Raw genomic sequence first — 56,792 nt, 5'->3', positions numbered from 1 at the left:
ATTCGATTAAACGAGAGACCACCTCATGCAAAGTATCGCCTCACTATTTCTAGGCTTTGCATGAGCCGCTGCGGTATGTGGCAAATTGAGAGCATTCGCCATTGGTACACCCCCCTCGAGGTCCGGTTTTCCCTTTGTGTAAGCAAAGGGAGTATTTGTAATTATATAAGAAAATGACTTTTTTGTATAATGATACTTCGCGACGAGGATAAAGAAAAGGATCGCTCATTTACAATTTATTGAAAGTCAAATATAGTAAAAGTACCTAACGTGAAAAGAGGTTTTGATTGAATATGATGAAACTGATAATCGCTAAGTAAAATTCTAACGAATTTTATAGGGGAAAAGGTCAAATGAAGGGCGCGCCCTTGGTTTATTTTTTGTACCTTTCTTCAAAAGCGATTAGAAGGCATTATATCTCATTCAAACAAATTTCACGTTTGTGCATGATATCTATTCTATTTGGGATAGGTATGTTTATCACAACGATAAATTTGACCATGAGAAGAGAATTCTTCTTGTGGTCTTTTTTATTGGAAAGAAGGGATTGCTGAAAAGGAATGAATGATTACAAACAGCACAAACAACAGAATGGGAGGTTTTTACATGGGTGAATATCGATTGATTAGTGACTACAAGCATATCGAAACATACAAGGAAAGCTTTAATGACCTCGCTATGCTGGTCTTTCAGCTCAATTTTAAAGAATGGTATAACAAGGGCTTTTGGAATGATAACTATGTCTGCTATTCCTATCTGGATGGGGATCAGGTTATTGCCAACGCTTCCGTAAGTAAGATGATCGTGACATCCAATGATAAAGACTATAAGGTACTTCAGATTGGAACAGTCATGACGCATCCTGCCTATCGCAACCAAGGATTGGCAGCGAAATTGATGAACCATATTCTTGAAATATATGAGAAGGAATACGATTCTATTTTTTTGTATGCCAATGATACCGTGCTCGATTTTTATCCGAAATTTGGATTTGAGAGAGTACAGGAAAGTAGTTTTTGCTTATTGGTATCTGATTTGAAAAAACAAGTAGAACAAAAATCGGTCTTGCGCAAGCTAGATGTTGATAGCGAGGCTGATTATCTCGTCATGAAGGAATTTGCCGCCAAGCGAATCCCCGTATCATCGCGATTGGGCGTCAAGGATAGTGAGCATCTGTTGATGTTTTATTTTCTCCTCGTTTTTCGGGATGCAATTTATTATGTCGAAGAGGAGGATGTGATCGTATTATTTGAACGAGAAGATGACCAACTGCATGTATTTGATTTGGTAAGTAAAAAACCAATTGATATAGAAGCAGTCATTTCTCATTTGGTATCGGCTGAGACAACGATCATTCATTTTCACTTTATGCCGGATAGTGAGAATGAGAAGATCCAATCTGCTTTGATGACAACGACGGACGATGTCTTATTTGTTCGTCCCTCGTTCAAAATGGAGACAGAACATTTTCGTTTCCCGCTAACTTCACACGCATAATAGGTCTACGTACGATATTCAGATTCAAGAGAACAGCCTGGAGCGAGTAAGATGCAGTAGGGGTAGAAGTAGAAGACTATACCGACGCGCATGAGCTCAAACAAAAAAACTGTTATTACGTAAGCGTAAAATAGTCCCCACCTTGAAACGGATAGGGACTACTTTACGCTATTTATTATTAATTCGACACGTAGCTGGCAACATTTTTGACCATGGGAGTAACTTGTCTAGTTCTTGATAATCTTCGCGATTCGCCAAAAGATTGGAGAGGCATATCTACTTGGCACGGATTAAAAACCTACTATATGGTTAATCAACAGGCGTGGTATACGAGATAGCTTTTTCTTAACGAACAAGCGGGACTATCTCTGACTGATTTCATAGGTACTTAGAAGCTTCTTATGAGAAATTACATTTTTCAACTCCGATTTATTAAGAAGTCTTATGTCCTTGGTGGAAAGCCATTCATCGTCGTAAATCTGATCTAAGTAGTTAATCCCAGTATCAGGGATAATAGCTAATACAGCATTTGCGCTGGTATGTTTCAGATAAGTCAAGGCAGCTACCACAGATAAGCCCCCTGAACCTCCAATCATCATTCCGTGTTCATTGGACAATATACGGCAAGCAGATATGGCCTCTTGATCACTTGCCATACAAATATGATCAATCACAGATAAATCGGTATTTTCAGTCTTCCAACTCAATCCAACTCCGTTAATCAGGTAAGGCTTGAACATATGGCCAAATATCGCTGATCCTTTTACATCGCAAGCCACTACTTTCATCTCTGGTTTGTTCTCTTTGACAAACCTTCCAATGCCACAAAGATGTCCTCCTGTACTCACAGCACCTACAACTGCGTCGATTGGTAAATCGATAATTTCTTTTCCAGTAGTCTCAAAATGATATAAAGGATTATTGGGATTGTCATATTGGTTTGGCCAAAACGCTTCAGGATATTGACGAAGCAATTCCTGAACACGCCTGAATCGTGTTTTTTGATACCCACCATCCTCATCAAGTTCGGACACCATATCAATTTCTGCTCCGTATGCTTTATACCATTTAAGAAGATTTGGGCTAATTTTGGGATCTACAACGATTAGGACACGGAACTTATACACAGCTCCGAGCATCGCCAAAGATTTCCCTAGGTTTCCCGATGTAGACTCGATTAAAATACTTCCGGGCTTTATTTCTCCCTGATCCATCGCTTTTTTTATCAATCCTATGGCGGTACGGTCTTTCACACTAAAGTTCGGATTAAAATATTCAAGTTTAAGATACAGCTTCTTTCCATTCGGAACCAGTTCATCTTCTAAAGCGACAATAGGGGTATTCCCAATGCAATCTACAATATTGGTAGCTATCATCTTTAACACCTCTTTGTAAGAATTAAAGTCGCGTAAAAATCAAACCAACAAAGAGCAGAATGAGCGAAATCGTTTGCAGGAAAGAAAGTCGTTCTTTGTAAATCCAAATAGACAAAAGAGCAACTACTAAGCTATTGGTAGAAAAGATAGGAGAGACAATACTAGCGGGCCCATTTGCTACGGCGACCGCATAGATTTGCATACCAGCAAAGGAGAAGATGCCTGATCCAAGTCCCCAACGAACTCCTATTTGTTTGTGTGTTCTGGGCATCTCTACATGCTTCTTTCGTAGAATTTCTATTGAAAACAAGATAAATCCAAAGAAGTATCCGATCAACAAGATCATGGCATTGGGTAAATGCATTTCTTCCGTAACTTTCAGACCTCCATTACGGAGAAAGAAAAGAAACGTCGCACCAACGACAAGCAGATACCACTTCATGCTTCGGATACGAAGGTTTTCATCTGGATCAATAGGCAGGATCATGACGGCAAGAACGAGTAGCGTAACGCCGATCCATTGAGGAAGAGAAAGTGACTCTCCATAAAAAAGCAGTGAAAGTCCAATCGTGAAGATGACATTGCTATTGACCACTGGAGAAGTTAGACTAGCTGGCCCAATTTTTAAAGCATGCATAAATAAGAGATTCCCCGTGGATGTACCTACACCGATTATGAGTCCGGCAAGGAGAACCTGGAGTGTGAACATCCAACCGTCTGTATATTGAACCCAAGCAAAAAAACAGAGAGTACCCGTCAAATACAATCCCCAAAGTAAATGTACGGTAGAACCTCGGTTGGCTGAACAAACTTTCATCATAAAACTTCCAAGCCCAAAGGTAATCGAACTGAATAATGCGAGCATATACCACATCGGATTTACCTCTTTTACTTAAGCTTCACAAAGATAAATGCTTTCCGAATATAGACGTAGTTTATTGGCTTTCTTTTCTGAAAAACGGTTCCACTCATCCTTACTTATTGGCGAGGTTAGAAGCGTGAGTGGAATTTGCAAATTAAGCACTCGTTCTTGAACAATACAACGTGTCACTCCAGCAGGAACTTCTTTACCCGCTAACACAATTTCTTTCACTTCGTCCAAGGTGAGAGTGGGGTATCGGAATAGAACATGGTTGGATTCTGGGAAAACGTATCTGCCGTGCGGTAAACGAATGACTGATTGATTCTGGGTATAAATCTCTACAATTTGGTGCCAGGCTTGTAACCGAATCCAATGATTCACATAATTTTCGTGGGGATAAATCCAAAATTGGGTGTAATTCGGATAAACTACTTCCGCAATAGGGGGTTCTTTCCGGAGCTTCCTCACCCATTGGAGGGTTGGCAACTGTTGTAAAGTATCCATCCACAGGCCAAGTGGCAAGAGATGTTCCCATGCGTTGAAAGAAATTTCCGATGCTTCCACGACCTGAACAGGGATCTTCATGCATCCTAGTTGGCGTAATGATTGCGTCCGATGGGCTCCGTCTAAAATCAAATATCGACCTTCCATAAGAGGGGTAACTATGATCGGATGACGCAAGACTCCTTCTTCAAGAATAGACTGGCATGTTCGGTTCAATCGCGCTGGTTCTACTCGTTCTTGAAAGGCAAGTTGGTTTACATCTACTAATCGAAGCCGAGAGAGAATTTCCACGTTTTTTCCTCCTTGATTCATGATTCAACAGATAATAACCATGTTGATTGACTTTTTATAATGCACCGGGGATTTCTGTATCTTAGCTAAAAGATATGGAGAAAATTAGGATTTTTATTGGAGAATTGGTTAACTATCACCATAAAAAGGTTCTGCTACATAATTTATCCATAATTTCCATTTATGATAGTCACCAAGGTTCATATCTATCAAAGAGAGGGTTGTATGATGGACACTTCGATATTAATCGTCGATGATGAAGAGACCATGCTCGATTTGCTAAGTATGATATTAGAGGAGGATTTCTCTGTCTCCACAGCCAGCGACGGAACAATGGCGCTTCAGTTACTTCACAATGAAGCATTTCATCTTTGTTTGTTGGACATCATGATGCCTTGGACAGACGGTTTTGATGTACTCAAAGAATTAAGACGTACAGGCGATAAAACTCCCGTGATTTTGATCAGTGCTCGAGGCGAACTGGAGGATCGGGTAGTAGGATTGGAACTAGGCGCGGATGATTATATAACGAAGCCATTTGAACCGGCAGAAGTATCGGCGCGTGTGAAAACGGTACTACGCCGGACAAGAAAGGGGCAAGAAATACAGGAGATTAAGCAATCAGGAATTCAGATTCGTCTCTTAGCAAGAGAAGTATGGGTTCATGGAAAGAAGATGAAGGTTACCCCGATTGAATTTGAAGTGCTAACCACTCTCATTCAATATCCGAATCAAGTCTTTCCCAGAGAACAACTGTTAGCCAAGGTATGGAACTACTCGTTCAATGGAGATTTTAGGACAGTGGACTCTCATATTAAAAACTTACGTATAAAACTGCGGGAAGCTGGCTTTCAAGGAGAAGGCATTCAAACAGTGTGGGGCTATGGATATAAATGGGGAGTTCAATAACGATGCATCGAGTGGCGACCAAGCTGTTAATCACCATTTTAGGTATCATGATTCTAGGGCTTGTGCTATTGGGAACCATCAGCTACCAAATTATAACTCTTCACTATCAATCCTATACGGAGCTAGCACTTGCTCAACATGCATCGACTTTTGCTCAAATGTTAAGCGTAGACTTCAATAGAAAAACTCTTCAGCATATCGGCGAAATGGAGGAAAAGTCTTCTTCTACTGTTCTTGTCTTTTCTCCCAAAGGAGAATTGCTTATTGATTCCAAACGATTACCTGATTCATTGTTTAATTTTGTTCAAAATTGGATTCAGGGAAGTCCGAATCAAAAAGCGATTCAAACGGTTTTTGAACCAGATCGTCTCATTTTAGCAAAAAGTCCCATTCAACGAGGACAAAATCTATTAGGAACGGTAGTTGTTATAACGAAACCAACTTGGCTGAAAGATACATTACAGTCTCTTCAGACAATGTTATTGCTTGCTGGCTTGGGTTCTTTACTAATCACGAGTGGGTTTGGCTTACTATTATCCAGATATATTGTAAGACCGATTGTAAACGTTATCAATGCAATTAGGCATCTCGATGAGGGTAATTATGATGTAAGAGTTGTTTTAGAAGGTAAAGACGAACTCTCTTTACTCACTCGTCAAGTAAACCAGCTCGCCAAAAGCTTGTCTTATTATCGGTCGTCCCGTCGAGAATTCCTATCTCATGTAGCTCATGAATTACGTACTCCCCTTACATATGTGAAAGGATATGCAACCCTCCTTCAGAATTCAGAAATGACGCCAAATCGCGCAAGTAAGTTAATTTCGATCATCCGGGATCAATCTGATCGGCTCGAACAAGTAGTCAACGATTTGATGACACTGAGTCGATTGGATGAAGGTAAAATTACATTAAGAAAAGAACGGGTCGCTATTCGAAGTTTATTAGAAAGAATAATCGAGGAAATGACACCACGTGCTGAAGAATTGGGAGTGAAGTTATCTCTTACAATTTGTCCTCCTGTGTACTTTTGGGTGGACCCGCAGCGGTTTCACCAAATTTTAATGAACTTAATAGATAATGCGATTCGTTATTCTCAGGGTGAAGGAACGGTTTTGATCAGTGTAACGAAAATGCTCAGAGAATCCGTAATTGAAGTAAAGGATGAGGGAATTGGAATCTCCGAGAAAGAATTAGAACTAATATGGGAGCGGTTCTATCGGGTGGAGAAATCCAGATCACGTCATACTGGAGGAAGTGGCCTTGGTTTGTCAATTGTTAAGCATTTAGTGGATTTACATGGCGGGAAAATTCAAGTACAAAGCAGCCCAAATCGGGGAACCTCATTTCGATTACATTTCCCCAATCGTAGATCAGGGAGTGAATAACCATGCGAAAAGGGGAAGGTGTCTTTTCTATAAAAAATAACCGAAAAGCCTACCGTGAGATGGAAACCCGTCTAGGTTTTTGTGCATATAACCAGTATCATTATTACATCCAGTTTACCTGCTAAGCCCTCAATCATGTTCGGCTTGTATCTGAAAACAAGAATAATAATGAAATAAGCTTCTCTCATATGGGAGAGAAGCTTATTTCATCTTTCATTACCTTGATATGACACTTGTTAGAACAGTGATTTTAAACTATTGTCCTTTGATAGTAATATCCCACATCACTGCATTTAATGGTAAGTTCATTTGCTCCGTTTAAAGGGGTTTGAAAAGAGGTAGCCTTCCAATGCCTCAGTTACATATTTTATTTTCCACATATGAACGACCATTAAAGCGTTGACAAGGTTTTAAGTATATAGGTTAAAAGCGCGTTGCGAGACATGAAACGAAAAAGCCCGCATTCAAAAAGCTTTTCGCCCGAAAGCGATGCATCCTTCCTGCTTTCAAGCAGCAGAGATTGGCTCTTTGCTCGAAGATTAATCCTTTCGCAGCAGCTGAACTCTTTGTCGTAATTCCTGGTCTGTTAACGGCTCCAATTGCAACAAAGCCTCGTATGGATCATCACCTGGGATATGAAAGTATCGAGCAAATGCAGGCTCTGTCTTGATGCCGCTTTGCTTCAGAGTCCTGATCTGTTTATACGCATCCAAGCCTCCTATGACTAACAATCGTGCTTCGATGTCCATATGACGATAGGCGTTTTGCTTTTCGACAGCTACCGGTTGAGCAAACAATTCAAACCAAAAGCCAGCTGTGAAAAACGAGATAACGCACGTGGGCGTACTATTCACATCTGAGTGTGTCACTTCAAATCCGGGCAAACAGCCAAATGCTGTACGAACAGCCTGCTCAAACTGCTCCAGATCATGACTCTCGCAAATAATATCCAGATCGCTTTGCACAACATCAATGTCCAATGGGATGGTTCCGGCAAGCACTGGATGGTAATCGGATAGTACTTCCATGATGTGCGTCTGTTGAATCGCTTCCCACGCTGCTTTTTGGCGAATCGTCCCTCTGCCCAAGTAGGAGAGATCATGCCAATTTCTCATGAGACTACCTCCATGTCTGCTTTCTTTTAAAAAAGTTTAGACAAAAGTGAATAAGTACGCAACGAAATCGATAATCACTCGTATACCTAAATGAAGGGAGTGTAGTAGATGGAAATATTTTTGTGGGTAGTGGTTGTGTTATTGTTCTTGCTAAGCATCGCAGGAATTTTCTTACCCGTTTTACCTGATACGATATTACTGTGGGCGGGCTTTTTGCTCTATCACTTTTTCATTGCAGATCCGGGAGCGGGATTGCCGGCATCCTTTTGGTGGGGAATGGTCGTTCTAAGCATTCTGCTTTACGGTGCTGACTTGCTGACGAATATGTACTTCGTGAAAAGGTATGGAGGGTCCAAATGGTCGTCCATTGCTGCTGCGGTCGGTATTATCCTCGGGATTTTCGTTTTCCCACCGTTTGGTATGCTGATCTTACCGTTCGTATTCGTCGTTCTCGTAGAGTTGATGGTGCAGAAGCAGTCGATGGAGAGAGCAGTGAAAGCGGGCGTAGGCTCACTGATCGGATTTTTAGGTAGTGCAGTCGTAAAAGTCATCTTGCAAGTTACGATGATCATCTGGTTTTTTATCGCCAGATAATAGACAGAAAACAAAAAGGACAGCCTCGGCTGTCCTTTTTTACGTGGGAACTAGTGAATGAGTCGATAAACACCGATGACTTTACCGAGAATAGTGACATGCTCCAGGATGATCGGTTCCATCGTGGCATTTTCCGGTTGGAGACGGAAGTGATTCTTTTCTTTGAAAAATCTTTTAACGGTCGCTTCGTCTTCTTCTGTCATGGCTACGACAATATCACCATTGTTGGCTACGTGCTGTTGGCGAACAATGACGTAGTCTCCGTCGAGAATTCCGGCATCAATCATACTGTTCCCGGAGACGCGCAGCATATAGACCTTGTCAGAAGTCACGATATTGTCTGGAAGCGGGAAGTACTCTTCTACATCCTCAATGGCAGTAATCGGTTGTCCAGCGGTTACTTTTCCGATTACTGGCACACGGACGACAGAGTCTTCGAAATTGTCTTGAAAACGATCTTCATCTGATAGCAATTCGATGGCACGAGGTTTGGTAGGATCTCGACGAATGAGGCCTTTTTTCTCTAAGCGTGCCAAATGCCCATGTACTGTTGAGCTGGAAGCTAGTCCAACAGCCTCCCCAATTTCACGTACAGATGGCGGATATCCTTTATCACGAACTTCCTTTCGTATGAACTCGATGATGGCTTGTTGTCTACTCGATAATTTTGACATAGAAAGACACCCCTGATTTCTCGAACATATTTTCCTATATTATACCATGGGAGCTTGCGTTCGACAAACATAAGTTCGATTATTTGTTGACATGAACATATGTTCTCATTTATTATGAGGCTACAAGTGATCAGAACGTATGTTTGTGAGGAGGCCATTATTATGAATTCATTGACAGTACGTAATCGTTTCGAGAAAAAAGAAGAACGTCGTGTTCGTTTTGGTATCACGAGAGGACAAGCTCTCTTGTTTCTTATTACATTTACTCTCTTTTTTTACCTGTTAACCGAACTAGTGTTTGCTTCTTCGCCAATGGAGGAGCCACAAGGCATAGAAGTAACCGTACAATCTGGAGATAGCCTATGGTCGTTAGCTGTTCAATACAATACAGATCAGATGGATGTTCGGGACTATATAATAGAAATTAAGGATGCGAACGGTTTAGAGAGCAACAGGATTTACCCAGGTCAGACTCTCATCCTTCCTGATACTCCGTAAGTGTTCGGCTGTCTTGCGGGATCATTCGAATGTGGTATAATGAAGCGGCACTACTACAGAGTGGGAGGAACCAGCAGTGGTATCTGACGCAGAAATTAAACGCATCAACGAATTGGTCAAAAAATCGCGCGAAGAAGGTTTGACCGAAGAGGAAAAGCTCGAACAAAAAGCATTGCGCCAAAAGTACATTGACGCCGTTAAGCTTTCATTGAGAGCAAATTTGGATTCCATCCGTTATGTGGAAGACCTTGAAGAAAATAAGCCAAAACAGTAAGATAACAATTACTGATACGACAGACATCCTCGCTTGACGCTAGGGTGTCTTTTTCTGTGACATACATAAGCTGTGATAGCCAGGGAGGGAAAGCGATGGCGTGGATAGCTGTGGCGGTTGGAGGAGCAGTTGGCTCTCTTTTGCGCTACCTATTGTCTTTGCTCGCGAATCAGCCGGGATGGCCGTGGGGAACCTGGATCGCCAATGTTTGTGGATCTTTGATCATCGGCATCTTGTTCGTGCTGGGGAAAGAACGTGGCTTTTTATCTCCGACACTCTACCTCTTATTTGCAACGGGGGTCATGGGAGGATTTACGACTTTCTCAAGCTTCTCCTTGGAAGTAGTCTCTTTTTGGGGAGAAGGCCACCTGTTACGTGGCACTTTGTACGCTCTGCTTAGTTTGGGAGTCGGTCTACTTTCTTGTGCGGTTGGAATATGGTTGGCCAGGCAATGGTCCTGAGTCGTTCAATGACACGATACATGTGAGGGGGAATGAATGTGAGTACACAGCATCGTGATTATGAATGGGAACAAAAAAAGCTGGATGAAACAATTTCAGCGATCGACGAAGAAATGGAGCAGCTTCGCAATGATATTCGCGAGGCAACAGATGATTATGTCAAACAGGTCGTTAACTATAAAAAGGCTAAGGAATTGAGCTACCTGGAAGATCAGGGTCGAGAGAAGCCTTATTTCGGCAGAGTGGATTTCTTGAAAGATGAAATCTACGAGCTGGATGAGGTCTACATAGGAAAACGGGGAATTGTACGCAGCGATACGTTTGATTCTGTCGTCGTGGATTGGCGCGCGCCTATCGCCAGTCTTTATTATTCCGGTGAGAGCAAAGAAGCGTTTTACCGGATGGGACGCGAGATCGTGCGTGGTGAAGTTCGACTAAAGCGTAATTTTGCGATCGAAGACGGAAAGATCGTCGGCATCTATGATGGAGCGGTAAAAGAAACGATTAACCGCGAGATGGGGCATCCCGACGAATTTTTGCAAGAGGGCTTCATTGATGAATTTTTGGCAGCCAATCTGAATCAGGCGAACGATAGTAGGCTAAAAGACATCGTCGCTACGATTCAATCCGAGCAGAATGATATTATCCGGGCGGAAAAAGAACGGCCCATTGTTGTGCAAGGAGTAGCGGGGAGCGGAAAAACAACCATTGCTCTGCACCGACTCTCCTATTTGATTTATAACTACCAGGATTCCATGATGTCCAAAAAGTTCATGGTGTTTGCACCTAACCGGATGTTTCTTACCTATATATCCGAGGTTTTGCCTGAGCTGGGAGTCGATGATGTTCAACAGTCTACTTTTGTAGATTGGGCAGCGCGTCTTGTGAAGCCTCTGCTGCCAAAAGGATGGAGAATCGTGAGTCCTGATAAGCCTCTTCAATTGTTCTTCGAAGAGGGGCAGGATGAGCGCCAGCAAGAAATGACACGAAACAGGCTTCGCTTTAAAGGATCGCTCGCTTGTCGGGAGGCGCTGGAGCAATACATTCGGTATATCGTCGAAACAAGAATTCCTTTCAAGAAGCTCAGCTTTTTATACAACAAAACGAAGCAAGTATTTTCGATTCCGGGTGATTTTATTCGCCAATGCTTCTTGGAGCAATTCGCCACTATGCCGTATCATCGACGGGTAGAAGCGCTTCGCAAGCATTTGAAACAAGAAATGAACAAGCAATTGTTTGCCCATTTGCGAGAGCGAAAAGTCGATTTGGACAAAGAAGGCTTGTACAAATTCGAGAAAATGCTGGAGCAGATATTAGATACGTACCTGACTTCATTTCCGAGACTGGAAATCTTCGCAGCTTATCGCGAGTTGATTGCTGACGAGGAATTGCTGCGCAAGCTCGTACCTGCTGACATTTCAGACGAAATTGTGCGTGATGTGACTCAGTCTAGCGCTGCATTGTTTGCAGAGGAGAGATTGGAGCCGGAAGATATCGCGGCATTGCTATACTTGCAGCATATTGTTGAAGGAATGAATAAGGCAGAGCATTTTGATCATACGGTCGTGGATGAAGCACAAGACTTGAGTGCGCTAGAAATAGCCGTCATTGCATTGGCAACTAAGCGAAACTCGCTAACGATCGTGGGAGATATTGCGCAAGGTATTCATAGCTACCGGGGGATTCATGCCTGGGAAGAGTTGACGAAGGGGATTTTTGCACAGCTGTTTCCTTCCTATTATACGTTGTCGCAAAGCTATCGTTCGACTATTGAGATTATGCGTTGTGCCAATGAAGTGTTGAGGCAAATTGAATTGCCCGAGACAGTATTGGCAAAACCGGTTTTGCGACATGGTGAAAAACCAATCATGGTCAAGGCTCGCTCACGAGCCCAACTGTGGGAGGACATCTCTTCGCGTGTGGTTGCCTACCAGTCGGAAGGCTTCAAAACGATTGCGATCGTAGCGAAAACCATTCAAGCGAGTAAAAAAGCACATAAAGGCCTGCAAGACAAAATAGCTGATCTAACCCTGTTAGGAACAAAAGATAACCAATTTCCGGGTGGCGTAACCATCATGCCTGCTTTCTTAACAAAAGGCTTGCAGTTTGATGTGGTCATTCTACTGGATGTAGACGCCTATCAAAATAATGAATGGGACGCAAAACTGTTGTATGTCGCGATGACACGTCCTGTCCATCGCCTTGTTATGACGCAGGTTGATGACGTATCTTCCCCGTTGCTGAAAGATTTACCGACAGCGCTGTTTAGCATGTCTACTGACGAATAAGATTCTCATCATCAAAGAAAACCCTCTGCCTGTAAAAAAGCAGAGGGTTTATCTGTATCATGCTTAGTGGTCGCCTGTGTTACCTTTGGAAGGGTTGGTAATTACAAAACCTTCTTGTGGCAAGAAAAGGTAATCAATGATGATGCCATCCAGCAATGGCTCATCCTTTTTCACGATCACATCGATCTCTTTGTCGGTCGAGATCACAACATCTTCTTCTGTTGGCTTGTCCAGAGCGAGTCCGTAGTGTGCATGATCACCGTGAGAGTGAGTAATATAAACGCGCAGTTTCAATTCTTTGTCTTCTTCTGCCTCGATGATTGGAGCCAATTGCTTGGCAGCGTTACGAGTGATTTTTAGTTTCACAGGTCAAATCCCCTAACTGTATGTAAGTTACCCTTTCATCTTAGCAAGAGGGAAAACAGGATGCAATGTTGAAAGTGTTACGATATGTCTAGAGAATGACAATACGGTGGAAGGAGAGTCATCTATGAAAATCGATTTGCGCAGCGATACCGTTACGAAACCAACCGAGGAGATGCTTCGAGCGATGGTGGAAGCGGAGGTTGGTGATGATGTTTATAGAGAGGACCCAACTGTCAATCGTTTGGAAGCGATTGCGGCAGAAATACTCGGAAAGGAAGCTGCTCTGTTCGTAACAAGTGGAACGCAAGGCAATCAGGTCGCTGTTTTGACGCATTGTGTTAACGGAGACGAGGTCATTGCGGAAGCGGATTCGCACATTTTTTACTATGAGGGCGGCGCTATGTCGGCATTGGCTGGCGTACAAACAAGGACGCTGGTTGGAGAACGTGGTGCTCTACGTGCAGAAGATGTAGAGAGGGCGATTCGGGGCAACAATATCCATTTTCCTCGCACAAAATTGATCTGTCTCGAAAATACGCATAATCGCGCTGGCGGGGCGGTAATCTCTGTTGCGCAAATGAAGAGTGTCTATGATACAGCACAAAAACACGGTATTCCCGTTCATTTGGACGGTGCTCGTCTCTTCAATGCGGCTGTGGCTCAAGGTGTTGCAGTCAGTGAGCTAAGCGCTTTTGCCGATACCGTCCAGATTTGTTTGTCCAAAGGGCTGAGTGCTCCGGTGGGTTCCATTTTGGCTGGAGATCGTGCGTTTATCGAAGAGGCGAGATGGTGGAGAAAAAAAGTAGGAGGCGGGCTGCGTCAGGCAGGGTATTTGGCAGCACCAGGCATTATCGCTCTGACACAGATGGCCGAACGATTGGCAGAAGACCATGAAAGGGCACAGCAATTGGCAAAAGGCTTGCGCCAGCTATCGCTTCAGGTCGAGCAAGTCGAGACGAATATCGTGCTGGTGAATACAGACTCGATTGGGCAAACAGCTGTCGCCTTCTTGGAGCGTTTGGAGGAAAAAGGAGTGCTCGCTGTTGATTTTGACGAGTACGTCATTCGCTTTACGACGCATCGACACATTAGCGATCAACATATCAAGACCGTTGTGGAAGCAGTCGAGCAATTATTGGAAACGCTGTAATCGTTTCAACCACTTGTAGCCAGTCGAAGGGAAGACTGGCTTTTTTCTTTGTCGCAACAACGAATTCCAAATAGTTAGACAATTTGTACAAAATAAGAGTCTCTATGCGCTCTGTTTTTCGCCATACCGTCTGATTTGTTTCGTCTACACTTGCGTTATCATGGTAGTGTGATAAAGCGATAGCGTTTACTGGTGTATGGAATCGAATGGAATCAAGGGGGATGGTCTCAATGAGAAAGAGGATGAGCTTCGTTTTGAGCTGCTTCTTGCTACTTCAAGTTTTAGCGGGCTGTAGTACAAGTGAAACGGCGGTAACGAACAAACCGAATGATCAGGCATCTCAACCAGCGCAGCCAACAGGAAAAGAGAGGGTATTGAATTGGAATGCAGACGGTGGAGAGCCTCCGACAGCAGATCCCGGACTTGCTTCCGATGGCACTTCCTTTGATGTCATTACTGCCTGTTTTGAAGGATTGACTCGCTATGGACCGGATGGGAAAATAGCCAACGCAATTGCCGACAGTTATACGGTATCCGAGGATTTGACGACGTACACGTTCAAATTGAAGTCGAATGCGTTATGGAGCAACGGAGATTCGGTAACCGCCCATGATTTTGAGTTCGCCTGGAAAAGAAATCTCGATCCGAAGACAGCATCCGAATATGCTTATATGCTTTATTTCATTAAAGGAGCAGAGGAATTCAACACAGGGAAAGGATCATATGAAGACGTAGGGGTCAAAGCGTTAGACGATTTTACACTAGAGGTTAAGCTCAATTCGCCAGCTCCGTTTTTTTACGAGCTGACGGCTTTCCCGACATTGTTTCCTTTACATAAAAAGACCTTGGAGGCACATCCGAATTGGGCAGCGTCTCCAGACAACTACGTGGGCAACGGCCCATTCAAAATGGAGCTGTGGGAGCATAAAAACAAATTGGTTCTTGTGAAAAACGAGAAGTATCATGACAAAGATACCGTGAAGCTCGACAAAATCGTGTGGAGCATGATTACCGATACCAACACCGCTCAAGCGTTGTTTGATTCTGGTGATTTGGATTGGGGAGGGCATCCAACCTACGTGTTGCCCGTCGATGTGATCCCCGCTTTACAGGATGAAGGAAAAATCGTAATGGCGCCGTATCCGAATACAGTTGCCGTCACCTTTAATACAACCATGCCCCCTTTTACGAATAAAAAGATTCGACAAGCCTTCTCGTATTCCATCCAACGGCAGCCTCTCGTAGACGGAATCGTACAGACAGGGGTGCCTGCCGCTTTTGCATGGGTTCCGCCTTCTATGCAGCTCAGCGGAAATGACTATTTTCAAGAGGATGTAGACAAAGCCAAACAGTTATTGGCGGAAGGGTTAAAGGAGCTGGGGCTTTCGACGATGCCAGATGTGACTTACACATATGGATCAGGTGACGATCGTCAGAAAAAGCTGGCTGAAGCTCTTCAGGACCAATGGAAAAGAAGTCTAGGTGTTGATGTGAAAATCAGTGGCTTGGAGGAAAAAGTTTTTTTACAAAACAAGCGCTCCAAAAACTATCAGTTTGCCTACCGAAATTGGGGTGCTGATTTTAACGACCCCATCAATTTCCTGGAAATTTTCAAGGACAAAACAGTGGGGACGAACGATGCTGCTTGGGAAAATGCTAGATACCGAGAGCTAATCGTACAGAGTTACTTGGAAAAAGACCCGACGAAGCGTAATGCGATCATGCGTGAGGCAGAGACCATCTTAATGGAGGAAATGCCAATTGCCCCTGTGTACTATGGCGCAAGACCCTATATAAAAAATGACAAGGTCAAAGGATTTTTGATCAACCCGTTTGGTGGTAGAGATTTTAAATATACAACTATCGAACAATAAATAAAGACGTAGTAAAGTCTTGCCGTGTCCGGAAAATGGGAGAGCGGCAAGACTTTTTTTGGTTCCATTCGGTTGACTCGCTTGTGTGTAATTCAGACCCGCCAATGAAATACTATAGCTATCCAACATAGGGGAAAAGAGGGATGGATATGATCTCGGCTAAAGAGCGAGAACGCATTCTCAATCAAATGAAACGGGACGAGAGCAAGATTGTCAACATCGTCCTAAACGACGCAAATCAGGTTGCGGGCGAAATTGAAAAAGCCAACCACCAAGGCATTTTCCTGGTGGATGGCCGCTACTACGGGTACGAGGATATTAAAGAAATCAATGGCTCGTAATGGTTACAGACGGGGAGGGGGGAAGAAGTAGCGCAAGGCGTCAGGCAGCTCTTTTTGCCACAAACCCCAGACGTGATTCCCTGGTTTTTCTCGGTAGGACAAGGTAGCTTGTTTGTCCTCAAGAATCTGTTTTGCCTCGCGATTCCATTGCACAAAATCGAAGGTACCCGCACTTGTTTCCACAGCTGTCTCATCGAGGCCAACGACCATCCAGATTCGCAGCCAGGATAGGCTGGACTGATTCAAAAGCGGGTCGAGTGTCGTTTGGAAAAACGCCCCGGATAGCGCGAGTACCTGTGGAAAGAGGTCGGGGTTTTCCAATGCGAGATGCAAAGAAACGGTTCCACCTAAAGAGTCTCCTGCCAGCACACGTGAAGCAGGATCACGGCGTACAGGATAATGCTCCTCTATGTAAGGGATCAGCTCTTCAGTGAAAAAACGCTGATAAGCTGCGTTTCTCGACCCTGATGGAGAATACTCGCTCGTGCGCTTGTTGCGATCGACTGAGACACCGACGACGATGTAGGGTTCGATACCTTCTTCCAGAATCAATTGATTGGAGATGGTCGCGATTCGCCCCATCGTAAAAAAGTCGTTCCCATCCTGGCAATACACAACAGGGTAAGAAAGAAGCTCATTGTACCCCGGCGGTAGGTATACTTTGACCGAGCGGGGAGTGTCCACGTGGATGCTGGGCACTTCTTCTTTCATTATGGTTCGCTTTACATAGTCAGACATCGATTCACACTCCCTGTTTGCTCAATTGAAAAACTAAGCCTTGAAAAAAACTGATACAGCTTATATAGTAAATGATAACAGAGAGGAAATAAACCCTGTAATATCAATACTATAACACGTTAAACAGGTATTTTGACTGCAATATAACAGGGTGTTGCAAACGGGCTGTAAGCCCTTTCTTGCACCAGGCAACTTTCTTCTGGTTTTTATCAGGGTCACTTCCGCCGCGAATTGTACTCGTCGCTCATCGAGCAGATGCTCAGATTAAGGCGACAAAGGGCAACTCGGGAAAAGGAAGTCCCTTATTCTAGTGACGAGGTGAATGTGATGAGCGTATCCACTGCTGTTGAACAAACAGAGAACAACGCCCCGCTGCAAATTCTTGCCCCGGATGGTACGGTTGTTCGTCCTGACTTGATGCCTAAGCTCTCCGATGATGAATTACGTGAACTGATGCGTAAAATGGTATTTACCCGTGTATGGGACCAACGCGCAATTAGCTTGAACCGCCAAGGCCGTCTTGGTTTCTATGCACCAGTAGCTGGTCAAGAAGCAAGCATGATCGGTTCCGAGGGTGCTCTTTCCAAAGAAGACTTTGTCCTGCCTAGCTACCGTGATATTCCACAAATGGTATGGCATGGTTACCCTATGCACAAGGCATTCCTGTACTCCCGCGGACACATCGAGGGCGGCAAAATTCCTGAAGGTGTAAACGTATTGATGCCACAAATCATCATCGCGGCTCAATGTACACAAGCAACAGGTGTTGCAATGGGTTACAAGCTGCGCGGTGAAAAGAACGTTGCGATCAACTACTTTGGTGACGGTGCGACCTCCCAAGGTGACTTCTACGAAGGTATGAACTTTGCAGGTGTATACAAGCTGCCTGTTATCTTCTTCTCCCAAAACAACGGTTATGCGATCTCTCTGCCGTTCGAAAAACAAACGGCTTCTGAAAATATCGCAGTCAAAGCAGTTGCGGCTGGTATTGCTAGCGAACGCGTTGACGGTATGGATATTCTCGCAGTTTACTACGCGGTTCAACAAGCAAAAGAGCGCGGCGTGAATGGCGAAGGTGCGACTCTGATCGAAGCAATGACGTACCGTTATGGTCCTCATACCATGGCTGGTGACGACCCAACTCGTTACCGTACAGGTGAAGAGCAAAGCGAGTGGGAACTGCGCGATCCACTGATCCGCTTCCGCAAGTTCCTCGAAGCAAAAGGCCTCTGGAGCGAAAAAGACGAAGAAGCTGTCATCGAAGAAGCGAAAGCAGCTGTTGCGGACGCAATCAAAAAAGCGGACGAAACACCTAAGATGAAAGTTAGCGAACTGATCGATGTAATGTTTGAGACACTGCCGCCTGCACTCGAAGAGCAAAAGGCAGAATTCCTGGCGAAGGAGTCGAAATAAGCCATGGCACAAATGACAATGGTTCAAGCCATTACGGATGCAATGCGCGTAGAGTTGAAGCGCGATGAAACCGTTCTTGTCTTCGGTGAAGACGTAGGTAACAACGGCGGGGTGTTCCGTGCAACAGAAGGTCTGCAAGCTGAGTTCGGCGAGCAGCGCGTATTCGATACACCACTTGCTGAGTCCGGAATCGGCGGTTTGGCTGTCGGTCTTTCCATCAACGGCTTCCGTCCAGTAGCAGAAATTCAGTTCTTCGGTTTCGTATTTGAAACGTTTGATGCTGTAGCATCCCAATCTTCCCGTATGCGCTACCGTTCCGGTGGTCGCTTCACGAGCCCAATTACATTTCGCTCCCCATTTGGTGGTGGTGTAAAAACGCCTGAGCTGCATGCAGACTCTTTGGAAGGTTTGATGCTGCAAACTCCGGGTCTGAAAGTGGTTATCCCTTCCAACCCATATGATGCAAAAGGACTGTTGATCTCCGCGATTCGCGACAACGATCCAGTTGTATTCCTTGAGCACATGAAGCTGTACCGTTCCTTCCGTCAAGAAGTTCCAGAAGGCGAGTACACGATTCCACTTGGCAAAGCAAACGTAGTAAAAGAAGGTAGCGATGTTACCATCATCACCTATGGTGCGATGGTGCATACCAGCCTGAAAGCAGCAGAAGAAATCGAGAAAGCGCGTGGAGCAAAAGTGGAAGTAATCGACCTGCGCACCATCAGCCCACTCGATATCGATACCATCGTAGCTTCTGTGAAGAAAACAAACCGTGCGATCGTTGTTCAAGAAGCACAAAAAACGTCTGGTGTTGCGGCAGAAATCATCACGCAAATCAACGAGCGTGCAATCCTGCACCTCGAAGCACCAGTACTGCGTATTACAGCACCAGATACTGTTTACCCGTTTGCACAAGCAGAAGATGTATGGCTGCCTGACGTAAAACGCGTAGTAGATGGTCTGACTCAAGTCCTCGATTTTTAATTGAGAAACGGACATAATGGCGGAAAAGTTGAAAGCTTTCCGCCTTCTTTCTAGCGATATTAAGTAAAAATTTATGATAAATGCTTACAAGGAGGAGATACTGTGAGTCGTTTTACATTCAGACTCCCGGAGCTCGGCGAGGGTATCCATGAAGGCGAAATCGTCAAATGGCACGTACAGCCCGGAGATTCCGTAGAAGAAGACCAAGTCATCATGGAAGTACAAAATGACAAGGCGGTTGTAGAAGTACCGTCGCCTGTTAAAGGGAAAGTTATCGATCTGAAAGTAACTGAGGGTACGGTTTCTGTAGTCGGCGATCCACTGATCGAGTTTGACGTAGAAGGCGAAATTCCGAACCTGCCAGACCATGGTCATGGCGATTCCCACGCTGCTGAAGCGGCACCAGCGCCTCAAGCTGCAGACAAAATGGAGCCAGGTTGTGACATCGGTTCCCAAGTGAGTGCAAATGCGAACCAAGCTCTGGAGACGCCAATGGCACAAGCAACTGCAACAGCAGTAGCGGCACCAATTGATCGTAAGCATGTGTTGGCTACACCTTCCGTTCGCAAATACGCTCGGGAAAAAGGCGTTCAATTGGCTAATGTACCTGGTACAGGCAAATTGGGTCGCATCACACGCGATGACGTAGATCGCTTCGTATCTGGCGGAGCAGCAGCACCAACTGCACAAGCAGTGGCAGCTCCAGTAGCAACTGAGGCTCCTGCAGCAGCAGCTACAGGTGTAGCACAAGCAGCAGCGGCTCCAACTGTTCACCACACACCTCAAGCAGGCGAACTGGAAGAGCGCGTTCCACTGAAAGGTATGCGTAAAGCAATCGCGAAAGCAATGGTGAAATCTGCTTACACAGCACCACACGTAACGATCTTTGACGAAGTGGATGTTACAGCGCTTGTCGCTATGCGTAAAGATGCGAAGCCACTTGCTGAAGAGCGTGGTGTGAAGCTGACTTACCTGCCTATGATCGTGAAAGCAGTTGTAGCTGGTCTGAAGAAATTCCCAGAACTCAACGCTTCTATCGACGATGAAAAACAAGAAATCATCTTTAAAAAGTACTACAACATCGGTATCGCTACCTCGACAGAAGACGGCTTGCTCGTTCCAGTTGTGAAATCCGCTGACAGCAAATCCATCTTCCAAATCGCAGGTGAAATCGGCGACCTGGCGAAGAAAGCACGCGACCGCAAAGCGACTGCAGATGAGTTGAAAGGTTCCACTTTCAGCATCACAAACATCGGTTCTGCTGGTGGTATGTTCTTCACGCCTATCATTAACCATCCAGAAGTAGCTATTCTGGGTGTTGGCCGCATCAGCGAAAAACCAGTTGTGAAAAACGGAGAAATCGTGGTTGGTCAAATGTTGCACCTGTCCTTGAGCTTTGACCACCGCTTGGTTGATGGCGAACCTGCACAGCGTTTCGTCAACTACGTGAAGCAGCTCCTCGAAAACCCAACGCTGCTCGTCATGGAGGGATAAGAGACAATGGTAGTAGGTGAATTTACTACAGAAGTAGACGTGCTTGTAATCGGTGCGGGTCCAGGTGGATATGTTGCGGCGATTCGTGCTGCTCAAATGGGCAAAACAGTAGCTGTCGTGGAAAAAGGTGAGCTGGGTGGCGTATGCCTGAACGTAGGTTGCATCCCTTCCAAAGCGATGATCCACGCTGCACACACATATGAGCACACACAACATACAGAATCCATGGGTATCACCATGGAAAATGTAAAAGTGGATTTTGCCAAAGTACAAGAGTGGAAAAGCGGCATCGTGAAGCAACTGACTGGTGGCGTAGGCTCCCTCTTCAAAGGCAACAAAATCCAGGTAATCCCTGGTGAAGCACTGTTCGTAAGTGAAAATGAAGTACGTGTATTCCACGGTTATGATGTCAACCGTTATCGCTTCCAGCATTGCATCATTGCAACTGGTTCGCGCCCAATCGAGTTGCCTGCATTCCCGTTTGGCAAACGCGTAATGTCTTCTACTGAAGCGCTGTCCTTGACTGAACTGCCGAAGAGCCTCGTGGTAATCGGTGGCGGATACATCGGTATCGAGCTGGGTACGGTGTTTGCGAAGTTTGGTACAAAAGTTACGATTTTGGAAGGTTCCGATCAAATCTTGCCAGGATTTGAGCCAGACATGCCACGTTTGGTGGAACGCAAGCTGAAAAAGCTCGACGTTACCATCCATACAAAAGCACTGGCACAAGGAATGGAAGAGACAGAAAACGGCGTGATCGTGACTGCAGAGGTAAAAGGTGAGCAACAAAAAATCGAGGCGGAATACGTACTCGTTACTGTTGGACGTCGTCCGAATACAGATGAACTCGGTATTCGCGATATCGGTATGAACGTGACTGACCGTGGTTTGATCGTTGTCGACAAGCAAGGTCGCACGAGCATTCCTAACGTTTACGCGATCGGGGATATCGTAGCAGGTCCTGCGTTGGCTCACAAAGCTTCCTACGAAGGTAAGGTTGCTGCTGAGGCAATTGCTGGCCATCCAGCAGAAGTAGACTACAAGGCGATTCCAGCGGTTGTATTCTGCGATCCAGAAATCGCAAGCGTAGGAATCAATGAGAAAGAAGCAAAAGAAAAAGGCATCGATTACGTTGTAGGTCGTTTCCCATTCGCAGCAAACGGTCGCGCTCTGTCTGTAAATGCAGGCGAAGGCTATGTGAAGCTGATTGCAGAAAAAGAAACGAATCTCGTATTGGGTGCGCAAATCGTTGGTCCAGAAGCATCCAACATCATCGCAGAGATCGGATTGGCAATCGAAATGGGCGCAACACTCGAAGATATCGAGCTGACCATCCACGCACATCCAACACTGGGTGAAGTAACAATGGAAGCTGCTGAATTGGCTCTGGGTCGTCCGATCCACGTCATGAAATAGGAAGTGGGAAAAGCCTTGTGCCGGAAATGGGTACAAGGCTTTTTCTTCCACATCTTACCCTTTCCACCTGTTCTTATATAATGTAAAATAGTGGGAGACAACGTTAGGTGGGGGTCTGCAGCATGGAAATTACGAGTCAGATGATTGATGACTTGCGACTAAAACTAGAGCGCGCAGCAAAAGATGCAGGTTACAATTTTCTTGACCCTGAAATCGTGAGAATCAGCCAACAATTAGATAAATTGATTGTCGCTCATATGCAACATGAAAAACGCCCTTCATGAGGGCGTTTTTGGTTGAGTGGGAACTTCCGAGATGGAATACAGCAAATGGGCATTCCAGCCTTTTTTCGTAAGCGTGGGTTCTTGGGCATAATAATAGCTCGGATAAAGAATGAGATGCTGCGCATCGTAGCTTGGACCATTACTCGGACAGGTAAGCTGATGAGTTTCTGTGTCATAGGTAATTGCGGGAGAAATGGATTGCAGATAGGTGGTAAGGGAATGGATTCCTTGTAAAGAGTAATAAATCCGTTCTGCTTCACGCACAAATTTTGGAGCAATCGCCTCCCAATTCGCCTCAAAAAATAACTGCCAATAAGATGAAACGAACAGGCTGAAACGGCCTTTCACATAGTCGGCATCCTCTTCTAAATCGAAGGCAACCACAGGAGTATCGTGATGCGATATCCACTCCTCCAAGATCGGTTTCATGCTACGCACAAAATGATCAGTGGGAAGTGTTACGAAGTACTCATACTGATCATCGACAGCCATGACACCTTTTGTATGTAGGGGGTCAAATGAGTCTGGGATCCCATATCGAAAGAGGGGGACAAAATAACCCCATTCTTTTAAAAGACGGGCTGACTCAAACTGCTCTACCTTTTCTTCGGTCCAATACGCAAATCGCTCGGGAGGTGTCTCTTGGGCGAGTGTATGCAAACTAGCAGCCATCTCGTATAGCGGGGAAACACTATAGCTGATCAAATTGGAAAGAGGGCTATGGTTGCCCGGAAGTGGAATGGTGATCATCTTCACTTAACCTCCATCAAGGATACTAAATTTATCATAGTGCATCCTTGTGGGACAATTCAATCTTTTTTGATGTAAAAAAAAGGAAGGGCAGTAGCACCCGACTGCATTGGAGCCGGGTGCCATTCTTTATCCTTCGCGCGTTTGAATGGAACGTGAATGATTTTGCTGCTTCACTTTTTTAGAGCCGGGCTGGGGTTCGCCAGTCTGTTCCAGCGGCCGAGCTACATTATTGTAAGTTTGATGCGGATTTTCATCTAGAATATGGTCCTTTTCCATAAAATCAACTCCTTCTTTACCTAGTTTGGCGTAAACACATGATGACGAATCATAGGAAATGCTGGTATTCTATAATGAGGTTGTTCCAAACTCGTATGGTGAGGAAGCATGTCCACATTTAGAAGGAATTGATATGTTGTCAAAACTACAGAATGGCACGATACTGTTTATAGAACATAATATTTATTATGTAAACAATAAACGAGCTCTGCTGGTCTGGAAGGAGCGAGAACTATGCCGGTCTTAATCGCCCCCGTATTCAATTCAACAACAGCACAGCCCGTTCGGATCGATTTACCTAATTCGTACACGCTCATATCAGGCGCAAAGAAGCCATATGAAATCGCGTCTCGTTTTTTGCGCAATGAAATGGACGAGAACAAGCGAACCTTTGATTTGCGTGTAGATCCCAACAGTTTATTTTTAGTTGGGGATCACGAAGAGATGAAAATAACGGATGATCGGGTATGGATTGAAGAAATCGAAAGTAAGCTGAATCTAGCGTCTACAACGGGGACTTGTTCGATTCCTTACATCATCACCGTCAATGGCAATATGTATGGCATTACGTATTTGAAGCGATCGCTTGATGGTGACAAGTACACATTTGATGATGAAACTGCGGGCATTTTTCATTCATTAGTCGAACAGAAGCTGCCATCCCTTGCTTTTCGTCGCTATTCGCTTTCACTGGAGAAGAAAAACTATGAGGATCAGCTGTTGGATCTGTGGATTGCATTGGAATCATTGTTTGTTCCCGATGGCAAAAAAGGCGAGATTACCTATAAATTGCGTGTCCGAATGGGGTACTATTTTGGAGAAACCGCCTTACAGCGTGAACGGATTGCACAGTTTGTAAAAAAATCGTACAATCATCGCTCAGAGATTGTGCATAGTGGCAAGTTGTTCGGTGACAAGCTGGCTACAGAAGTCAATATTCTGAGGGTGATGACACGAGCCGCGATTTTAAACATCGCCGGGGAACGTGTCAACCTCCAGGATATGCGTGTCCGGCTGGACGAATTGGTATTTACGGGCGAATCTTATGTGGCACGGTACGCTCCTGCATTTTTTGAAAGAATTTTGTTGTAAGCCTCATAGAGGAAACAGATCAGGAGGAAGAATAGAGCATGAGTGTTTTGATTGTAGAGAATTTGTCCCATGGTTTTGGAGACCGAGTGTTGTTTCGCGATGTGTCTTTCCGTTTGCAACCGAATGACCGTGTCGGACTTGTAGGCGCAAATGGTACAGGAAAATCAACGATGATGGGGATTTTGACAGGCCAAAACTTGCCTGATAATGGTCGTATTGAATGGATGCCCAAAATCGAATACGGATATTTGGATCAGCATACCAAGCTGCAAGCTGGTAAAACGATTCGTGACGTACTGAAGGACGCCTTCCTGCCGCTGTTAGAGCAAGAGGCTGAACTGATGACGATTGGTGAAAAAATGGCCGAGGCAACTCCTGAGGAACTGGAAGAATTGCTGGAGCGCATGGGCGAAATTCAAGACAAGCTGGAAACAAGCGGCTTTTATTTGATCGATGCGAAAGTAGATGAAATCGCCAACGCTTTGGGTTTGAGTGCAATCGGTTTGGAGCGCGATGTAGCATCGCTCTCTGGTGGTCAGCGTACCAAGGTTCTTTTGGCAAAATTGTTGCTGGAAAAACCAACTGTTCTTTTGCTGGATGAGCCGACGAACTACTTGGATGAAGAGCATATCGTGTGGCTGAAAAACTACTTGAAGGAATATCCTTATGCCTTCATGCTGATTTCCCATGACACGACCTTCATGAACGAAGTCGTGAATGTGATTTATCACTTGGAATTTACCAAGCTGAATCGTTACACAGGGAACTACGAATCCTTCCTGGCTCAGTCCGAGACGAAACGCAGCCAGCATTTTGATGCGTTTGAGAAGCAGCAGGAAGAAATCGCGAAAATGGAAGACTTTATTGCGCGCAATAAAGCTCGTGCTTCTACTACCGGTCGCGCGAAGAGCCGTCAAAAGCAACTTGATAAAATGGACAGAATCGACAAGCCGGAAACAGCTGCCAAACCTTCGTTTATCTTTAAGGAATCCCGCGCAAGTAGCCGTTTTGTCATCGAGGCTGAAAACTTGGAAATCGGGTATTCTCATCCTTTGCTGCCGAAGCTGAGTGTGAAGCTGGAGCGCGGTGAAAAAGTAGCAATTGTCGGCATGAACGGTGTCGGTAAGTCTACCTTGTTGAAAACGTTGCTGGGTGTGATTCCTCCGTTGGATGGAAAGCTGGAGAAAGGCGATTTCCTCCATCCTGCTTACTTCGAGCAAGAGGTAAAGGCGAAGCCAATTACCGCACTCGATGATGTATGGAATGATTTCCCTTCCATGAATAACCATGAGGTTCGCGGAGCGCTTGCACGTTGTGGCTTGAAAAACGAGCATATCAACCGGAATATGAATGCTTTGTCCGGGGGAGAGCAAGCAAAAGTTCGTCTCTGTAAATTACTGCAGCGCGAAAGTAACTGGCTGGTATTTGACGAGCCGACGAACCACTTGGATGTCGTCGCCAAGGAAGAACTCAAACGCTCCTTGAAGGAGTTCAAAGGGACCGTTCTTCTCGTATGTCACGAACCTGAATTTTATGAGGATTGGGTTACGCAGACGTGGGATGTTGAGAAATGGAGCTTGGAGCAGGCAAAAACACCGATTAAATTGTAAACGCAAAAACAGGCAGCCACCATTGGGTGAGACTGCCTGTTTTTTATGTGAGCGACGCATTTCGCATACGGATCATGGAAAAGTGCAGACTGCTTTGTAGCAATGAATCTCGAAGCGGCAACAGCGAAGGAGTGATTCTCAATTCAATATCCGCTTGGCTAAGGCAGTGCACGAGGTCTCCTAATGGTCTTACGTCTAGTGGCGTAACGGTTTCCTTTGACAAATAGTAGCCGGCGCCTTTGTCCCAGCAATCAAAAGATTCTGGTGAGAAGATATATTCATATAGCTTTGTTTGTGTAAGCACGGAGTACCATTTACTTTCGATAGCCATAACCATGTTGGCGCTCGTCAAGCCAAGAAAGCGCTCAACGTCTGCTGACTCGGAATCTGCTTTTTTGTAAAAGCAAATCCTCGGGCAATCTCGCGGTAAAAAATACATCGGCGCTCGTGCTTCATCAATCGCCCATACAGCGGGAGCAAGTGTGGGGTGGGAGGGATGGGCGCGAGGCTGAAATATCGTAATAGTCGGATCTTCACTATAATGAAAAAGTCTTTGCATAAATCAGTGACCTCCTCTATCCCCTCAACACTTCCTTAAAAAACAGCCCATGCATTTGGCAAATAGCGGCCTCGATGATAAGGAGAAGATGTCTTCGTGATGGCTTCACCGTTGTGCAGCATCATGGAGCTGGAACCGCCGTCCATGGCCATTGCCGTTACTACGCCACGCTCTGCCAATACTTCCGCCATGTCGTTCATGCTTGCGCCGATGGAATGGCCGGGCTGGCGTCCGTCAATGACAGCAAATACGATCGTCCCGTCTTCTTTTTGTCCAATCGCGGTACGCGGTTGAATGCCCCAGCTCTTGGCAGGCTTTCCTTCAAACATATTTTTCCCGTTTACGATCAACTGCGGACGGAAGCTCACAGCGTCACGTACGCCCATCTTTACGAGTTGTTCAGCTGAGTAGCTGCCTGTAATGAGTTTACCGTCATAGGTAAGCCCTAACGCGGTTTCTCCGCTTTTTGGATTGTAACCCTGCAAAATCTTCCCGTCGTGGATGACAACGCCGTAGGCACGCGCTCCTTTGCCGTACCCGTCTGGATCAGCGAATCCGCTCGCATTGACGATCCCGATGGCGCCTGTTTTCTTTACAAACTCATCGAGCAAATCTCCACGGTCCTTGCGATTCGTGACGACAAGCCGTACTCTGCTTGGGTCGCTAATGTACATGATTTTTCCTTTAAAGTAATAACTGCCTTTTGAGACGTCTATTTCCTCAATCTCGATTAGTTCCTTTGGTTTCTCCGGAAGTGTGACAGTTACCAGATTCGATTTCGACGGAACAGGAGGTCCTGCCGTGCCTGTGCCTTCGGAATTGATAACGGTCGGATGTGTAATCTGCTGTTTTAGTTCTTTTAGTTTTTCATCAGGTAAAAACGTATAGGGGGCCCAGTAATCATGCTGTGTTGTCAGCAAAGTGCCTGCCGCCCACTCACGTAATTCTTCTCCGTTTTTCGTTCCAAATAAAAAAATAATTCCTAGTAGAGCTAAGGTTGTACAGGTTAAGGCCGTGCCAAGCATCCATTTCTTAACCCAACGCCATGGTCTCTTGCGCTTGGCTCGCTTGTGTGTGCGAGTGCGCGATAACGTCTCCATTCCATATTCACATCCATTTGACAAATTGTACGAGGGTTATTATTCCTATATGAAGAGACGAATGACCGGGAAAAAGGTTTCAGGAAAATAATATGTGATCACCCTGGTCAAAATAAAGGACAGGAGGTGATAGGTGTGCGTGACTATGATGAGGCGTTTCAAAAGGAAGTAGAGGAGTACATGGAAAGTCCAAAAGGGACACGTAACCAAACCACCAGCCGGGACCGTCAAGACCAGGGTGAGAAGCAGGAAACCCGTATCGATTCCAATAACGGGTAGATGGAAGGTCAGGCGAAGTCCATTTCGGATTTCGCCTGTTTTTCTCTATCTCTGACGGACCTTACCTCACGAGGACTGGCTTACCTCTGTTTTCTACCTGCAAAGTGTGGTAAGCTTACCCAATGCACGAATTTATGCCAGGAGGGTTTTTGTGAGCACCACGTTTGCAGATTTACAAATTAGCGCACCGCTGTTGACTATATTGCGAGAGCGAAAAATGGAAACACCGACACCTGTTCAGAGTGAAGCCATCCCGTTGATTATGGCTGGTCGAGATGCTTTGATTGAATCACCGACTGGGACAGGCAAGACGTTTGCTTATCTATTGCCGATTTTATCGAAAATCAATATGGAGCAAAAAGATGTACAAGCCATTGTACTCGCACCGACGCATGAGCTCGTTGTTCAGATTGCGCGGGAAGCAGAAAGTCTTCTGCCAGGGAAGGACACGGCCGTGATGTCCATTATTGGCGGAGTCGATGTGAAACGCCAAATCGAGAGACTGAAAAAGAAGCCTGTATTGATCGTAGCAACACCAGGTAGACTGCTGGAGCTGATTGATCAGCGTAAGCTAAAGGTCCATGAAGTGAAGACAGTTGTGGTCGACGAGGCTGACCGGATGCTGGATGCGGGCTTTGGCAAGCCAGTTCAAGAGGTCATGAAAAAAACACTGCGTGATACACAACGATTGTTATTCTCAGCGACAATTGCAGAGGAAGTCGTACATACGGCTGAAATTTTCACAAAAGATGCTGCCGTTATCCGCGCAGCAGCACCAGAAGGCGCAGCAGGAGTAGCACACATGTATTTGGTCACCGACCCACGCAAAAAGGTGGACACGCTCCGTCGTTTGTTGCGCCTCGTCAATGTTCGTTCTTCGATTGTTTTTGTCAATCAAATCGAAAAAGTGGACGAGATTGTATCGAAGCTCAACTACCACCATTTGCCGTGCAGATTCCTGCATCGTGATGCTTCAAAAGAAGAGCGTGCCCGCACCCTGCAACAATTCCGGGATGGAGCATTCCCCGTGTTGATTACGACAGATGTATCGGCACGTGGCATTGATATTCCAGGTGTGGAATGTATTGTTCATTACGATCCTGCATCGGACGCTGACACGTACATTCATCGTAGTGGCCGAACTGGGCGAATGGGGCGTGCCGGACTGGTCTTTTCGATCATTACGACACAGGAACGTTTTATCATCGAAAAATTTTCCAAGCAAACAGGCTTGCCTATTGCTGAAAAATTCATGACGCACGGAGCGCTGGAAGATCCGCGTCCTGTACGAAAACCCGCGCCAGCACAAAAGTCAGGAGCTCCAGCCAAAAATACGAGCCCTGCAAAACGGAATCAAAATCGTGCACATAAGAAGGGCAGCTTTGGAACAAAGTAGGACAAGAAGTACACAACTTGTCTGCAGGAGGTTTCCATGCGCAAAGATCGCTTATATGAAGAGGATTTGCTGGTAAATGGCACGGTTGGTGGAGAAGTTTTGACGAAACACGAAAGACAAGTGCTGCGCCAGGAAGCAGGGGAACTGAAAGAAAAGATGGAACAGGCGAAACAAGAGCCGATTGCAGAATGAATGACGAAGAAGAGCAGGGAGAATCCGTGAAGTCTACGGATGCCCTGCTCTTTTTTCTTGGTAGTGGATCAAATAGCGGTCCAGGTCTGTTAGCCAATCATGTACGCTTTCATAAGGGGCGTCCATTTGTAACAAACGCCGTATCATCATGCGAATGGAAGGGGATAGCGAGAGCTCCTCTTCCCAGCTTTTTTCAGGTGCGTCCGGTTCCGATTCATACCCGGAATAGAGCAAGAATAAAAAGAAATGCCCTAATGCATACAAATCACTGGAAGGAGCAACTTCTCGCTTCAATTGTTTTTCAGACGGATAGGCGGAAAGGGTATCAGCTGTGTAAGTCGGGCGATCACCAACAAACCGTGCGAGGCCAAAATCAATCAGGTACGGCTTGTCCTCTTTCCAGATGACGTTGGGGATGCGTACGTCGCGGTGAATCACATTTTGCTCATGGAGGTAAGCCACGAGTTCCCCGATTTGGCGGATCCATTCGGCGCATTTTTGCTCATCAGCCACGATATTTTGATCAAACAACATGTCTTCGAGTGTCGGGCCCGCAATATAAGTCATAACCATAAACGAGTCTTGCCGATACGTGAAGGAATCTAGACAGCGAGGGATTTGCGGATGCGAGAGGGACATCAGCACCTTTTTTTCATATTCTTGCAAGGCTTCTCCTTTGGGAGTGTGCCGCAGGCTTGGTTTCACTTGTTTCAGCACAACCTGATTACCTGTAGGGGTGTGCGTGGCGAGATAAGCGATCCCGTAGCTTCCCATCCCTAACACTTTTGTTATTTCATACTGACCTGCTAGGTGGCCGGGCTGATACGGTTTATCGCGTATCGTTTCGTTCCACCATGACTTCATACGAATCCACATTGTGTGATTTTCCCCTCCTCCCTTCATCTTATCATGATTTGAAAAAGCTGACCTTTTTTTCAATAGGTTTGCTATAATCAGTTCGTTACATGCAGACAGGAGCGAAGGGTATGAATTTTACAATTGACTGGTTATCCTTTTATCTAATGGAACAGCCTGAGGAAGAGGATGGCATTAAACAAGTGCGGCTGACGCGCTATTTGAGCCATGATGAATATCAGAGAAGCGAGCTGAAAGATTTTCTCGATGGGGAATTCGCCCGGATTGCGAAAAGAAAAGTCGAGATGAATCCGAAGACAGAAGGCACGCCGACAAAACTGGGTCAATTTGTGTTGGAGCCTGGACATCCATTGGACTCGAACCCCAACTATGCCCTCTTGAATCGATTGTTGGCAGCGGAAACGTCAGGGGAGAGCAAAGAGCCCTGTCAGGAGCTGATTCAGTCGTATTTGCGAACCTCTCAGGTGAGAGGCGGGGTCATGATTGTGGTCCGGACGAGGTTAGAGCTGATTGACGAGCGCTACGTCTTTATTTTAAAATGCGATTTCGAACAAAAAACAGCGGTTATCACAGATGAGAAGAGCCTCATATCGAATGTACGCATGGCGATTAATGCCAAAAACATGAAATCGCTCATGTATCCGTACATGATCGAATCTGGGATGAATGACCCGTATCACGTGAAAATTCATCAGTTCTCCCACGCGAGGTATTTCGAGGAGTTTCTGCGCTTTATCGAGTATCCACAGACGATGACACAGATCGTCTCTGAAGAAGTCATTTCATTGGCGAGACAGCACATCGAATATACGTATCCCGAAGCGTCCGAAGAGCGGATACGGGAAGAGGAAGCAATCGAACTCATTGCCGCAAGTCCGAAGCGGGAGCTCGCAGAAAAATGGGAGCATGAGACCGTGATGGAAGCGATGCAAATCATTACAGATCGCCAACCAGAGGTCGAGCTGAAGTTCAAGCTGGATCATATGCAGGTCCGCACGTTATTGGCCGATTACGGCACCAGCCTGCATATTGCCAAAGTGAATGGGCGTTATTTGGTGCTATTAGAAGGCGAGCAGCTACAGTTCGAGCGTGGCATGTCCCCTGTTGAGTTTTTAAAGCCAAAGGCATTGACGGACATCGTGAAAGAAATTGAAGAGAGAAGCCAGAACGTTGCCTATACCCCGGTGAGCACGCCTACAGAGGACGATGATAATCCACCTTGGTAATGAACAAAGGGAAGGGAGTGATGGAGTTGGATCGACAACTAAGAGTAAGCGGCCAAGAGCATAACATCTATCCGGTTTTGCGTCATGCCTCTATGATCAACAAGTACCCGGAGCGGTGGGTGGTGAAGGAGCATACAGCTGATACGTACGTACTGTACGCCCTAGATCAAGGAGAAGGCTACGCATTGATTGAGAAGCGGATGCTGCAGGAAGCAGGCTGGACGAGCGAGCAGCTTCATTCATACGCGATGGAAAACTTGCGAAAGCTCCCCTTTTCAGTGAAGTCACAAGAGGTAGGGGGTCAGCGCATCCATTTTATCAGTCCGACAGATGGATACGCGGCCAGCCGAATTTTGCTTGATTCATTTCTGACGGAGATGGATCAGAAGAAGCAAGGAGACTCACTCGGTGTCGCGATTCCGCATCAGGATGTGCTGATCGTGGCGGATATGACAGGAGAAGCTGGGGCCCATCTGTTAGCGCGTCTCACCTATGATTTTGCATCGAAAGGGCAAGTGCCGATTTCTGTCTTGCCTTTTTATTGGGAGGAAGGGGAATTGACCCCATTTCTCGTGGTGACGCACGACTCGGGTACGAAAATTGAAAGAAAGTAGAGCAAGCGCGGGGATAGTCTCCCCGCGTTTTCTATACCGCCGGAAAAGAGGAGGAACCCTCGAATGAAAAATTTCATGATTGGTCAATATGGAGGTTTTGATCAGGCAAAATACGCACGAGATTTTAAAGAGGGCTTTTACGGCATAGAGGCATGTTTGTTTGAATCGGAGGAGGATATCCAATTCCTACAGCGTGAATCTCAAGCAAAAGGATTTGCGATTGGAGTTCATTTTTCGCTACGTGCAGGTCAATCTGAACTGCGGGATGCCCTTTTTATGGATGCGAATGATCAGACGAGAGCAGAGGCTTTTGAATGGATTGACAGGGAATTGGCGTATATGGCGTCATTACAGCCAACCTATGTCTTATTCCATTATCCGAAGCCAGTCATCTTGGACGATCGCATCGACTGGAGTGTATGGCGCTTTCATGATTCGCGAGACTATGTATGGGAGCATGCCTACACGGAAGCAGAGTTTCAATATCGTAGTGAGCAGCTGTTTGCGTGGTTGGCTGAGAAAGGCAAGGAGTTGCGTTTCACACCTGTCCTTGAATTCGATGCACTCAACCGATATGTGTATGGGACAGAATTTTTAGAACAATTGCTACAGAAATATCCAACGATCAAGCTCTGTCTCGATACCGGTCGATTATTCCTACAAGAAAAAATTGACCCGTATTTCAATGCCCGTCAAGTCATCCAAAAGTATACGAAATATGCGTGGAGCATTCATTTGAAGAGTATGAAGGTGGCTGCTGATACGGTCGAATTCGTTCACTATCCGGTTCTTCCCGAATGCAAACCGGATGAAGGCTGGGCTCCGATCGAGGACTACCTGACGATTATCTGCCAGGAAAACCCTCATATTAAGATCATGTTCGAGCATCGCTCCGAACAAGTAACGGACGAACAACTGGAGAGTTGCTATCGTTGGGTAAAGCAACTCCTAGAAAAACCTCACGATTGCCTTTCCAATAATAACTCAATATAGCGCCCGGCATCTTGAATCAGCCAGTACGGGTACCTGGGACCGTGTATGTACAAGTCTGTTGCGGTCACGAGCATTGTCTTCACTCGTGTCTTATCACCCATCAACTGCGCGCATACCCCCATCGTCATCCATGGATATAAATCACCAGTCTGAAACGTATCAAATTGCGGGAAAGCGGCTGTGATCCTTTGGTAGAGCAGTGAGGCGGTGTTGGCATCTGTCAAGCTGTAGACAATGGGAAAAGCCTGCGAGGTGACGTCCGGGTACCATTTTCGCCAGCCGGGGTACGTACGATCATACATGGCATACGACTTGCGAATCCGACTGTACATGCCATTGATGCCGAGCTCGCAGGATTTGGCGCGTGCAGCTGCTTCCTCGGCAGCCTCCACATTTCCGATCAACGAAAATAAATACGAAGCATCTGCCAGCCCCTTGGCCCCCTCGCAATTGTCCATCAAATATTTGACTCGATACGAATGCTTCGCCCAAGTCAGGCCGTCCTTTTGTTGAAGGCGGGCAACTGCTTGGAGAAGGGATAAGAGCTTCGCGTGGTTGGCATGTAACCAGTCCATACGCCCCGTTGCTCGTATCCATTCCGCAAGCAGGCTGAAATAGGTGGTGTGGTAGCTATCTTCGCTATCATTTGTGCCGGTATCGATTTCTCTGCCTTGTTCAAGTCGAAAATCATTGATATAGCCGTCCGCATTCAGGTTCCGCAAATACCAATCGAGATGACCGCGAACAGCCTCTAGCTCCTTCATGCGGATGAGGGAAATAATTCCGAGGTTGGTGAAGTACGGATTGATTTGATCACGTTTGGGACTAAGGCGAAAGGTACCGCTCGGCAATTGGCAGGATAGCAAAAAACTTGTTTGATTCAACGCCATTTGTTGCATCCATTTTTCCATGAGGCTGCCTCCTTCCAAGCTACGTAATTGCTGAAACGAGTTTGACACCGTATTCGATCCATTGCAAGGAACGCACATAAGAATCACTATCGATGGAAGGCAGTGAAGCTGGTTCTTTCACGACCTTGTGCCATTTTTCGTCTCGAAACCAATCTACCCCATCTGCCGGATCGTGTCCATAATCAGCCCATGCATCTTGAAGACGTGGGCTATATATTTTCGGACTTCCTTCTAGCAACTCATGTCCATCCAATCGCAGCTGATACTCAACTTCTGCGGTGAGCGGAGTATGATGAGGTGTGAACAAATGCGGCCAATAATCCGCTCGTGAACCTGTATGAGGGATACGAGAACAATAGGAGAGCATTTTCTCAAAACGAAAGCGATCCCCAAACAATAGCTGATACAACGTCTTTCCGACTTGAATGCGGTACAGGACATCGGGAAAATGATGGACATTCAATCCGATCAAGCTAAGTCGACGGTCAGTAAGATGCGCTTTATAAGGAATGAGCACTTGATTCATCGAGAGAGCTGATTGGGCGACGAAGGCAAACGAAGCGAATATACGATTCAGTGTAAATGGCTTCTGTACGACGCGTTGTTCGATATACTGCTGTTCATTGACGATGAGTGCATGTGTAATGCGCGCACTGTCTTTAGATGCGAGGAACTCTTGCCAATACGTTTGCATAAAGACTGAAACACCAAGTGGCGCCAAAAGCTTTGTTAAATCTGTCCCCGTTCGTTTCATCTCCGCATACAGTAGTAATTGCGGATAGGCATCGTGAAAAATCAGCCAGTTACATCTTTCCAAAAACCAAAAAAAGGGCTCGATTGCTTGTGCATCCATGATAAGCGGTAGCCACTCTCCTTTTAAATCCGTCATGTTCCACCCGCCATTTCGTGAGACCAGATGGGCCAATAACGCCCAGTGAACCTCTTGGTGTTCGCGATAAAAGGCGAGGTATGCTTGTGTGCGGGTGACATTGTTGCGATTGGCTTTGGTTGTTGCTTGTCTGATTTGAGCAACCAGGTGCTGCTCGTCGATTGTCGTTTCTGTGTTGTATGTCATGGATAGCTCCTTGTGGTTTCGGGATTGAAAAAAGCAGGTCCAGTTGGCGACCCGCTTTTCATTCAACCAATCATTTCTAGTACCAGAAGCCGAACGAGTAGTTTTTCTTTGGCTTCCTCCCACGTATTCGCAAAAATGACAACGTGCTCCGATTGGAACTCCGTTTCAGCGACAAAAATCCCATCTTGTTCGTAGATGTTCATAGAAGATCGTCCTTTCTGCTGCCTTTCAAGCATTGTATGCTATCATGGAAGAGATGATGCATTCAGCATATTGGAAAATCATGAGAAAGGTGGCACCAAGAACATGATCGTGAAAGTAACAAAAGAGGCAGCAGAACGCATGGCCAGTACAGACAAGCCCATTCGGATCAACGGTGAGCTAGTCGGTGGCTGCGGGATGAATGTAGAGTATGCGTTGTGGTGGGATACCCAAGGTCCAGAAGATGAAGTCTACCAGGTCGATTCTTTGACATTTGTGATTGATCGCGAAACCATTGCCTATATCGGGTCTGAACTGCTTACGATTGATTATCGTGCGCAGCAAGGCTTTCGTATGGTTACGCCACAGCAAATTTTGGCTTATGGCCTTCAGTTGAAAGAGCGCTGGAGCTAATCACTTCGGGAGTAATTGCAAAATAAAGGCGAGAATTCCTGCTGCAATTAATGGACCGACTGCAACACCGCGGAAAAAAGTGACACCAGCGATCGTACCTAGCAGCAAGCCTGTAACGATCAAAGGGCTTTGCGACATCAAAACCGTTCCTTTTCCAGCCAGATAAGCGACAAACATACCGACAGCAACCGCGAGTATCGAACGCCAATTCGTAAAAATTTCAAGGATAGAGGACGGCTCGATTTTGCCGCTAGCAAGCGGAGTCATGATTCCAATTGTTAGTATAATGATCCCAAGATGTAGGCCATGCTGCTCGAGCAACGGGAAATATCGGTCCAACGACAGGAGTCTCATTAACAGAAGGATCGCAACTGCAATGGAGACGGTGGCGTTGTTGCCAATGACACCGAGCGCCAATAGTACCAAAAGGATGATAGAAATCCAGTCCATATGCGGGGTGGCTCACTTTCGTTTTTCTTAGTATATCCATGCTGCTGCGGCATGTGTACGGGCAAGAAAAAAGAGATCGGCATGCACAAGAGTGCGAGTGCCGATCTCTCTTTTCTAGTCGAACCACAGTTCCAGCATTCCGACTGGAAAACCTGTCTGCTCGTCCGAATCAGGGAAACGTCCCCAAGCAAATACGCCGTTGAAATAATCAATTGTAAACGGCTGATCGTAATCAGGCACGCTGTATTTGCTGCCGATTCGGAACTCATCCGTTCCTAAATAGTACGATTTCGCCATAAAGTACTTTTGTGTAATGATCGCAAGCTGTGAGTGATCACCAAGCTTCTTTTTCTCTTTCGCTTCGACGTGCAGGCGCTCCATTTCCTCCTGCAGCTCGGCGAGTGTCATTTGACTGTACAAACGCAACGGACTGCCCCCTTTCCATACAGGTATATTGTAGCAAAAGACAAGGGAAAAGGCGATGGATGCAGAATCCTCTAAAGAAACGAAAGGGGAGTCGGTTCGAAAATGACACGTTTTGATTTGCATGGAAAGAAAGCAATCATAACAGGTGCTGGAAGAGGAATTGGGAAGGCACTAGCATTGGGAATCGCAGAAGCGGGTGCGGAAGTTGCGGTAGTCTCGCGAACAGCTTCCGATTTGCAAGAAGTGGTATCGGAGATTGAAGCAAAAGGCGGAGTGGCTTTTCCAGTCGAGGCTGACCTGACTGTGTCTGATGCTGCGGACCGTGTTGTGAAGCAAGCAGTCGAAGAGCTAGGGGGTGTTCATATCCTGATCAACAATGCAGGAATGAATATCCGCAAAAAAGCACATGAAATAACGGAAGAAGAGTGGGACAGAGTAGTGGATTTGAATTTGAAAGCAGCATTTTTCATGAGTCAAGCTGCTGGTAAAATCATGTGCGAGCAGCGCTATGGCAGAATCGTCAATATTGCTTCGGTCGCAGGTGTAGTAGCACTTCGCACGGGTATCGCGTATGGTGCCAGCAAAGCAGGGCTCATCCAGATGACGCGGGTGCTGGCATTAGAATGGAGCAAGTTTGGCGTCAACGTAAATGCGATCGCGCCGTGGTATTTCCGTACACCACTAACGGAGAGCTTGCTTAGCGACGAAGCGTTCGTCCAAGAGGTTTTGCAGCGAACGCCGAGTGGACGAATCGGGGATGTGGAGGACTTGGTAGGACCAGCGATTTTCTTGTCCTCTGATGCAGCTTCATACATATCGGGGCAAACGATTTCGGTTGATGGCGGTATGTCTATATACGGGTTCTAATAAAAAAGGGGCATTCCCAGTTGGGAATGCCTAATTATTGGGGGCGATTGAGAAAAAGAACGACTGATTGTTCTATGACTGGTTTGCTCTCACCCAAAACAGTCAATCAATCAAAGCTATTAGCGTAGGCATACTCAGATTGAATGATCGATCTAAACATGCTTACGTTAAAAAGTCATCCAAAGAAGATAATCGAACTTTTTCTCAATGCGTTGAAAAAGTGCTTACACCTACAACATAGCAAGCAAAAGTAAAACATCAATAAAATAAAAATAAAGTATTATTAAATCTTTTTCTGTAAGTATCGCGTTAACGAGCAAAACGATGGTTACCGATCTCAACCGTTACAGGACGTGACCAAATCCACTTGGATGTAGCCGTATCCGGATTGAAGAAGTACAGGGAACCATTGCTCGGGTCCTTTCCATTCACCGCGTCCTGGACCGCTTTTCTCGTACTTTCATTTGATTTATGTGTCAAATTGCCGTCATGGACAGGCGAAAACGCATTGGGAGCATAAATAACCTCCCGTACCGTATTTGGAAATTCATCTGAAGCAACCCGATTCAATACAACGGCAGCAATCGCTACCTGTCCTTCATACGGTTCTCCCCGGCCTTCCGCATACACTAACCGGGCGAGCAGTTCCATATCCCTCTGTGAAACCTTCACTTTTCCATTGCGAACCACTTTTGGGCGACTATCACGACTAACCTGCACAGACTCGCGTTTTACTGCTGTAGCAGATAGGGTTGATTTCTTTTCCTTCTTTGAAACTTGTTCCGATGGCGCCTGTGCACTACCGAGAACAGGGAGGATTTGTACTGGTTGTGGCGCCATTGCACTTGTCGGTGTGACAAATAAGCATAACAACATCAAGCCAAAACTGTTCAAAAAGAAGAAAAAGCGCGTTGGCGCTTCTCGTGTCAACATGGTGTGAACCACTCCTTTTCGCTTTTTGCGTTTTGATTGCGGAAGCGAATCAGGTCTTTTGCAAGTCTATCGGTCTTATCGGAATGGTTCAAGAGGTAATTGGTTCCATAGAACTATTTACAATATCGCACAAATTATGAAAGTGTTTTCATGAACGGTTATTTCTAAATAAAAAAAGCCACTTTCCCGTTGAGAAAGTGGCTTTCGTGTGCAGTTTGAGGCTGCTCTTATTTTTCCGTAATCGTAATGGATTTAATGGTAATCGTTTGCTCAGGAACACTTGGTTCACCCGTTTGTGGGTTTTTCTTTACTTTCGTTCCTGCAATTTTTTGAACGACATCCATGCCACCCGTAACTTTTCCGAAAATCGTGTAATTCGGAGAGTTGTCCAATCCTGTCACGTCAGGGCCAGAACCAATGAAGAATTGGCTACCATTCGTGTTTTTACCGGAATTCGCCATGGCAACTACGCCTGCTTCATATTTATGACCATTTTTCAATTCGTCTTCAAACGTGTAACCAGGGCCACCCATGCCAGATCCCAATGGATCGCCTGTTTGAATCATGAAGTCTTTGATGATGCGGTGGAACGTGATGCCGTCATAGAACTTGTCCTTTGCGAGGAAAACAAAGTTATTGACAGCAATTGGGGCATCTTTTTCAAACAGATCGATCGTAATGTCTCCCATAGAAGTAGAGATTTTTGCTTGATAATCCTTTGCTTTGTCAAGCTGCATAGCCGGAGCCTTCTCGTATTTCTTCTCTCCCGTTGGACCCGGTGGGTTAGCTGGCTCTTTGGATGCTGGTTTCTCTGCTGGCGTAGTCGGCTGATTAGGAGCAGCTTCATTGCTTCCTGTAGAACAACCCGTAACCAAGGCGATTGCCGTCAGACATGTAAACAGAGTAGTGATCAACTTTCTCATCTTATGCACCTTCCTTTGTTTCATACTGTTGGGTGGTTCGGTTTCGAATTATAACACAAATCGTCGAGCTTTTGCCAATCCGCTAGTTTCCTTTCCAATCTCGCGTGGTATGATTGGGAGAAAAGGGTGGATCAATATGGCAGAGCGATTTGAGACCAAAACGGTACATATTGGACATGACCCTTTGCGGGGAGTAAAGAGCAAATCTACACCGATTTATCAAACCTCCGTTTTTGCCTTCGATGGTTTGGAAGAAGTAGAACAGTACTATGTCGGCGAGGGAGAATACTTGTACACCCGAAATGGCAATCCCAACCAAGCGGAGCTGGCTCGTGCAATCGCTGTTTTAGAAGGCGCAGAAGCAGGGGTTAGTGCTGCCTCCGGTATGGGAGCGATCATGGCGGGTTTACTTGCCGTTCTTTCTCCTGGGGATCACGTGCTGGCTTCCCATGAAATTTATGGTGGTACGTACGCGCTACTGCACAAGGAGCTGTCGCGATTTGGGATCGAGCTCGAGTGCATCCAGCTTGGTCAAATGACAAAGCTTGCTGATCATGTTCGCCCAACTACGCGGCTGTTTTTCTTGGAGACCATCACAAATCCGTTATTGACAGTTGTGGATTTGCCTTACTGGATCAAGGAAGCAAAAAGTCTTGGCTTAACCGTCATGGTGGATAATACGTTTGCGACCCCGTATTTGGTACAACCCATTTCATTCGGAGCAGATCTCGTGGTACATAGTGGAACCAAATACATAGGTGGACATAGTGATGTGACGTCAGGTGTTCTGGTTGGATCACAGGCGACAATCAAGCGTGCCACAGAGGTCGTAGCCAACTATGGTGCATCGCTCAGTCCTTTTGAGGCCTGGTTGACATCACGTGGTTTGAAAACGTTGGCAGTGAGAATGGAGCGTCAATGCGATAATGCCAGCCAGATCGCTGCGTTTCTTCGTGAGCATACCGCAGTTGGACAAGTGTATTACCCAAGTCCTACGGATACCTTCTTTTTTTCACGGCAAAAACAGGGGGCAATGGTATCCTTTGTTCTGGCAGACGAGACGAAGATCTACGACTTTTACCGGGCACTTGACTGGATCAAGTTAGCTCCGTCCCTTGCAGGTGTGGAGACGAGTGTATCTCATCCTGTTACGACGTCTCACCGTGCTTTTTCTGAAGAGCAGCGCAAGGAAACGGGAATCACGATGGGATTGGTACGTTTATCGGTAGGAATCGAGGCTGTTCAAGACATTCAGGCAGCATTAGATGCCGCATTAGGGAAATAATTCAAAAAACTTTGCCACATTATGAAACTTTCTACCTAAGAAATACGTAATACTTAGTTAGAGTAGTCTCAGGATGCAGTGGAGAATGTCCATTCTGAGAGCATGCTTCAGTCTGGAAGAAACCGAGGAAAACGCAAATGGGAATGGCTATGAAGCAACCGTCGGGGCCATCATCCGGAGATTATTATGAATCTCGTCCATTTACGGAACTGTATGACGAATATTTTGATCGCGTCAACCGGTATTTACGATGCCGGGTTCAAAGTACGTGGGATGCCGATGATTTGACCACCGTGGTCTTTTTAAAAGCGCTAGAAAAATTCGAGCAATATAGCAGAACAAGTCCTTTCGCATCATGGATTTTTCGTATTGCTCACAATACATATGTGGATTTTATGCGGAAAAACAGGGAGTTACCGGTTGACCAGGAAGATTTTTTAGGAGCAGAACCGGACGACACATGGCAGCCGGAACGGCAGGCACTGACGAATGAAGAGGTTCGTCTGCTTCGTGATCGTCTGGACTTGTTGTCGCAGGATCAAAGAGATGTGTTGATGCTCCGGTACTTTGCTGACCTCAAAATTAGTCAAGTAGCTGAGGTGCTCGGCAAAACAGAATCGAGTATCAAAATGATTTCTTATCGCGGATTACAAAAACTTCAGAAGATGTATGAGAGGGGGGACTCCGAATGAGAGAAGAGGAGAAGCACCCCCAGGATCATCAATCGGATGATCAGACCGTAACCCAACTCCTAGCCCATTTGAAGCAGATGCGCGGATCGGTTCCTGTCAACTATCAGTTAAAAACAGACCTCAAAAAACAATTGCTCCAGAAAATGAGAGAACACGAAGCCAAACAGGCAAAAGTTCCAATTGCCGCACCCAAAAAATGGGGGAGGTTGGTTTGGAGTGGAATCGCTGCTGCTGCTCTCACCCTTGCCATAGGCGGATTTGTGTGGTGGAACAATTCCTCTCTTGCCGTTCGAGAGAATGAAATATTTAAGTTGCCAGCACAAGCAACTGTGGAGCTTGTTGATATTGATCGGAAAGCCGCTCAGCTAGCATACATCAATAATAATGCAGAGCTGAAAACCGTTCCCATTGATGAGGAATTAAAGCCAGTCACGATCAAGCTGCCACAAACCGAAGGAAAATACACCGGGGTAGCGTGGTCTAATTCTGGGAAGCAAATTGCAGTTGTCGAGCAAGGTGAAAAATTATCACGGATATGGATTGTGGAGATGCCAACGGCTTACAGCATGGGAAGCAGCCGATTGCTGAAGGAAGAAGAAGGGGTATTATACTCTTCACCAAGCTGGTCTGAACATGATGATTCGCTTGCCTTTACCCGCTCTAAAAATGGCGTCGAAGAAATTTGGGTGAGCAGCACAGTATCGTTTCAAGAATGGAAGCTTGTAGAAGGCTCTCAGCCTGAATGGTCACCAGATGGTAGCTTGCTTGCTTTCAATAAAGCCGGTGAAGTACAGCTGATGGAAATGCGGACGGGGAAAGTCACCTCGCTTGCAGTGGGACAGTGGGCATCGTGGAGCTCCGATACGAGATTAACCTATACACACCCAAATGGAATGCTGATGGAAGTAAACGTGAGTGAAGAGCCTTTTGTGACACGCGAGCTACCATTGCGAAACCAGTCATCTGAAGAGTTGATCAAAGGCACCTGGGCAAACAAAGGTAAGCACTTACTGCTTATCTCCCGCCATGATCAGTTGCAACAACTGGTTATCTCTTTGGCGTCACGAAAATGAGCGGAGGAACAAGCATGAGATGGAAATGGGTGTTAATCTTTGTCATCACATGGCTTAGCTTTTCGATACGCCCAGCTATGGCAGAGAGCAACGTCGACATACAATTCGAGATACCTTTAAGTGGTATCGTCAAATATGAATCATGGATGAGACTAAACGTAAAGGTAACCAGCCAAGAACAGGATTTCACAGGGGCTGTAGAGTTGTCGCAGCGACAAGTCAAAAAAAATAATGAATTTAAGCTTCGGCGTCCTATAAAGCTCGAGCAAGGAAAGAGTACAACCGTGTACTTTGATATGCCTTCCCAAATATTGCTCGATGATTGGTACGTCCAGGTGACGCAAAACGGTCAAGTTATCAAAAGCGAAAAGCTGCGTATCCCTTATCCAACAGACGGGCGCACCATTGGGGTGATCAGCGAAGAGGGCAATGCGTTTCATTTCCTTGCCATCAATCAATCACAATCCAAAATGAATCGACCCTTGTCCGTTCAAACTCTCACGGAACAAATGCTGCCTGACCAATCGTGGATTTACGAAAACATAGACATGTTAGCACTGGCAGGCAATAGTGGTTCCACGATTAATGATCAACAGATGGCAGCGATCAAGGAGTGGATCCAGCTAGGGGGGATCGTGGTTGTTTCCGCAGGTCCCAATCAAGATGGGATGATCCAGCGGTTCGCTGATATACTCCCTGTAGAAGCAGGAAAAGCTGGTAATAGAGAGCTACAGCAAGCATTAAGTGAGTATGACATTGCGAAAGTCGCACCGAATGGCAGTATCGGTGTATACAACCGAGATTTGCCCTTGTTTGTGTCAAAATCGTACGGTAGAGGGCTACTTCTATTTGTCAACTATGATGTGACAGCAGAGCCGTTGGCATCGTGGCAGTTTAATGCACAACTGTGGCAGAATGCAATGATCCAGCATGGTGCCAAGAAGATTTTTGAAGAGAAGCTTTATATGGATCAAATGACACGGCCTTTTCTTGACTTGAGCAAGAAGATTCCTGAAGTACAGACTCCTCCACCGATCTGGATGGTGGCGTTGTGGGGCGGATATGTAATTGTACTCGCACCATTGACTTACTTCGTTCTGAAAAGATTGAGAAAACCTGAATGGGCGTGGGGGGTCATCCCAGTTGGAGGGATTTTCTTGACCGTCGCTATTTTCGCGGTTGGAAAGCCTGCTGTTGTGAAAACGAGTACCAGCTACGCCGTAACCAAGATCGACATATTAGATGAGTCTCTGGCTCATGTTCGCTCAGCCGCAACGTTTTTGGGGGTGGATCAAAGCGAATACGATGTTCAACTTGAACCTTCGATCGTTGCTTTGCCTTTGACAGTCGGGCGAAATGATTATCGACCAGAGGGACTCATGGAGGGCGATGAGGTTCTGTCTTTCCGTAATCTCCCTTATTTGACACCAAAACAGGCAATCGGTATCGGGGTAAAACACGACATGGGGGCTTTTGATGCTTCCTTACGAATTAATGAGAATCGTCTGCAAGGGCACGTGAAAAACAATACGGAGTTTGCCTACGATCAGACCTATATTGAAATTGGTTTTCAGCGAATTCCGCTTGGGCCATTGAAAAAGGGAGAAGAAAAGCAGATTGACAGTGTGCTTGAGCCCTTGTTTATGCCAAGAAAACCACAAACAACAAACGAATTGCAAACGGTGGAAGAACGAATCAAAGAAATGCAGGAAAGAGTCGTTAAATATGAAGAGGGGAATCAAGTAAGTATCATCGGTACAACGACAGAGCCTCTTCCTCTGATGACGATGCAGGTGCCTCACCAAGCGCAGTACTGGAATGTCATCCAGCAGCCTATTCAATTCCAGCCGAATGAACAAGGGCTGGTGACTTTTCCGTATGGTCTGCTTGATGCCGAGATGTATGAAATGACAGGAGACTTCGACAGTACCGGGTACATTTGGCAGCTTGGAAAGGGCAGCATTACGTTTGAATTGCGCACGGATAAAGCGGCGATCAATATGAAGCGATTAACGGTACCGCTGAATCATAGCTCATTCAAACCTTTCCGGATCGAATACTTCCACCAAAAGAGCGGTAGGTGGATACCTGTTGAGCGCGGGACGAGACTTGTCCTCGATAAGGAACTCCAGCAAATATTGACGCCAAATCAAACATTATTGCTTCGCTTTTCCCACAATGGAACGTCGCGATTAGCTCTACCAGAGCCAATTTTCCAGGTAGAGGGGGTGCAGAAATGGTAATCGAAACCGTTCATTTAGGAAAAAGATACGGCAATCTACAAGCTTTGGCGGATTTGAACCTTTCCATCGAGCCAGGTAAGGTGTTCGGTTTCATTGGTCCAAATGGTGCCGGAAAATCTACCACGATGCTTATCTTGTCTACCCTTCTGGAACAGAGTGAAGGGGAAGCATTTGTATGTGGCTACAATGTTCGAAAAGATCCTGCGAGTGTACGCCAGTCTGTTGGCTACATGCCCGATTTTTTTGGCGTATATGACAATTTGACAGCCGTGGAGTATTTGGAGTTTTATGCCGGAGCGTACAAAATTCCAGCCTCCAAAAGACGGGCACTCGTCGGTGATCTTTTAGAACTGGTGAATTTGTCTCACAAAGCAGACGCTTTCGTCGATTCTTTGTCTCGAGGCATGCAACAGCGCCTGGGGCTAGCACGTTGTCTCGTACATGATCCGGCCGTGCTGATTTTGGATGAACCTGCGTCAGGACTGGACCCGCGAGCCCGTATCGAATTGCGCGAGATTATGAAGCAACTACGCGAAATGGGCAAGACGATTATTATCAGCTCCCATGTTTTGCCGGAGCTAGCCGAGCTGTGTGATGATATTGGTGTCATCGAAAAAGGTAGATTAATTGCGTATGGTTCTGTGCATGAGGTCAGCAATCGGGACACAGGACAGAGCCGGATGCAACTAAGAGCCCTGCGGAACTTGGACAAAGCGGGACTTCTGTTAGCGAGCTCTCCGTATGTACATCAATTGACAGAGTATATGGGAGGCTATCGCTTCTACTTTCAAGGGACGGAGCAACAAAAAGCTGAATTGCTTCAAGAACTGCTGGATGAGCAGGTTGCAGTCGTCTACTATGGCGATTCCAAGAAAGATTTAGAAGACGTCTTCTTAGCGATTACGGAAGGAGTCGGTATGGAGTGAGCGACTTCCTGTTCAATCCTCTTTTGGTAAAAGAAATGCGGGACAGATTCCGCTCGAGAAAGACCATGCTCATTTTAGCGGTTTACTTGTTTGTCATGGGGGGAATACCGATGGGCTTTTTGCTCATGGACCCCTTAAAGGCCGAATCGTTAGGGGATAACCGGGATCTGTTTCTGATATCCGCGGGGATACACTATGCGATGGTTTGTTTTGTGGCACCTGCTCTGACTGCTGGAGCGATTAGTGGAGAGAGAGAACGCCAGACCTTGCATATTTTGTTGACGACCCAGTTGTCGACGCGCACGATTATTTTGAGCAAGCTCATTACGTCTTTGGCGTTCTCCACACTGCTCTTGGTGGCCTCGATGCCTTTGTACAGTATCGTAATGCTGTACGGAAGCGTCTCCCCGGAACAAATGGCCCAGCTCGTCCTTTTTCTCGCGGTGAATATGTTTTTTCTTGGGTCGTTGGGGTTGTTTTGCTCCACTTGGATTAAACGAACGTCGATCTCGACGGTCACCACATACGGCATTGCCTTCTTTTTTGTGGTAGGTACTGGATTGCTGTTCTTTTTCATCGGTGAGTCTTTACAACAGACGTATCCAGAGCAATACGTCAATTCAAATGTTTGGAGCATGTATGAGCTACAGATGCTTGCAGGGACGAACCCTATTATCGTTTTGTCCGATATTTTAGGCGAGTCATTCGATCAATCGGATGACATCACTTTTGCACCGTGGTTGTTTTTCTCATGTGTGTACGTGGTTCTTTCCTTTGTGCTCGTCATCTGGAGCGCTTATTTGTTAAAACCAATCCGCCGAAAATGGTGGAGTTGGAAGAAACGACCTGTTCGTGTACAATGAAAAAGGTGCATGGGAAAAGGGAGGTTTTTTTGTGAGCGATCAAGATGTACAGATCATTGATTTTGAAGAACTGCTTCGTGCGATTGAGAGCCGTCTGGCATCTGCGGGGATGTATGTCAAACGCGAAGCGATCGTGACTATTCTTCAGGCAGAAGAAGCATTTTTGCTTGAAAAAGGTGTTCTTCAAGAGTATAGTGAGTAATCAGCTAACAACCTGCCTAAAGTGGTAGGTTGTTTTTTATGGACAGGGAAGGCATAAAGTCATTCGCCTGTTTGCTTCTCCCGGAAAAAAACGGTATGATGGAACAGAGTACGAATATCAGCATAAGGACGTGAACACATTGACAGAAGAGAACAAAGACCTCGAATTGGGCGATATCATTACATTGGACGATGAAAATGGTGAACCGTTGGGGGATTTCGAAGTATTGGCTATGTTCGACCTGAACGGTAAAGAATATATTGCCTTGGCTGAAGCTGTGGAAGATGAAGAAAGCGAAGAAGATGAAGAAGTGGATATCTTCGTATTCCAAGTAGACGGCGGCGAAATGGTACCATTGGAAGAGGACGAGGAGAGCACTGTTTACGCGAAGCTGAACGAAGTGCTGGAAGGCATCGAACTCATTAAAGAAGACAAGTAATCTCCGGATGAATGAAACAAGCCACTGCTGGCGTTAGAACCCAAGCAGTGGCTTTTTCTTGCGGTCGATCAGTCATTCATTTTAATAATGTTATCCTTAAGGTCTCGTACAACGAGAAGGCATGTATAGTCCGTATCTTGCAGTTCCCGAACCAATGCCGAGCACTCATCTTTGGTAAGACCTAGCTTTTCAAGACGAGTTCGGAGTTCTTTACCGCCATTGTCAAAGAAATGCGCCATGCTGTCAATGTGACCGACGGCACTTTCAAAGTGGGTACTGTATTTATAAAAATTGTTTCGTTGATTTGAGTGATTTTTATCAGGATTCCATTTCAAAACCCAGATGTCATCACTATTGTATCCAGCAGAATTTAACGCATGAACGTCAGAAGCTAGCTCAGCATCATACTTATGGAATTTGACAAACGGCTTGGTAGCACTGATCAAAAGTATTCCCCCCTTTTTGGCCTCAGGAATCGATGCCTTACTAGGATGCCCAAAGCCAAAGCGCGGATGAATGGAAATACCTGAGGCATATTTTCCTTGTTAGTAGCAGGATTTACGCTTGTGTGGGAAGAAATAGAGAAAGGGAAACAGATGTTTTGGTTTTTCGTTTTGACCAATCTTCACCATTAGTGCTACACTAATTAATGGAATATGCATATCAAGTACAGTTCGAAATGAGAAACGAGGAATACTGAGAAGAATCGGCCATCTCGCTAGGGGCGAGGTGGCTTTTTTGCCCCATTTTGCTACTGGCGTTGAATACTATGGGAACCATACGGTACAATAGCGATTAAGTGTTCGCTTTTATTAGGAAAACGTTCCTCTCATGGGGATTGAATCATCTCGGCGTTTTTCAAAAAAGGTGAATACGACGCTAGCCATCAGTAAAAAAGGCATGATCGTTTTTCTACGTGTCCGAAGAGTAGAGGGGAGAGCGCGATTGAAGGAAACAGAAACACAGCAAACATTAACGTATACGGAAGAAGATATTCAGGTCTTAGAAGGCTTGATTGCCGTTCGAAAGCGGCCTGGGATGTACATAGGCTCCACGGGCTCACGTGGCCTGCATCATCTGCTGTGGGAAATTGTAGATAACGCCAAAGACGAGGCGCTTGCTGGCGTTAACGATAGCATCATCGTCACTTTGTACAAGGATGGCAGTGTCAGTGTGGAAGACCATGGACGCGGAATTCCAACGGGTATGCACAAGACTGGCCGACCTGTACCAGAAGTTATTTTTACGACGCTCCACGCCGGTGGTAAATTCGGCGGCGGCGGATATAAAAAAAGTGGTGGCTTGCACGGGGTAGGCTCCAGTGTCGTTGTCGCCTTGTCCAAATGGCTTGAGGTCGAAATCCACCGGGAAGGCAAAATTCATAAGCAACGCTTTGAATATGTGCTGGATGCAAATGGAATTGAGCATGTCGGTAAACCGGTTACCGGTCTTGATATCACAGGGAACACCAAACGTACAGGAACAACCGTACGTTTTCTGCCGGATGACGCGGTGTTTGGGAATGCTCGCTTTGATTATGAGACGATTCGTGATCGTTTTCGTGAAACAGCATTCCTTCTGAAAAAGCTGCGCATGGTTTTGATTGACGAGCGTGGGCCTGAAAAGAAACGGGAAGAGTTTTACTTCGAAGATGGCTTGAAATCATATGTTTCTTACTTGAACGAGGGGAAAAATACGCTCCATCCGATCGTTTACTTCGAAGGGGAAAAGGACAATATCTACGTCGAGCTGGCTTTTCAGTACAATGACGGCTATGCAGAGACACTGGTGTCCTATGTCAACTCGATTGTAACAACGGACGGCGGAACTCATGTCACGGGCTTCCGCAACGGTACGACCCGGATCTTTAACGAATTTGCCCGGAAAAAAGGGTACTTGAAAGATAAAGACCCGAACTTGACTGGAAACGATTTGCGGGAAGGTTTCCTCGGTGTATTGTCATTGCAAATGGCTGACGTCCAGTTTGAGTCCCAAACAAAAGACAAGCTGGGGAACGAAGAAGCACGGGCAATCGTAGAACAGATTGTTTCCGAAAAGCTAGGCTTCTTCCTCGAGGAAAATCCGGAAATAGGCAAGCTGCTGATTGACAAGGCATTGCGTTCTGCTGAGATTCGCGAAGAGCTGCGCAAACAACGTGAAGCACTGCGCGGCGACAAGAAAGGCAAAACCGCGAAAAAGCGCAAATCGATTTCAGAAAAGTTTACTCCACCACAATACAGAGACTCCAAGCGTAATGAGCTCTTCCTCGTCGAGGGGGATTCTGCGGGTGGCTCTGCAAAACAGGCGCGTAATTCAGAGTTCCAAGCCTTGTTCAGCCTGCGCGGGAAGCCGTTGAACACGGAAAAAGCAAAGCTTTCCGAGGTATTGGCGAATGAAGAGTTCCGCACGATTCTAGAGGTGCTTGAAACGGATATTGGCGAAGAGTTTTCCATCGAAAACTGTGCATTTGACAAAGTCATTATCATGTCTGACGCGGACGTGGATGGCTCGCACATTCAAACGCTGCTGCTGACCTTCTTCTTCCGCTACATGCGCCCGATGATTGCAGCTGGTCACTTGTATATTGCCCAACCGCCTTTGTATCAGGTGAAAAAGCAGAGCAAGGGTAAGCAGACAGAGGGGATCTACTGTTGGAACGATTACGAGCTGGAACAGGCATTGAAAAAGGCTGGACGCGGTGCTGAAGTGCAGCGCTACAAAGGTTTGGGTGAGATGAACGCCGATCAGCTCTGGGAAACAACTATGGACCCTGAGACGCGCAAGCTTATCAAGGTTGAACTGGAAGACCTCGCTCACTGTGAGAAGCTGGTAACCGTTTTGATGGGTGACAAAGTCCCACCACGGCGTGAGTGGATCGAGAACCACGTCACCTTTGAAGTGGGGGAGGATGAATAAGCATGCTGTCCAATCAAATTATTAATCAGAGCTTCGCGGAGATTATGGGAAAGCGCTTCGGGGACTATGCCAACCTGGTTATTCTCTCACGCGCGATCCCGGATGCTCGCGATGGACTAAAACCGGTACAGCGCCGTATTTTGTATGCCATGTACCAAGAAGGCAACACGAACGATAAACCATACCGGAAATCAGCGAAAACGGTCGGGTACGTGATGGGTACCTATCATCCGCACGGTGACTCGGCGATTTACGAAACGATGGTACGGATGGCGCAATGGTGGAAAATGCGGCAGGTGCTTATTCAAGGTCACGGAAACTTTGGTAGCTTAGACGCAGACCCACCAGCCGCTATGCGTTATACCGAATCCAGACTGTCGGCGTTGGCCAATGAGCTTCTGCGTGATATTGAAAAGGATACGGTTACATTTATCCCGAACTACGACAACTCCGCTCAACAACCGGCAGTATTGCCTTCGCGGTTTCCTAATCTTCTCGTGAATGGTGCGGCCGGGATTGCGGTTGGTTTTGCAACGGACATCCCTACTCACAATTTGGGCGAGGTCATCGATGCGGCTGTTGCACAAATGAAGAACCCGAATATCTCGCTGGATGAGCTGATGCAGCACGTCAAAGGTCCAGATTTTCCGACAGGCGGCATTGTTCAAGGGCTGTCCGGAATTCGCAAGGCGTTTGAGACAGGCCGTGGTCAATTCATCATTCGCGGGAAGACCCATGTAGAGGAGCCAAAAGGCGGCAAAGTCAAAAAAATCGTCATTTCCGAAATCCCTTACGAAGTGGTCAAGTCGAAGCTCGTCGGCCAAATCGATGAGCTTGTGATGGAGCGCAAAATCGAGGGGGCGCTGGCGGTTCGCGATGAAACTGGTCGCAAAGAGGCTGAGCAGAAAAAAGTCCGTATCGTAGTGGATATTCGCAAGGAAGCGGATGAGCAGGCGATTCTCAACTACCTGTACAAAAATACGGATCTGCAAATCTATTACAATTACAACATGAACGTGATTCATGAGGGGACCATCCGCCAGATGGGACTCAAGGCTCTGTTGGGAGCGTACATCGACCACCAAAAAGAAGTCGTCACGAATCGCTGTCAATATGATCTGAATCGTAAGCAAAGCCGCGAGCATATCGTGGAAGGCTTGATTCGTGCCAAGTCCATTTTGCGTCAGATTGTCGATACGATTATGGATTCGGAAGACCGTGCAGATGCCAAGAAAAACATCATGGAGAAATACGACTTCACCGAAAACCAAGCAGATGCGATCTTGAACATTCAGCTCGCTTCCTTAACTCGCTTGGATATCGTCAAGCTGGAAAAAGAATTGGCTACACTGGCAAAAGAAATCGAGGAATTGAAATCGATTTTGGCAAGCGAGAAAAAGCTGATTCAAGTCATTACAGGCGAGCTGAACGAGATCAAGAAAAAATACGCAGAAGAGCGCCTGACAGAAATCCAGGGCGAGATCGAGGAAATCAAAATCGATATCGCGATGCAAATCAATGCTGAGGATTGCATCGTAACTCTCACAAACGAAGGATATATCAAGCGGACGAGCCCGCGCTCCTTCAAATCAGTGGGGGGAACGTTGGAGACATGTGGGGTAAAAGAAGGAGACCGTGTCCGCTATTTCATGGAGGCGAATACGTCTCACACTGCTCTCTTCTTTACCCAGGACGGTAAATACTTCGCCACATTGGTCAACGCCTTCCCAGACGATAAGTGGAAGGATATTGGTTCCGCCCTCGTCAATATTATCCCGTTGGAGAAGAATCAGCGGATCGTTGGCTTTACGATCGTAGAAAACTTCAAACAACCCCTATATGTATACCATGTAAGCAAAAATGGTTTGATGAAAAAGACGGCGTTGTCCGAATACGAAACGAATCGTTCGAGTGCGTTGGTAGCTGCGAAGCTGAAAGCAGACGATGACGAGTTTGTGAATGTATTTGTGGCTGACGAAGCTGGGGCGATTCTCGGTGCGACAAAAGATGGCATGGGCATTCGATTCCAGCGCAGTGAAGTCAGCGCAACGGGTAGAGCATCGAGCGGGGTAAAAGCAATCGCACTTGCTCCTGGCGACGTTGTCATCACGATGCTTCCGATTGAGGAAGTCGATTCACGTGCCTTTAGCTTGTTGACGGCTGAAGGGGTTGTAAAACGCACAGCCATTGCTGCAATCCCACTCCAGGCTCGCGCAGGCAAAGGCGTACAGTTGATTCGTAAACGAAAAAATAATCCGCATGAGCTTGTTGCGATGTTCATCGAGGAAACGGTTTATGCCTGGACGACGCAGAACGAATGGACCCCTGTCGAGACAGAGCAAGTGATCGTCAACGAGCAAGGTGGCATCGGCCGACAACTGGTGGAGGGTGGGGTAAAAGCAGTAGCTTTTGAAACCATTTTGCCGTCAGATGAACCGAAGGATGAAGCGACTGCAAAAGGCTCCGGAGACGGAGCTGGCACAGCAGGACAACAGAAAACGCCTAATGCCCAGGCTAGCCTGTTCGATGGAAATCATCGTGAATAAAAGGAATGATGAATAGATGGCGTTTGAAGCCTTTGTTTCACCGCTAAGCTGGCAGCAGGTTTCTCTGCTCCTCGATACTGTGCAATATTTCGAAGACGCACCGAAACTGCTCTCTCTTCCACAAGACCAAGGAGCAAGTGTGCCTGTGCCGATTACGTCTGACACATTGAAGACGATGCTTGGTTGTCTGGACGAAGAGGATGCATTTAGCCGGAAAGCTTTTTCATTGAGTTGGGAAGCAGCTGAGGACGAAGGGAGTGGCTATCTCGTTGTCGAGCTCCCGAATGGAGACACCGTGAGACAGCCAGCCATTCTATCCGCTTTTTCTCCGGTTTAACAAATAAACGCTTTGGTGACGCGCTTGCATTTATGACAGGATGTGAGTCGTTTTGCCAAAGCGTTTTTTTGCATACAAAAAGATTGCCAGCGAATTGGAGTATGTGATACAGTTTGAACACGAGTTGTTGTGTAATAAAGTTAGTAACTTACTGGATTTTTATACTTACCACTGGAGGATGGAATCATGGAAAAAGTCATCGACCAAAAGGCTTTTATCGACGTCATTCGGGAGCGTCGTTCCGTACGTCATTACGATTCAACAGCAAAAATCTCGCGGGATGAACTAAAGGAAATGCTTAAGGAAGCGACCTTGGCACCTTCAAGCTCCAACCTCCAGCCATGGCGGTTTTTGATTATCGATGAACAGCCATTGAAAGAGAAGCTGCTCCCCATCGCATTTAACCAAAAGCAAGTGGTTGAGGCTGCGGCGATTATTGCAGTCCTTGCAGACTATGAAGGCTACAAGCAAGCCGGGAGCATTTACAAAAAAGCCGTCGAAGCAGGCTACATGACAGAGGGAGTAAAAGCTACACTCATCGACAACATCAACAAGCGTTATGAGAATCGGGATCGAGCCATCATCAAGGAAATTGCTTTGGTAGACGGAGGTCTCGTCTCGATGCAATTGATGCTCGTTGCCAAGGCAAGAGGGTATGACACGGTGCCAATGGGAGGCTATAACAGCGAGAAATTCAAAGAAGCTTTCCAAATCCCGGATCAATATGAAACGGTCATGTTGATTGCAGTCGGCAAAGCGGCTGAGCCTGGTCATCCGACTACTCGCCTGGATGTAGAAGAAATTACGTTCTGGAATGAGATGCCGAGTAAATAAGCATGGAGAAATGGAATAGCCTTGGCCTGATATATGATTTTGGGCCTGGGCTTTTTTCACGTTTAAAAGCTTTTGCTGGACAGACATGCTGGCAATCAGGTGAAATGGGGCGTACAATAAGGTGACATGACAGTAACGAAAGAGAAGCCGTATACGAGCGAAAGAAGGGTGTAGGATGAAAAGATTGTTGGCAATCAGCGATATTCATGGGGAATTGGACAAACTGGAATCGTTGATGGAGCAAGTTCAGTACGATCCACAAGACGATCAATTGATCCTGCTAGGTGATTATGTAGACCGTGGACCAGCGTCGAAGGGGGTCGTCGACAAGGTAAAACAGCTCCATGCAGAAGGAGCAATCGTGTTGATGGGCAACCATGATCATATGATGGTTAAATCATTCGAGCAAGACCCTGTCTTTATCGAACGATGGTTCCGAAACGGCGCACAAAAGACGTTGGCGAGCTATGGTCATGCCGCAGCAGATACGGAGTCTGGTGTACCGGAGGCCTTGGAAATCACCTCTTCAGTCAAAGAACATCTGGAATTTTTGGCTGGCTTGAACTGCTATTATGAAACCGATGATTATATTTTTGTTCACGGGGGTGTACATCCCGAGACTCCAGTTGCAGAGACTGACCCGTACCTGCTGATGTGGATACGTGATGAGTTCCATAAAGGTTACCAGGGGGAGAAGACTGTTATTTTTGGTCACACGCCAACCAGTTACTTGCACGGTAAACATGATGTGTTTTACGGAGAAAATAAAATCATCGGCATTGACGGCGGGGCCGTATACGGCGGCCGTCTGCATTGCTTGGAACTGCCTAGCCGAAAGGTTTACTCAGTAGAGTAATAAAACAAGAACGAAGGCTTTCACCTCTCTTTCCAAAGAGCGGGTGAAAGCCTTTTTGATATGCGTCAAGATAAGTTCAGAGTAAGATTGTAATGAATTTTTATTTAAATAAATTGCAAAAATTAATAATTTAAGGCTTGTATTCCAATATATGGGATAGTAAAATATTCCCAAATCACTCATATTCTTATTGTTCACCATCATATTAGCCCACGTGAATATTTGCAAATCAATGACCAATTTCCCCTGCTATACTCGCTGCAATGTGACCGTTACTCTAATCATCGCCCTTATTCCACTCCTAGAAAAGACAAAAGAACCAGCCATTTAAAAAAATGATTGATCGATACATCCATTCCTAGAAAAAGGTAAGAATCACCCATCTCACTATGACGATGGTTTCTTACTGGTTGACTCTTCAATAAAAATCAATAAATGGGATAAAAGTAAAGTGTGTATATCCGTTCGTTGCATTCCAAAGTACTGAAAGAAAAAGAATGGGCTGCCCTTTTTTCCGGGTAAGTGGCGATATCGTTCCGGGTAAAGGTTCCTAATATTCAGAATGGAATAGCTGTTTGCTTATATCTGGTTCGAGCCTAAGTGCAGCCCGGAATAGAAAGCGGGAGACAGGCGATTCGTACAACGAGTTACAGCTTGGGGAAATTCACTTCTCTTGTATGCACGTGGGGAGCAAGAGGGAGCATTTGGAGTGGTTATGCTCACCAGGCAAGTGTTAGAAACTATCAAACACGGGACAAGGGAGGAACAACGCTTTGCATATTGTTCAGACATTAGTAGAAGCGCTGGAATTGTGGAAGAACGAGGACCATAAAGGCGTTACCTTCATTTTGGGAGACCAGAATGAGGTGTTTGTTTCCTATAAAGAATTGTATGAAGAAGCCCTCGGTTATTTATTTGTCCTCCAAAAAAATGGAATCAAGCCTGGTGATGAGGTCGTTTTTCAAATTGAGGATAGTAATCTCCGAACGTTTGTCTGCCTTTTTTGGGGATGCTTACTCGGTGGAATGATTGCTGTTCCTATCTCTGTAGGGGATAACGAAGAGCATCGTCTTAAGCTGTTGAAGGTTTGGCGGACATTAATCAATCCGTATCTCATTACAACCGACAGTGTCTGGAAACGACTGGAGGATTTCTTTAGTAAACACAACTACCTGACGGAAATGGAATCGTTGAAGTCAAAGTCCTTCCTGCTTGATGAGACCGTGAAAACAGAAGAGAAGGGCACAATTTATTATCCTACTGCTGATCATGTGGCCTTTATTCAATTTTCATCGGGGTCTACAGGGGATCCAAAAGGGGTTACCCTGACGCATGAAAACCTTGTCCATAATGTGCTTGCGATTAATAACAGACTTGAAACGACTGAGTCTGACTCATTTCTAAGCTGGATGCCCTTAACTCATGACATGGGGATGATTGCGTTCCATTTATCCCCGTTGTACGCAGGAGTTCAGCATTATTTTATTCATACCTCACTGTTTATCAGGCGACCTACGCTATGGTTGAAGAAAGCAAGCGAGCACAAGGCGACAATTACTTCTTCTCCGAACTTTGGGTATAAATATGTGTTGTCTAGGTTTAAACCAGAAGTGGCAGAAGAGTGGG

Annotated in this window: 60 protein-coding genes (1 of these 60 running past the window's edge); 40 read left to right on the top strand and 20 right to left on the bottom strand. The window is 46.0% G+C overall.

The annotated features are described in order from the left end of the window. The first annotated feature begins 606 nt into the window (after window positions 1-606). Window positions 607-1,497: a GNAT family N-acetyltransferase gene (locus tag HPY27_RS01220; RefSeq protein WP_174224194.1), complete on the top strand. Its 891-nt coding sequence runs from the start codon at window positions 607-609 to the stop codon at window positions 1,495-1,497. 362 nt (window positions 1,498-1,859) lie between these two features. Here HPY27_RS01220 and HPY27_RS01215 read toward each other — a convergent pair whose 3' ends face one another. The 3 genes from HPY27_RS01215 to HPY27_RS01205 are packed head-to-tail and all read right to left on the bottom strand — an operon-like array spanning window position 1,860 to window position 4,530. Next, window positions 1,860-2,873, bottom strand: coding sequence for a pyridoxal-phosphate dependent enzyme (locus HPY27_RS01215; protein WP_173623624.1), 1,014 nt, complete (start codon window positions 2,871-2,873; stop codon window positions 1,860-1,862). Window positions 2,874-2,895: 22 nt separating this feature from the next. Continuing rightward, a complete protein-coding gene (locus HPY27_RS01210) occupies window positions 2,896-3,747 on the bottom strand; it encodes an EamA family transporter (RefSeq protein WP_173623623.1) in 852 nt (283 codons plus the stop codon). 18 nt (window positions 3,748-3,765) lie between these two features. Further along, window positions 3,766-4,530 carry a ParB N-terminal domain-containing protein gene (locus HPY27_RS01205; protein WP_174224193.1) on the bottom strand — a complete coding sequence of 255 codons (765 nt, stop codon included), beginning with the start codon at window positions 4,528-4,530 and terminating at the stop codon, window positions 3,766-3,768. A gap of 225 nt (window positions 4,531-4,755) precedes the next feature. Between HPY27_RS01205 and HPY27_RS01200 the strand changes: the two genes are divergently transcribed. Next, a complete protein-coding gene (locus tag HPY27_RS01200; protein ID WP_174224192.1) occupies window positions 4,756-5,439 on the top strand; it encodes a response regulator transcription factor in 684 nt (227 codons plus the stop codon). 2 nt (window positions 5,440-5,441) lie between these two features. After that, entirely contained in the window at window positions 5,442-6,824 is a 1,383-nt protein-coding gene (locus HPY27_RS01195; protein ID WP_174224191.1) for a sensor histidine kinase, read from the top strand. Between the two features lie 539 nt (window positions 6,825-7,363). Here the strand turns inward: HPY27_RS01195 and HPY27_RS01190 are convergent. Further along, complete coding sequence (locus HPY27_RS01190; protein ID WP_174224190.1) at window positions 7,364-7,939, bottom strand: DUF4269 domain-containing protein; 576 nt, start codon at window positions 7,937-7,939, stop codon at window positions 7,364-7,366. 108 nt (window positions 7,940-8,047) lie between these two features. Here HPY27_RS01190 and HPY27_RS01185 point away from each other — a divergent pair, with 108 nt between their 5' ends. Further along, window positions 8,048-8,533: a DUF456 domain-containing protein gene (locus HPY27_RS01185; RefSeq protein WP_017249168.1), complete on the top strand. Its 486-nt coding sequence runs from the start codon at window positions 8,048-8,050 to the stop codon at window positions 8,531-8,533. Window positions 8,534-8,583: 50 nt separating this feature from the next. Here the strand turns inward: HPY27_RS01185 and lexA are convergent, their stop codons facing one another. Then, on the bottom strand, window positions 8,584-9,207 hold the full coding sequence (lexA, locus tag HPY27_RS01180; protein ID WP_007718939.1) for a transcriptional repressor LexA: 624 nt from the start codon (window positions 9,205-9,207) through the stop codon (window positions 8,584-8,586). Between the two features lie 162 nt (window positions 9,208-9,369). Between lexA and yneA the strand changes: the two genes are divergently transcribed. The 4 genes from yneA to HPY27_RS01160 all read left to right on the top strand — a co-directional run bounded on the left by yneA (window position 9,370) and on the right by HPY27_RS01160 (window position 12,728). Then, complete coding sequence (gene yneA / locus HPY27_RS01175) at window positions 9,370-9,705, top strand: cell division suppressor protein YneA (protein ID WP_017249167.1); 336 nt, start codon at window positions 9,370-9,372, stop codon at window positions 9,703-9,705. Window positions 9,706-9,781: 76 nt separating this feature from the next. After that, entirely contained in the window at window positions 9,782-9,979 is a 198-nt protein-coding gene (locus tag HPY27_RS01170) for a DUF896 domain-containing protein (protein ID WP_007718933.1), read from the top strand. Window positions 9,980-10,074: 95 nt separating this feature from the next. After that, window positions 10,075-10,440 carry a fluoride efflux transporter CrcB gene (gene crcB, locus HPY27_RS01165; RefSeq protein ID WP_017249166.1) on the top strand — a complete coding sequence of 122 codons (366 nt, stop codon included), beginning with the start codon at window positions 10,075-10,077 and terminating at the stop codon, window positions 10,438-10,440. Between the two features lie 38 nt (window positions 10,441-10,478). Next, window positions 10,479-12,728, top strand: a complete 2,250-nt coding sequence (locus HPY27_RS01160; protein WP_174224189.1) for a HelD family protein — start codon at window positions 10,479-10,481, stop codon at window positions 12,726-12,728. A 63-nt stretch (window positions 12,729-12,791) separates the two neighbouring features. On the opposite strand, the gene HPY27_RS01155 is transcribed toward HPY27_RS01160, so the two are convergent. Continuing rightward, the gene (locus HPY27_RS01155) at window positions 12,792-13,094 is read right to left on the bottom strand and encodes a HesB/IscA family protein (RefSeq protein WP_173623618.1); all 303 of its coding nucleotides are present in this window, start codon (window positions 13,092-13,094) and stop codon (window positions 12,792-12,794) included. 124 nt (window positions 13,095-13,218) lie between these two features. Between HPY27_RS01155 and ltaE the strand changes: the two genes are divergently transcribed. The 3 genes from ltaE (at window position 13,219) to HPY27_RS01140 (ending at window position 16,459) form a co-directional block, all read left to right on the top strand. Next, a complete protein-coding gene (gene ltaE, locus HPY27_RS01150) occupies window positions 13,219-14,244 on the top strand; it encodes a low-specificity L-threonine aldolase (protein WP_174224188.1) in 1,026 nt (341 codons plus the stop codon). Between the two features lie 230 nt (window positions 14,245-14,474). Then, a complete protein-coding gene (locus HPY27_RS01145) occupies window positions 14,475-16,118 on the top strand; it encodes a peptide ABC transporter substrate-binding protein (RefSeq protein ID WP_017249162.1) in 1,644 nt (547 codons plus the stop codon). A 143-nt stretch (window positions 16,119-16,261) separates the two neighbouring features. After that, complete coding sequence (locus tag HPY27_RS01140; protein WP_015891590.1) at window positions 16,262-16,459, top strand: hypothetical protein; 198 nt, start codon at window positions 16,262-16,264, stop codon at window positions 16,457-16,459. 3 nt (window positions 16,460-16,462) lie between these two features. Here HPY27_RS01140 and HPY27_RS01135 read toward each other — a convergent pair whose 3' ends face one another. Then, window positions 16,463-17,197 (bottom strand): alpha/beta hydrolase, encoded by a 735-nt coding sequence (locus tag HPY27_RS01135; RefSeq protein WP_017249161.1) that lies wholly within the window; start codon window positions 17,195-17,197, stop codon window positions 16,463-16,465. A gap of 327 nt (window positions 17,198-17,524) precedes the next feature. On the opposite strand from HPY27_RS01135, the gene pdhA reads away from it, so the two are divergent. From pdhA to HPY27_RS01110, 5 genes are all read left to right on the top strand, one after another. Beyond that, the gene (pdhA, locus tag HPY27_RS01130; protein WP_174224187.1) at window positions 17,525-18,610 is read left to right on the top strand and encodes a pyruvate dehydrogenase (acetyl-transferring) E1 component subunit alpha; all 1,086 of its coding nucleotides are present in this window, start codon (window positions 17,525-17,527) and stop codon (window positions 18,608-18,610) included. A 3-nt stretch (window positions 18,611-18,613) separates the two neighbouring features. After that, entirely contained in the window at window positions 18,614-19,594 is a 981-nt protein-coding gene (locus tag HPY27_RS01125) for an alpha-ketoacid dehydrogenase subunit beta (protein WP_007718902.1), read from the top strand. A 102-nt stretch (window positions 19,595-19,696) separates the two neighbouring features. Beyond that, window positions 19,697-21,088 (top strand): dihydrolipoamide acetyltransferase family protein, encoded by a 1,392-nt coding sequence (locus HPY27_RS01120; protein WP_069844733.1) that lies wholly within the window; start codon window positions 19,697-19,699, stop codon window positions 21,086-21,088. A gap of 6 nt (window positions 21,089-21,094) precedes the next feature. Continuing rightward, the gene (gene lpdA, locus HPY27_RS01115; RefSeq protein WP_017249160.1) at window positions 21,095-22,504 is read left to right on the top strand and encodes a dihydrolipoyl dehydrogenase; all 1,410 of its coding nucleotides are present in this window, start codon (window positions 21,095-21,097) and stop codon (window positions 22,502-22,504) included. A gap of 122 nt (window positions 22,505-22,626) precedes the next feature. Beyond that, window positions 22,627-22,788: an aspartyl-phosphate phosphatase Spo0E family protein gene (locus tag HPY27_RS01110; RefSeq protein WP_017249159.1), complete on the top strand. Its 162-nt coding sequence runs from the start codon at window positions 22,627-22,629 to the stop codon at window positions 22,786-22,788. On the opposite strand, the gene HPY27_RS01105 is transcribed toward HPY27_RS01110, so the two are convergent. Both HPY27_RS01105 and HPY27_RS01100 read right to left on the bottom strand, forming a co-directional pair. Further along, window positions 22,783-23,538, bottom strand: coding sequence for a hypothetical protein (locus HPY27_RS01105; RefSeq protein WP_174224186.1), 756 nt, complete (start codon window positions 23,536-23,538; stop codon window positions 22,783-22,785). The genes HPY27_RS01110 and HPY27_RS01105 overlap by 6 nt on opposite strands. Before the next feature lie 129 nt (window positions 23,539-23,667). Further along, the gene (locus tag HPY27_RS01100) at window positions 23,668-23,817 is read right to left on the bottom strand and encodes a hypothetical protein (RefSeq protein WP_015891582.1); all 150 of its coding nucleotides are present in this window, start codon (window positions 23,815-23,817) and stop codon (window positions 23,668-23,670) included. A 234-nt stretch (window positions 23,818-24,051) separates the two neighbouring features. Between HPY27_RS01100 and HPY27_RS01095 the strand changes: the two genes are divergently transcribed. Continuing rightward, window positions 24,052-24,909 carry a HEPN domain-containing protein gene (locus HPY27_RS01095; protein ID WP_174224185.1) on the top strand — a complete coding sequence of 286 codons (858 nt, stop codon included), beginning with the start codon at window positions 24,052-24,054 and terminating at the stop codon, window positions 24,907-24,909. 38 nt (window positions 24,910-24,947) lie between these two features. Then, the gene (locus tag HPY27_RS01090) at window positions 24,948-26,519 is read left to right on the top strand and encodes an ABC-F family ATP-binding cassette domain-containing protein (RefSeq protein WP_017249156.1); all 1,572 of its coding nucleotides are present in this window, start codon (window positions 24,948-24,950) and stop codon (window positions 26,517-26,519) included. Between the two features lie 43 nt (window positions 26,520-26,562). On the opposite strand, the gene HPY27_RS01085 is transcribed toward HPY27_RS01090, so the two are convergent. Then, the gene (locus HPY27_RS01085) at window positions 26,563-27,078 is read right to left on the bottom strand and encodes a DUF6886 family protein (RefSeq protein WP_174224184.1); all 516 of its coding nucleotides are present in this window, start codon (window positions 27,076-27,078) and stop codon (window positions 26,563-26,565) included. Window positions 27,079-27,113: 35 nt separating this feature from the next. Then, window positions 27,114-28,178 (bottom strand): phosphodiester glycosidase family protein, encoded by a 1,065-nt coding sequence (locus HPY27_RS01080; protein WP_017249154.1) that lies wholly within the window; start codon window positions 28,176-28,178, stop codon window positions 27,114-27,116. 135 nt (window positions 28,179-28,313) lie between these two features. Here HPY27_RS01080 and HPY27_RS01075 point away from each other — a divergent pair, with 135 nt between their 5' ends. From HPY27_RS01075 to HPY27_RS01065, 3 genes are all read left to right on the top strand, one after another. After that, the gene (locus HPY27_RS01075; RefSeq protein WP_007718864.1) at window positions 28,314-28,457 is read left to right on the top strand and encodes a hypothetical protein; all 144 of its coding nucleotides are present in this window, start codon (window positions 28,314-28,316) and stop codon (window positions 28,455-28,457) included. 151 nt (window positions 28,458-28,608) lie between these two features. After that, a complete protein-coding gene (locus tag HPY27_RS01070) occupies window positions 28,609-29,853 on the top strand; it encodes a DEAD/DEAH box helicase (RefSeq protein WP_017249153.1) in 1,245 nt (414 codons plus the stop codon). Window positions 29,854-29,889: 36 nt separating this feature from the next. Continuing rightward, window positions 29,890-30,045: a hypothetical protein gene (locus tag HPY27_RS01065; RefSeq protein ID WP_007718860.1), complete on the top strand. Its 156-nt coding sequence runs from the start codon at window positions 29,890-29,892 to the stop codon at window positions 30,043-30,045. Window positions 30,046-30,078: 33 nt separating this feature from the next. Here the strand turns inward: HPY27_RS01065 and HPY27_RS01060 are convergent, their stop codons facing one another. After that, window positions 30,079-30,921, bottom strand: a complete 843-nt coding sequence (locus tag HPY27_RS01060; protein ID WP_173623611.1) for a serine/threonine protein kinase — start codon at window positions 30,919-30,921, stop codon at window positions 30,079-30,081. Window positions 30,922-31,031: 110 nt separating this feature from the next. Between HPY27_RS01060 and HPY27_RS01055 the strand changes: the two genes are divergently transcribed. The 3 genes from HPY27_RS01055 (at window position 31,032) to HPY27_RS01045 (ending at window position 33,754) form a co-directional block, all read left to right on the top strand. Beyond that, on the top strand, window positions 31,032-32,147 hold the full coding sequence (locus HPY27_RS01055) for a DUF3900 domain-containing protein (protein WP_174224183.1): 1,116 nt from the start codon (window positions 31,032-31,034) through the stop codon (window positions 32,145-32,147). Between the two features lie 20 nt (window positions 32,148-32,167). Next, complete coding sequence (locus HPY27_RS01050; protein ID WP_017249150.1) at window positions 32,168-32,761, top strand: DUF1444 family protein; 594 nt, start codon at window positions 32,168-32,170, stop codon at window positions 32,759-32,761. Window positions 32,762-32,824: 63 nt separating this feature from the next. Continuing rightward, entirely contained in the window at window positions 32,825-33,754 is a 930-nt protein-coding gene (locus tag HPY27_RS01045) for an apurinic/apyrimidinic endonuclease family protein (RefSeq protein ID WP_174224182.1), read from the top strand. Here HPY27_RS01045 and HPY27_RS01040 read toward each other — a convergent pair. From HPY27_RS01040 to HPY27_RS01030, 3 genes are all read right to left on the bottom strand, one after another. After that, the gene (locus HPY27_RS01040; protein ID WP_174224181.1) at window positions 33,721-34,665 is read right to left on the bottom strand and encodes a prenyltransferase/squalene oxidase repeat-containing protein; all 945 of its coding nucleotides are present in this window, start codon (window positions 34,663-34,665) and stop codon (window positions 33,721-33,723) included. The genes HPY27_RS01045 and HPY27_RS01040 overlap by 34 nt on opposite strands. A 19-nt stretch (window positions 34,666-34,684) precedes the next feature. Beyond that, window positions 34,685-35,740 (bottom strand): DUF2515 family protein, encoded by a 1,056-nt coding sequence (locus HPY27_RS01035; RefSeq protein WP_174224180.1) that lies wholly within the window; start codon window positions 35,738-35,740, stop codon window positions 34,685-34,687. Between the two features lie 62 nt (window positions 35,741-35,802). Next, window positions 35,803-35,943: a hypothetical protein gene (locus tag HPY27_RS01030; protein WP_007718846.1), complete on the bottom strand. Its 141-nt coding sequence runs from the start codon at window positions 35,941-35,943 to the stop codon at window positions 35,803-35,805. Between the two features lie 103 nt (window positions 35,944-36,046). Between HPY27_RS01030 and HPY27_RS01025 the strand changes: the two genes are divergently transcribed. Beyond that, window positions 36,047-36,355, top strand: coding sequence for an iron-sulfur cluster biosynthesis family protein (locus HPY27_RS01025; protein ID WP_026043130.1), 309 nt, complete (start codon window positions 36,047-36,049; stop codon window positions 36,353-36,355). Here the strand turns inward: HPY27_RS01025 and HPY27_RS01020 are convergent, their stop codons facing one another. Together HPY27_RS01020 and HPY27_RS01015 are read right to left on the bottom strand one after the other, a co-directional pair. Continuing rightward, window positions 36,356-36,805, bottom strand: coding sequence for a DUF441 domain-containing protein (locus HPY27_RS01020; protein ID WP_174224179.1), 450 nt, complete (start codon window positions 36,803-36,805; stop codon window positions 36,356-36,358). A 114-nt stretch (window positions 36,806-36,919) separates the two neighbouring features. Further along, window positions 36,920-37,231, bottom strand: a complete 312-nt coding sequence (locus HPY27_RS01015) for a YfhH family protein (protein ID WP_017249145.1) — start codon at window positions 37,229-37,231, stop codon at window positions 36,920-36,922. 102 nt (window positions 37,232-37,333) lie between these two features. Between HPY27_RS01015 and HPY27_RS01010 the strand changes: the two genes are divergently transcribed. After that, the gene (locus HPY27_RS01010; protein ID WP_174224178.1) at window positions 37,334-38,098 is read left to right on the top strand and encodes an SDR family NAD(P)-dependent oxidoreductase; all 765 of its coding nucleotides are present in this window, start codon (window positions 37,334-37,336) and stop codon (window positions 38,096-38,098) included. Window positions 38,099-38,407: 309 nt separating this feature from the next. On the opposite strand, the gene HPY27_RS01005 is transcribed toward HPY27_RS01010, so the two are convergent. Beyond that, window positions 38,408-39,031 (bottom strand): cell wall hydrolase, encoded by a 624-nt coding sequence (locus tag HPY27_RS01005; RefSeq protein WP_017249143.1) that lies wholly within the window; start codon window positions 39,029-39,031, stop codon window positions 38,408-38,410. A 227-nt stretch (window positions 39,032-39,258) separates the two neighbouring features. Further along, a complete protein-coding gene (locus HPY27_RS01000) occupies window positions 39,259-39,954 on the bottom strand; it encodes a peptidylprolyl isomerase (RefSeq protein ID WP_173623607.1) in 696 nt (231 codons plus the stop codon). A 136-nt stretch (window positions 39,955-40,090) separates the two neighbouring features. Here HPY27_RS01000 and HPY27_RS00995 point away from each other — a divergent pair, with 136 nt between their 5' ends. From HPY27_RS00995 to HPY27_RS00960, 8 genes are all read left to right on the top strand, one after another. Next, window positions 40,091-41,239: a trans-sulfuration enzyme family protein gene (locus tag HPY27_RS00995; RefSeq protein WP_174224177.1), complete on the top strand. Its 1,149-nt coding sequence runs from the start codon at window positions 40,091-40,093 to the stop codon at window positions 41,237-41,239. A gap of 137 nt (window positions 41,240-41,376) precedes the next feature. Further along, window positions 41,377-41,931, top strand: a complete 555-nt coding sequence (locus HPY27_RS00990; RefSeq protein ID WP_017249140.1) for an RNA polymerase sigma factor — start codon at window positions 41,377-41,379, stop codon at window positions 41,929-41,931. After that, on the top strand, window positions 41,928-43,004 hold the full coding sequence (locus tag HPY27_RS00985; RefSeq protein ID WP_174224176.1) for a TolB family protein: 1,077 nt from the start codon (window positions 41,928-41,930) through the stop codon (window positions 43,002-43,004). Before HPY27_RS00990 ends, HPY27_RS00985 begins: the two co-directional genes overlap by 4 nt. A gap of 14 nt (window positions 43,005-43,018) precedes the next feature. After that, entirely contained in the window at window positions 43,019-45,247 is a 2,229-nt protein-coding gene (locus HPY27_RS00980; RefSeq protein ID WP_174224175.1) for a hypothetical protein, read from the top strand. Further along, the gene (locus HPY27_RS00975; protein WP_017249138.1) at window positions 45,241-46,173 is read left to right on the top strand and encodes an ABC transporter ATP-binding protein; all 933 of its coding nucleotides are present in this window, start codon (window positions 45,241-45,243) and stop codon (window positions 46,171-46,173) included. The genes HPY27_RS00980 and HPY27_RS00975 overlap by 7 nt, the downstream gene beginning before the upstream one ends. Next, on the top strand, window positions 46,170-47,036 hold the full coding sequence (locus HPY27_RS00970) for an ABC transporter permease (protein WP_017249137.1): 867 nt from the start codon (window positions 46,170-46,172) through the stop codon (window positions 47,034-47,036). Before HPY27_RS00975 ends, HPY27_RS00970 begins: the two co-directional genes overlap by 4 nt. Further along, window positions 47,026-47,238, top strand: a complete 213-nt coding sequence (locus HPY27_RS00965; protein ID WP_017249136.1) for a hypothetical protein — start codon at window positions 47,026-47,028, stop codon at window positions 47,236-47,238. The genes HPY27_RS00970 and HPY27_RS00965 overlap by 11 nt, the downstream gene beginning before the upstream one ends. Window positions 47,239-47,377: 139 nt before the next feature. After that, entirely contained in the window at window positions 47,378-47,677 is a 300-nt protein-coding gene (locus HPY27_RS00960) for a DUF1292 domain-containing protein (protein ID WP_007718819.1), read from the top strand. Between the two features lie 68 nt (window positions 47,678-47,745). Here HPY27_RS00960 and HPY27_RS00955 read toward each other — a convergent pair whose 3' ends face one another. After that, complete coding sequence (locus tag HPY27_RS00955) at window positions 47,746-48,123, bottom strand: YflT domain-containing protein (protein ID WP_016743484.1); 378 nt, start codon at window positions 48,121-48,123, stop codon at window positions 47,746-47,748. A gap of 499 nt (window positions 48,124-48,622) precedes the next feature. Here HPY27_RS00955 and HPY27_RS00950 point away from each other — a divergent pair, with 499 nt between their 5' ends. The 6 genes from HPY27_RS00950 to HPY27_RS00925 form a co-directional block, all read left to right on the top strand. Continuing rightward, entirely contained in the window at window positions 48,623-50,593 is a 1,971-nt protein-coding gene (locus HPY27_RS00950) for a DNA gyrase/topoisomerase IV subunit B (RefSeq protein WP_026043128.1), read from the top strand. A 2-nt stretch (window positions 50,594-50,595) separates the two neighbouring features. Then, window positions 50,596-53,139: a DNA topoisomerase IV subunit A gene (gene parC / locus HPY27_RS00945; protein WP_174224174.1), complete on the top strand. Its 2,544-nt coding sequence runs from the start codon at window positions 50,596-50,598 to the stop codon at window positions 53,137-53,139. A gap of 16 nt (window positions 53,140-53,155) precedes the next feature. Then, complete coding sequence (locus HPY27_RS00940; protein WP_017249133.1) at window positions 53,156-53,476, top strand: hypothetical protein; 321 nt, start codon at window positions 53,156-53,158, stop codon at window positions 53,474-53,476. Window positions 53,477-53,662: 186 nt separating this feature from the next. Further along, complete coding sequence (locus tag HPY27_RS00935) at window positions 53,663-54,310, top strand: nitroreductase family protein (protein ID WP_174224173.1); 648 nt, start codon at window positions 53,663-53,665, stop codon at window positions 54,308-54,310. A 175-nt stretch (window positions 54,311-54,485) separates the two neighbouring features. Continuing rightward, on the top strand, window positions 54,486-55,166 hold the full coding sequence (locus tag HPY27_RS00930) for a metallophosphoesterase family protein (protein ID WP_017249131.1): 681 nt from the start codon (window positions 54,486-54,488) through the stop codon (window positions 55,164-55,166). A gap of 773 nt (window positions 55,167-55,939) precedes the next feature. Further along, window positions 55,940-56,792, top strand: partial view of a hybrid non-ribosomal peptide synthetase/type I polyketide synthase gene (locus HPY27_RS00925; protein WP_174224172.1) — the start only. The gene runs 14,708 nt beyond the window's last position; only the first 853 of its 15,561 coding nucleotides appear in the window; its start codon is at window positions 55,940-55,942; its stop codon lies off the right edge, out of view.

The sequence above is a fragment of the Brevibacillus sp. HB1.1 genome (genome assembly GCF_013332445.1).
GTDB classification, from domain to species: Bacteria; Bacillota; Bacilli; order Brevibacillales; family Brevibacillaceae; genus Brevibacillus; species Brevibacillus porteri.
Note: the sequence above shows the minus strand (reverse complement) of the source record. Positions and strands in the feature narration are given on the sequence as shown.

Coding starts and splice junctions, on each gene's coding strand:
- HPY27_RS01220 (WP_174224194.1), top strand. CDS start 607: ATGGGTGAATATCGATTGATTAGTGACTACAAGCATATCGAAACATAC.
- HPY27_RS01215 (WP_173623624.1), bottom strand. CDS start 2,873: ATGATAGCTACCAATATTGTAGATTGCATTGGGAATACCCCTATTGTC.
- HPY27_RS01210 (WP_173623623.1), bottom strand. CDS start 3,747: ATGTGGTATATGCTCGCATTATTCAGTTCGATTACCTTTGGGCTTGGA.
- HPY27_RS01200 (WP_174224192.1), top strand. CDS start 4,756: ATGATGGACACTTCGATATTAATCGTCGATGATGAAGAGACCATGCTC.
- HPY27_RS01195 (WP_174224191.1), top strand. CDS start 5,442: ATGCATCGAGTGGCGACCAAGCTGTTAATCACCATTTTAGGTATCATG.
- HPY27_RS01190 (WP_174224190.1), bottom strand. CDS start 7,939: ATGAGAAATTGGCATGATCTCTCCTACTTGGGCAGAGGGACGATTCGC.
- HPY27_RS01185 (WP_017249168.1), top strand. CDS start 8,048: ATGGAAATATTTTTGTGGGTAGTGGTTGTGTTATTGTTCTTGCTAAGC.
- lexA (WP_007718939.1), bottom strand. CDS start 9,207: ATGTCAAAATTATCGAGTAGACAACAAGCCATCATCGAGTTCATACGA.
- yneA (WP_017249167.1), top strand. CDS start 9,370: ATGAATTCATTGACAGTACGTAATCGTTTCGAGAAAAAAGAAGAACGT.
- crcB (WP_017249166.1), top strand. CDS start 10,075: ATGGCGTGGATAGCTGTGGCGGTTGGAGGAGCAGTTGGCTCTCTTTTG.
- ltaE (WP_174224188.1), top strand. CDS start 13,219: ATGAAAATCGATTTGCGCAGCGATACCGTTACGAAACCAACCGAGGAG.
- HPY27_RS01145 (WP_017249162.1), top strand. CDS start 14,475: ATGAGAAAGAGGATGAGCTTCGTTTTGAGCTGCTTCTTGCTACTTCAA.
- HPY27_RS01140 (WP_015891590.1), top strand. CDS start 16,262: ATGGATATGATCTCGGCTAAAGAGCGAGAACGCATTCTCAATCAAATG.
- HPY27_RS01135 (WP_017249161.1), bottom strand. CDS start 17,197: ATGTCTGACTATGTAAAGCGAACCATAATGAAAGAAGAAGTGCCCAGC.
- pdhA (WP_174224187.1), top strand. CDS start 17,525: ATGAGCGTATCCACTGCTGTTGAACAAACAGAGAACAACGCCCCGCTG.
- HPY27_RS01125 (WP_007718902.1), top strand. CDS start 18,614: ATGGCACAAATGACAATGGTTCAAGCCATTACGGATGCAATGCGCGTA.
- lpdA (WP_017249160.1), top strand. CDS start 21,095: ATGGTAGTAGGTGAATTTACTACAGAAGTAGACGTGCTTGTAATCGGT.
- HPY27_RS01110 (WP_017249159.1), top strand. CDS start 22,627: ATGGAAATTACGAGTCAGATGATTGATGACTTGCGACTAAAACTAGAG.
- HPY27_RS01105 (WP_174224186.1), bottom strand. CDS start 23,538: ATGATCACCATTCCACTTCCGGGCAACCATAGCCCTCTTTCCAATTTG.
- HPY27_RS01100 (WP_015891582.1), bottom strand. CDS start 23,817: ATGGAAAAGGACCATATTCTAGATGAAAATCCGCATCAAACTTACAAT.
- HPY27_RS01095 (WP_174224185.1), top strand. CDS start 24,052: ATGCCGGTCTTAATCGCCCCCGTATTCAATTCAACAACAGCACAGCCC.
- HPY27_RS01090 (WP_017249156.1), top strand. CDS start 24,948: ATGAGTGTTTTGATTGTAGAGAATTTGTCCCATGGTTTTGGAGACCGA.
- HPY27_RS01085 (WP_174224184.1), bottom strand. CDS start 27,078: ATGCAAAGACTTTTTCATTATAGTGAAGATCCGACTATTACGATATTT.
- HPY27_RS01080 (WP_017249154.1), bottom strand. CDS start 28,178: ATGGAGACGTTATCGCGCACTCGCACACACAAGCGAGCCAAGCGCAAG.
- HPY27_RS01065 (WP_007718860.1), top strand. CDS start 29,890: ATGCGCAAAGATCGCTTATATGAAGAGGATTTGCTGGTAAATGGCACG.
- HPY27_RS01060 (WP_173623611.1), bottom strand. CDS start 30,921: ATGTGGATTCGTATGAAGTCATGGTGGAACGAAACGATACGCGATAAA.
- HPY27_RS01055 (WP_174224183.1), top strand. CDS start 31,032: ATGAATTTTACAATTGACTGGTTATCCTTTTATCTAATGGAACAGCCT.
- HPY27_RS01050 (WP_017249150.1), top strand. CDS start 32,168: ATGGAGTTGGATCGACAACTAAGAGTAAGCGGCCAAGAGCATAACATC.
- HPY27_RS01045 (WP_174224182.1), top strand. CDS start 32,825: ATGAAAAATTTCATGATTGGTCAATATGGAGGTTTTGATCAGGCAAAA.
- HPY27_RS01040 (WP_174224181.1), bottom strand. CDS start 34,665: ATGGAAAAATGGATGCAACAAATGGCGTTGAATCAAACAAGTTTTTTG.
- HPY27_RS01035 (WP_174224180.1), bottom strand. CDS start 35,740: ATGACATACAACACAGAAACGACAATCGACGAGCAGCACCTGGTTGCT.
- HPY27_RS01030 (WP_007718846.1), bottom strand. CDS start 35,943: ATGAACATCTACGAACAAGATGGGATTTTTGTCGCTGAAACGGAGTTC.
- HPY27_RS01025 (WP_026043130.1), top strand. CDS start 36,047: ATGATCGTGAAAGTAACAAAAGAGGCAGCAGAACGCATGGCCAGTACA.
- HPY27_RS01020 (WP_174224179.1), bottom strand. CDS start 36,805: ATGGACTGGATTTCTATCATCCTTTTGGTACTATTGGCGCTCGGTGTC.
- HPY27_RS01010 (WP_174224178.1), top strand. CDS start 37,334: ATGACACGTTTTGATTTGCATGGAAAGAAAGCAATCATAACAGGTGCT.
- HPY27_RS01005 (WP_017249143.1), bottom strand. CDS start 39,031: ATGTTGACACGAGAAGCGCCAACGCGCTTTTTCTTCTTTTTGAACAGT.
- HPY27_RS01000 (WP_173623607.1), bottom strand. CDS start 39,954: ATGAGAAAGTTGATCACTACTCTGTTTACATGTCTGACGGCAATCGCC.
- HPY27_RS00995 (WP_174224177.1), top strand. CDS start 40,091: ATGGCAGAGCGATTTGAGACCAAAACGGTACATATTGGACATGACCCT.
- HPY27_RS00990 (WP_017249140.1), top strand. CDS start 41,377: ATGGGAATGGCTATGAAGCAACCGTCGGGGCCATCATCCGGAGATTAT.
- HPY27_RS00985 (WP_174224176.1), top strand. CDS start 41,928: ATGAGAGAAGAGGAGAAGCACCCCCAGGATCATCAATCGGATGATCAG.
- HPY27_RS00980 (WP_174224175.1), top strand. CDS start 43,019: ATGAGATGGAAATGGGTGTTAATCTTTGTCATCACATGGCTTAGCTTT.
- HPY27_RS00975 (WP_017249138.1), top strand. CDS start 45,241: ATGGTAATCGAAACCGTTCATTTAGGAAAAAGATACGGCAATCTACAA.
- parC (WP_174224174.1), top strand. CDS start 50,596: ATGCTGTCCAATCAAATTATTAATCAGAGCTTCGCGGAGATTATGGGA.
- HPY27_RS00940 (WP_017249133.1), top strand. CDS start 53,156: ATGGCGTTTGAAGCCTTTGTTTCACCGCTAAGCTGGCAGCAGGTTTCT.
- HPY27_RS00935 (WP_174224173.1), top strand. CDS start 53,663: ATGGAAAAAGTCATCGACCAAAAGGCTTTTATCGACGTCATTCGGGAG.
- HPY27_RS00930 (WP_017249131.1), top strand. CDS start 54,486: ATGAAAAGATTGTTGGCAATCAGCGATATTCATGGGGAATTGGACAAA.